At 68.3% G+C, this 56665-nt stretch carries 49 protein-coding genes (1 of these 49 cut by a window edge); 19 read left to right on the forward strand and 30 right to left on the reverse strand.

Features of this window, described 5'->3' with window-relative positions; all coding sequences use genetic code 11:
• The coding region (locus ACEVQ6_RS15750; RefSeq protein ID WP_374890165.1) for a transposase at window positions 1-160 on the forward strand (160 nt) is incomplete at its 5' end.
• 27 nt (window positions 161-187) lie between these two features.
• Here ACEVQ6_RS15750 and otsB read toward each other — a convergent pair.
• On the reverse strand, window positions 188-1099 hold the full coding sequence (gene otsB, locus ACEVQ6_RS15755; protein ID WP_374889980.1) for a trehalose-phosphatase: 912 nt from the start codon (window positions 1097-1099) through the stop codon (window positions 188-190).
• Window positions 1100-1233: 134 nt separating this feature from the next.
• Here otsB and ACEVQ6_RS15760 point away from each other — a divergent pair, with 134 nt between their 5' ends.
• Window positions 1234-2766, forward strand: coding sequence for a YifB family Mg chelatase-like AAA ATPase (locus ACEVQ6_RS15760; protein WP_374889981.1), 1533 nt, complete (start codon window positions 1234-1236; stop codon window positions 2764-2766).
• 12 nt (window positions 2767-2778) lie between these two features.
• Here ACEVQ6_RS15760 and cysK read toward each other — a convergent pair whose 3' ends face one another.
• Window positions 2779-3747 (reverse strand): cysteine synthase A, encoded by a 969-nt coding sequence (cysK, locus tag ACEVQ6_RS15765; RefSeq protein ID WP_374889982.1) that lies wholly within the window; start codon window positions 3745-3747, stop codon window positions 2779-2781.
• Between the two features lie 182 nt (window positions 3748-3929).
• On the opposite strand from cysK, the gene ACEVQ6_RS15770 reads away from it, so the two are divergent.
• A complete protein-coding gene (locus ACEVQ6_RS15770) occupies window positions 3930-6113 on the forward strand; it encodes an O-antigen ligase family protein (RefSeq protein WP_374889983.1) in 2184 nt (727 codons plus the stop codon).
• Window positions 6114-6123: 10 nt separating this feature from the next.
• On the opposite strand, the gene ACEVQ6_RS15775 is transcribed toward ACEVQ6_RS15770, so the two are convergent.
• The 6 genes from ACEVQ6_RS15775 to ACEVQ6_RS15800 all read right to left on the reverse strand — a co-directional run bounded on the left by ACEVQ6_RS15775 (window position 6124) and on the right by ACEVQ6_RS15800 (window position 13316).
• A complete protein-coding gene (locus ACEVQ6_RS15775) occupies window positions 6124-7371 on the reverse strand; it encodes an aminotransferase class III-fold pyridoxal phosphate-dependent enzyme (RefSeq protein ID WP_374889984.1) in 1248 nt (415 codons plus the stop codon).
• Between the two features lie 29 nt (window positions 7372-7400).
• Window positions 7401-7955 (reverse strand): 2,4'-dihydroxyacetophenone dioxygenase family protein, encoded by a 555-nt coding sequence (locus ACEVQ6_RS15780; RefSeq protein WP_374889985.1) that lies wholly within the window; start codon window positions 7953-7955, stop codon window positions 7401-7403.
• A 25-nt stretch (window positions 7956-7980) separates the two neighbouring features.
• Entirely contained in the window at window positions 7981-9759 is a 1779-nt protein-coding gene (locus ACEVQ6_RS15785) for a hydantoinase B/oxoprolinase family protein (RefSeq protein ID WP_374889986.1), read from the reverse strand.
• Window positions 9760-9771: 12 nt separating this feature from the next.
• The gene (locus tag ACEVQ6_RS15790; RefSeq protein ID WP_374889987.1) at window positions 9772-11850 is read right to left on the reverse strand and encodes a hydantoinase/oxoprolinase family protein; all 2079 of its coding nucleotides are present in this window, start codon (window positions 11848-11850) and stop codon (window positions 9772-9774) included.
• Window positions 11851-11973: 123 nt separating this feature from the next.
• The gene (locus tag ACEVQ6_RS15795) at window positions 11974-12522 is read right to left on the reverse strand and encodes a cupin domain-containing protein (RefSeq protein ID WP_374889988.1); all 549 of its coding nucleotides are present in this window, start codon (window positions 12520-12522) and stop codon (window positions 11974-11976) included.
• Window positions 12523-12635: 113 nt separating this feature from the next.
• Window positions 12636-13316, reverse strand: coding sequence for a GntR family transcriptional regulator (locus tag ACEVQ6_RS15800; RefSeq protein ID WP_374889989.1), 681 nt, complete (start codon window positions 13314-13316; stop codon window positions 12636-12638).
• A 99-nt stretch (window positions 13317-13415) separates the two neighbouring features.
• Here ACEVQ6_RS15800 and ACEVQ6_RS15805 point away from each other — a divergent pair, with 99 nt between their 5' ends.
• The 10 genes from ACEVQ6_RS15805 (at window position 13416) to ACEVQ6_RS15850 (ending at window position 22432) form a co-directional block, all read left to right on the forward strand.
• Window positions 13416-14018: an amino acid synthesis family protein gene (locus ACEVQ6_RS15805; RefSeq protein ID WP_374889990.1), complete on the forward strand. Its 603-nt coding sequence runs from the start codon at window positions 13416-13418 to the stop codon at window positions 14016-14018.
• The gene (locus ACEVQ6_RS15810) at window positions 13993-14799 is read left to right on the forward strand and encodes an alpha/beta fold hydrolase (RefSeq protein WP_374889991.1); all 807 of its coding nucleotides are present in this window, start codon (window positions 13993-13995) and stop codon (window positions 14797-14799) included. The genes ACEVQ6_RS15805 and ACEVQ6_RS15810 overlap by 26 nt, the downstream gene beginning before the upstream one ends.
• Entirely contained in the window at window positions 14796-15728 is a 933-nt protein-coding gene (locus tag ACEVQ6_RS15815; RefSeq protein WP_374889992.1) for a flavin reductase, read from the forward strand. The genes ACEVQ6_RS15810 and ACEVQ6_RS15815 overlap by 4 nt, the downstream gene beginning before the upstream one ends.
• Complete coding sequence (locus ACEVQ6_RS15820; RefSeq protein WP_374889993.1) at window positions 15725-16762, forward strand: LLM class flavin-dependent oxidoreductase; 1038 nt, start codon at window positions 15725-15727, stop codon at window positions 16760-16762. The genes ACEVQ6_RS15815 and ACEVQ6_RS15820 overlap by 4 nt, the downstream gene beginning before the upstream one ends.
• 11 nt (window positions 16763-16773) lie before the next feature.
• On the forward strand, window positions 16774-18237 hold the full coding sequence (locus ACEVQ6_RS15825) for an aldehyde dehydrogenase (RefSeq protein WP_374889994.1): 1464 nt from the start codon (window positions 16774-16776) through the stop codon (window positions 18235-18237).
• Between the two features lie 5 nt (window positions 18238-18242).
• Complete coding sequence (locus tag ACEVQ6_RS15830) at window positions 18243-18566, forward strand: NIPSNAP family protein (RefSeq protein WP_374889995.1); 324 nt, start codon at window positions 18243-18245, stop codon at window positions 18564-18566.
• A 36-nt stretch (window positions 18567-18602) separates the two neighbouring features.
• Window positions 18603-19613 carry an ABC transporter substrate-binding protein gene (locus ACEVQ6_RS15835; protein ID WP_374889996.1) on the forward strand — a complete coding sequence of 337 codons (1011 nt, stop codon included), beginning with the start codon at window positions 18603-18605 and terminating at the stop codon, window positions 19611-19613.
• An 86-nt stretch (window positions 19614-19699) separates the two neighbouring features.
• Window positions 19700-20557 carry an ABC transporter permease gene (locus tag ACEVQ6_RS15840; protein WP_374889997.1) on the forward strand — a complete coding sequence of 286 codons (858 nt, stop codon included), beginning with the start codon at window positions 19700-19702 and terminating at the stop codon, window positions 20555-20557.
• A gap of 10 nt (window positions 20558-20567) precedes the next feature.
• Window positions 20568-21368, forward strand: coding sequence for an ABC transporter permease (locus ACEVQ6_RS15845; RefSeq protein WP_374889998.1), 801 nt, complete (start codon window positions 20568-20570; stop codon window positions 21366-21368).
• Complete coding sequence (locus tag ACEVQ6_RS15850; protein WP_374889999.1) at window positions 21365-22432, forward strand: ABC transporter ATP-binding protein; 1068 nt, start codon at window positions 21365-21367, stop codon at window positions 22430-22432. Before ACEVQ6_RS15845 ends, ACEVQ6_RS15850 begins: the two co-directional genes overlap by 4 nt.
• Window positions 22433-22456: 24 nt before the next feature.
• Here the strand turns inward: ACEVQ6_RS15850 and ACEVQ6_RS15855 are convergent, their stop codons facing one another.
• The 3 genes from ACEVQ6_RS15855 to ACEVQ6_RS15865 form a co-directional block, all read right to left on the reverse strand.
• Complete coding sequence (locus ACEVQ6_RS15855) at window positions 22457-24370, reverse strand: diguanylate cyclase (RefSeq protein WP_374890000.1); 1914 nt, start codon at window positions 24368-24370, stop codon at window positions 22457-22459.
• 85 nt (window positions 24371-24455) lie between these two features.
• The gene (locus tag ACEVQ6_RS15860; protein WP_374890001.1) at window positions 24456-26165 is read right to left on the reverse strand and encodes a methyl-accepting chemotaxis protein; all 1710 of its coding nucleotides are present in this window, start codon (window positions 26163-26165) and stop codon (window positions 24456-24458) included.
• Between the two features lie 202 nt (window positions 26166-26367).
• Window positions 26368-28320 (reverse strand): calcium-binding protein, encoded by a 1953-nt coding sequence (locus ACEVQ6_RS15865; protein ID WP_374890002.1) that lies wholly within the window; start codon window positions 28318-28320, stop codon window positions 26368-26370.
• A 268-nt stretch (window positions 28321-28588) separates the two neighbouring features.
• On the opposite strand from ACEVQ6_RS15865, the gene ACEVQ6_RS15870 reads away from it, so the two are divergent.
• The gene (locus ACEVQ6_RS15870) at window positions 28589-29590 is read left to right on the forward strand and encodes a phosphotransferase enzyme family protein (protein WP_374890003.1); all 1002 of its coding nucleotides are present in this window, start codon (window positions 28589-28591) and stop codon (window positions 29588-29590) included.
• Between the two features lie 512 nt (window positions 29591-30102).
• Here ACEVQ6_RS15870 and ACEVQ6_RS15875 read toward each other — a convergent pair.
• The 12 genes from ACEVQ6_RS15875 to ACEVQ6_RS15930 all read right to left on the reverse strand — a co-directional run bounded on the left by ACEVQ6_RS15875 (window position 30103) and on the right by ACEVQ6_RS15930 (window position 43592).
• Window positions 30103-30951 (reverse strand): ABC transporter permease subunit, encoded by an 849-nt coding sequence (locus ACEVQ6_RS15875; protein WP_374890004.1) that lies wholly within the window; start codon window positions 30949-30951, stop codon window positions 30103-30105.
• Complete coding sequence (locus tag ACEVQ6_RS15880) at window positions 30948-31760, reverse strand: taurine ABC transporter ATP-binding protein (RefSeq protein ID WP_374890005.1); 813 nt, start codon at window positions 31758-31760, stop codon at window positions 30948-30950. Before ACEVQ6_RS15880 ends, ACEVQ6_RS15875 begins: the two co-directional genes overlap by 4 nt.
• 81 nt (window positions 31761-31841) lie before the next feature.
• The gene (gene tauA / locus ACEVQ6_RS15885) at window positions 31842-32846 is read right to left on the reverse strand and encodes a taurine ABC transporter substrate-binding protein (RefSeq protein WP_374890006.1); all 1005 of its coding nucleotides are present in this window, start codon (window positions 32844-32846) and stop codon (window positions 31842-31844) included.
• Between the two features lie 236 nt (window positions 32847-33082).
• Entirely contained in the window at window positions 33083-34429 is a 1347-nt protein-coding gene (locus ACEVQ6_RS15890; protein ID WP_374890007.1) for an LLM class flavin-dependent oxidoreductase, read from the reverse strand.
• A gap of 37 nt (window positions 34430-34466) precedes the next feature.
• Window positions 34467-35792 (reverse strand): LLM class flavin-dependent oxidoreductase, encoded by a 1326-nt coding sequence (locus ACEVQ6_RS15895; RefSeq protein ID WP_374890008.1) that lies wholly within the window; start codon window positions 35790-35792, stop codon window positions 34467-34469.
• A complete protein-coding gene (locus ACEVQ6_RS15900; RefSeq protein WP_374890009.1) occupies window positions 35789-36661 on the reverse strand; it encodes an oxidoreductase in 873 nt (290 codons plus the stop codon). Before ACEVQ6_RS15900 ends, ACEVQ6_RS15895 begins: the two co-directional genes overlap by 4 nt.
• Window positions 36662-36697: 36 nt before the next feature.
• A complete protein-coding gene (locus ACEVQ6_RS15905; protein WP_374890010.1) occupies window positions 36698-38098 on the reverse strand; it encodes an NtaA/DmoA family FMN-dependent monooxygenase in 1401 nt (466 codons plus the stop codon).
• A 13-nt stretch (window positions 38099-38111) separates the two neighbouring features.
• The gene (locus ACEVQ6_RS15910; protein ID WP_374890011.1) at window positions 38112-39335 is read right to left on the reverse strand and encodes an acyl-CoA dehydrogenase family protein; all 1224 of its coding nucleotides are present in this window, start codon (window positions 39333-39335) and stop codon (window positions 38112-38114) included.
• Window positions 39332-40693, reverse strand: coding sequence for an LLM class flavin-dependent oxidoreductase (locus tag ACEVQ6_RS15915; RefSeq protein WP_374890012.1), 1362 nt, complete (start codon window positions 40691-40693; stop codon window positions 39332-39334). The genes ACEVQ6_RS15910 and ACEVQ6_RS15915 overlap by 4 nt, the downstream gene beginning before the upstream one ends.
• Window positions 40694-40731: 38 nt before the next feature.
• The gene (locus ACEVQ6_RS15920; protein WP_374890013.1) at window positions 40732-41562 is read right to left on the reverse strand and encodes an ABC transporter ATP-binding protein; all 831 of its coding nucleotides are present in this window, start codon (window positions 41560-41562) and stop codon (window positions 40732-40734) included.
• 86 nt (window positions 41563-41648) lie between these two features.
• A complete protein-coding gene (locus tag ACEVQ6_RS15925; protein WP_374890014.1) occupies window positions 41649-42692 on the reverse strand; it encodes an ABC transporter substrate-binding protein in 1044 nt (347 codons plus the stop codon).
• A 60-nt stretch (window positions 42693-42752) separates the two neighbouring features.
• Window positions 42753-43592 carry an ABC transporter permease gene (locus tag ACEVQ6_RS15930; protein ID WP_374890015.1) on the reverse strand — a complete coding sequence of 280 codons (840 nt, stop codon included), beginning with the start codon at window positions 43590-43592 and terminating at the stop codon, window positions 42753-42755.
• A gap of 536 nt (window positions 43593-44128) precedes the next feature.
• Between ACEVQ6_RS15930 and ACEVQ6_RS15935 the strand changes: the two genes are divergently transcribed.
• Complete coding sequence (locus tag ACEVQ6_RS15935) at window positions 44129-44500, forward strand: hypothetical protein (RefSeq protein ID WP_374890016.1); 372 nt, start codon at window positions 44129-44131, stop codon at window positions 44498-44500.
• A gap of 306 nt (window positions 44501-44806) precedes the next feature.
• Here the strand turns inward: ACEVQ6_RS15935 and ACEVQ6_RS15940 are convergent, their stop codons facing one another.
• Window positions 44807-45301 carry a cupin domain-containing protein gene (locus tag ACEVQ6_RS15940; protein WP_374890017.1) on the reverse strand — a complete coding sequence of 165 codons (495 nt, stop codon included), beginning with the start codon at window positions 45299-45301 and terminating at the stop codon, window positions 44807-44809.
• Between the two features lie 625 nt (window positions 45302-45926).
• On the opposite strand from ACEVQ6_RS15940, the gene ACEVQ6_RS15945 reads away from it, so the two are divergent.
• A complete protein-coding gene (locus ACEVQ6_RS15945; protein WP_374890018.1) occupies window positions 45927-46808 on the forward strand; it encodes a methylated-DNA--[protein]-cysteine S-methyltransferase in 882 nt (293 codons plus the stop codon).
• A 60-nt stretch (window positions 46809-46868) separates the two neighbouring features.
• Here the strand turns inward: ACEVQ6_RS15945 and ACEVQ6_RS15950 are convergent, their stop codons facing one another.
• From ACEVQ6_RS15950 to mepA, 6 genes are all read right to left on the reverse strand, one after another.
• The gene (locus tag ACEVQ6_RS15950) at window positions 46869-47504 is read right to left on the reverse strand and encodes a 2,3-bisphosphoglycerate-dependent phosphoglycerate mutase (RefSeq protein WP_374890019.1); all 636 of its coding nucleotides are present in this window, start codon (window positions 47502-47504) and stop codon (window positions 46869-46871) included.
• Window positions 47505-47534: 30 nt separating this feature from the next.
• Entirely contained in the window at window positions 47535-48338 is an 804-nt protein-coding gene (dapB, locus tag ACEVQ6_RS15955) for a 4-hydroxy-tetrahydrodipicolinate reductase (protein ID WP_374890166.1), read from the reverse strand.
• Between the two features lie 13 nt (window positions 48339-48351).
• Entirely contained in the window at window positions 48352-50160 is a 1809-nt protein-coding gene (locus ACEVQ6_RS15960) for an ABC transporter ATP-binding protein (protein ID WP_374890020.1), read from the reverse strand.
• Between the two features lie 122 nt (window positions 50161-50282).
• Window positions 50283-51302, reverse strand: a complete 1020-nt coding sequence (locus ACEVQ6_RS15965) for a glucokinase (protein ID WP_374890021.1) — start codon at window positions 51300-51302, stop codon at window positions 50283-50285.
• A gap of 39 nt (window positions 51303-51341) precedes the next feature.
• Window positions 51342-51722, reverse strand: coding sequence for a methylglyoxal synthase (locus ACEVQ6_RS15970; RefSeq protein ID WP_374890022.1), 381 nt, complete (start codon window positions 51720-51722; stop codon window positions 51342-51344).
• Between the two features lie 78 nt (window positions 51723-51800).
• Window positions 51801-52814: a penicillin-insensitive murein endopeptidase gene (gene mepA, locus ACEVQ6_RS15975; protein ID WP_374890023.1), complete on the reverse strand. Its 1014-nt coding sequence runs from the start codon at window positions 52812-52814 to the stop codon at window positions 51801-51803.
• 229 nt (window positions 52815-53043) lie between these two features.
• Here mepA and ACEVQ6_RS15980 point away from each other — a divergent pair, with 229 nt between their 5' ends.
• The 3 genes from ACEVQ6_RS15980 to ACEVQ6_RS15990 form a co-directional block, all read left to right on the forward strand.
• Window positions 53044-54846: an extracellular solute-binding protein gene (locus ACEVQ6_RS15980; protein WP_374890024.1), complete on the forward strand. Its 1803-nt coding sequence runs from the start codon at window positions 53044-53046 to the stop codon at window positions 54844-54846.
• A gap of 258 nt (window positions 54847-55104) precedes the next feature.
• Window positions 55105-56184 (forward strand): microcin C ABC transporter permease YejB, encoded by a 1080-nt coding sequence (locus tag ACEVQ6_RS15985; RefSeq protein WP_374890025.1) that lies wholly within the window; start codon window positions 55105-55107, stop codon window positions 56182-56184.
• A protein-coding gene (locus ACEVQ6_RS15990) for an ABC transporter permease (protein WP_374890026.1) crosses the window boundary here: on the forward strand, window positions 56184-56665 show its start. The gene runs 661 nt beyond the window's last position; the window shows 482 of its 1143 coding nt (coding positions 1-482); its start codon is at window positions 56184-56186; its stop codon lies off the right edge, out of view. Before ACEVQ6_RS15985 ends, ACEVQ6_RS15990 begins: the two co-directional genes overlap by 1 nt.

Raw genomic sequence — 56665 nt, forward strand, 5'->3', positions numbered from 1 at the left:
CTACCGCCAGCGCAATCTCGTGGAGCGGTTCTTCAATCGCATCAAACAGATGCGCGGCTTGGCAACGCGATATGACCGCCGGGCAGACAACTACCTCGCAGCACTCAAGATCGCCGCCACGAGGATGTGGATCGCATCAGCTTATGGGTCCGTGTCCTAACAAAAATGCTTGCAACAGATGATTTTGTTAGGCGCTGTAAAGCGCGGCGAGCGCCAGGAACGCGCGGACGTCCCCGGGCGTGGCAAGAGAGAGGCGGGCCGCCGTCGGCCCGGGGGGCGGGCCGACGCGGACGGAGAGGCCGCCGCGGGCGTTCGCCACGTCGAACATCGCCTCGTCGGTGACGTCGTCGCCGATGACAAAGGGCGCGCGTCCGCGGAAGGGGCCGTCTTCGAGAAAAGCGTTGACCGCAGCTCCCTTGTCGGCTTGCGACGGCCGGATCTCTGCCACCATCTTGCCGCGCTGCAGCGTCCAGCCAGGCCCGGCCTCCGCCGCCGCCCCGAGCATCAGCGCCTCGACGTCCGCCTGCCGGTCCGGCGCCAGGCGGTAATGGACGGCGATGGCCGCGTGCTTGTCTTCCACGAGCACGCCGTCCCAGGCGCCGGCCCTGGCGCTAATCGCCTGCTTCAGCCGCAGGAACCGCCCGGTCAGCGGACTTTCGTGGCGCGTGCCGTCGGAGCTGCGGCGTTCGCTGCCGTGCAGTCCGGCAACCGGAAAGCGGCGCGGCGAGAACAGCGCATCGACGAAGGCGATCGACCGGCCGGTGACGAGGGCGAGCGCGCCGCCGAGCTTGCCCGCAAGCGCGTCGAGATCGTCGGCAAGTCCCGGCGGCAGGACGACCCCGTCGGGCGTCGCGGCGAGATCCAGCAAGGTCCCGTCAACGTCGAGAAACAGCGCCCATCGATCGCACGACGCAAACAGCGCCCGGAGCTCGGACGGCTCCTTGCGCGCGGGCTCGCCGGTCGTGCCCGGCTCGACCTGTACCAAATACGACATGGCCATCTGTTTACGACAGCGGTGCCGGTGAGGCAACCATCCACGCGGCAAAAACAACCGTTCCCGCTCGATCCGCGGGCCCGGCGCTTTGTTCTCGTTCTGCAACCCGGTACGCCTGATCTGCGCGCTTTAGGTGAAGTTGTTCTTGTTTTATTCCATTCGGCATGTCACAGTTCCGGGAAACCTTGAAAGGATGCGGACGGCCTGCGGGACGGCGCCCGCGAAGGATGGGGGCGGGCATGGTGGCGCGCGTCGGGACGATCGCATTCCAGGGCATCGAGGGCGTTCCAGTCGACGTCCAGGTGATGGTCGCGCCGGGCAAGGTCGGCATGCAGATCGTCGGCCTGCCCGACAAGGCGGTGGCCGAGAGCCGCGAGCGGGTCCAGGCGGCGCTGCATGCGTCGGGCCTCGCGCTTCCGGCCAGGAAGGTGACGGTCAATCTCGCCCCGGCCGATCTGCCGAAGGAGGGAAGCCATTTCGACCTCGCCATCGCGCTCGGGCTGATGTCGGCGCTCGGCGCCGTTCCCGCCGATGCGCTCGAGCGCTATCTCGTCATCGGCGAGCTCGGCCTCGACGGAACGGTCGCGGCCGTGTCGGGGGCGCTGCCGGCGGCGATCGCCGCCAACGCGCTCGGCAAGGGGCTGATCTGCCCGGCGCCGAGCGGACCGGAGGCCGCCTGGGCCGGGGGCGCGCTCGATATCCTCGCGCCGGCGAGCCTCATCGCCCTCGCCAATCATTTTCGCGGCACGCAGATCCTGTCGCGGCCCGTTCCCTCGATCCGTGCGGAGCCGGCCGGCCTGCCGGATCTTTCCGACATCTGCGGCCAGGAGACGGCGCGCCGCGCGCTGGAGGTCGCGGCGGCGGGAGGCCACAACCTCCTGATGGTCGGGCCGCCCGGCGCGGGCAAGTCGATGCTCGCCGCGCGATTGCCGTCGATCCTGCCGCGGCTGTCGCCGGCCGAGCTGCTCGACGTCTCGATGATCCACTCGGTCGCCGGGCAGTTGCCGGGTGGCACGCTCTCCGACCGGAGGCCGTTCCGCACGCCGCATCACTCGGCGACGATGGCGGCCATGGTCGGCGGCGGCCTGCGCGCCCGCCCGGGGGAGGCGTCGCTCGCCCATCACGGCGTGCTCTTCCTCGACGAACTGCCCGAGTTCAGCCCGCAGGTGCTCGACGCCCTGCGCCAGCCGATCGAAACGGCCGAATGCATCATCGCGCGCGCCAACCACCGCGTGAGCTACCCGGCCGCCTTCCAGCTCGTCGCGGCGATGAATCCGTGCCGTTGCGGCATGGCCGGGGAGCCGGGCCATGTCTGCGCCCGCGGGCCCCGCTGCCGGACCGAATACCAGGCGCGCATCTCCGGACCGCTGATGGACCGCATCGACATCCGCATCGAGGTGCCGGCGGTCTCGGCCGCCGACATGATCCGGCCGATGGCGTCCGAGAAGAGCGCCGCCGTCGCCGCGCGGGTCGCCCGGGCGCGCGAGCGGCAGGCGGAGCGCTTCGCAAGGCTCGACGGCGGGCTTGCGCGTTGCAACGCCCGCGCGGCGACGGCGCTGGTCGAGACGATCGCCGCGCCCGACGCCGCCGGGCTGCAGCTCCTGCGCGACGCGGCGGAGAAGATGCGCTTTTCCGCCCGCGCCTATCATCGCCTGCTCAAGGTGGCGCGCACGCTTGCCGACCTCGACGGCCAGCCGACCGTCGGCCGGCTGCACGTCGCCGAGGCGATCTCCTACCGGCTCACCGGCGAGAGCCTGCCGGCGGCGGCATGAGGCCGCGTGCCGTCAGCCGCCGAGCCCGTCGAACAGCACCGTCGAGAGGTAGCGTTCGGCGAAGGAGGGGAGGATGACGACGATCGTCTTGCCGGCATTTTCCGGCCGCTGCCCGACGCGGATCGCCGCCGTCAGCGCTGCGCCCGAGGAGATGCCGACCGGAACGCCCTCCGTCCTGGCCACCTCGCGCGCCGTCTCGACGGCGGACGCGCTGTTGACGGTGACGATCTCGTCATAGATCGAGCGGTCGAGGATCGCGGGCGCGAAGCCGGCGCCGATGCCCTGGATCTTGTGCGGTCCGGGATTGCCGCCCGAGAGCACCGGCGATTCCTCCGGCTCGACCGCGACCACATGCAGGGACGGCTTCAGCCCCTTCAGCACCTGTCCCGCGCCGGTGATGGTGCCGCCGGTGCCGATGCCGGAGACGAGGATGTCGATCGCACCCTCGGTGTCGTTCCAGATCTCCTGCGCCGTCGTCTTGCGGTGGATTTCCGGATTGGCCGGGTTCTCGAACTGTTGCGGGATCACCGCGTCCGCCATGCCCGCCGCCAGTTCCTCGGCCTTGGCGATCGCGCCCTTCATGCCCTTGGGCCCTTCCGTCAGCACCAGTTCGGCGCCGAGCAGCGCCAGCATCTTGCGCCGCTCGATCGACATCGTCTCCGGCATGGTCAGGATCAGCCGGTAGCCCTTGGCGGCTGCGGCGAAGGCGAGCGCGATGCCGGTATTGCCGGAGGTCGGCTCGATGAGAACGGTCCGGCCGGGGGTGATCCTGCCGGCGGCCTCGAGCGCTTCGATCATCGCGACGCCGATGCGGTCCTTGACCGAGGCGATCGGGTTGAAGAATTCGAGCTTGGCGAGCAGGTTCGCCCGCACGCCGTGGGCGGCGGCGAGCTTGTCGAGGCGGACGATCGGCGTATCGCCGATCGTCTCGGTGATGGAGGCATAGACGCGGCCGCGTCCGGGCGTGCGGGGCTGTGACATGGGGTCTCCCTTGGGCGTGCTTCGGTTGTCGTTCCTTGAAAGGATAGGCTTTTCGCCGGGCTCCCGCCAGTGCCGCCGGCACCGTCCCGTGCCGTTCCGCCGGTGGGCGGTGACAGGCGGGCGAAGGGCTGCTACGAAGGGTGGCCGGACGGGCGCGCGCATCCGGCCACAGCGGTGCCGCCATGTCCCAGCAAGGCAGGATCCATCCCACGGTTGTCCGCCAGCGGGCGCCGTCCACCGCGCGCCTGCCCGTCGCGGTGCCCTGTGCGATCGTCCTCCTGGCACTTCTCCTGAATGGCTCCAACAGCCCGTTCGCCGTCGGTCTCGTACTGCTGCTTGCGGCGCTCGCCGTCGTCTTCGGCCTAGTCGGCGGCGTTCCGGAACGGACCCGTCGGGAATGCCTCGTGAGCATCGGCCTCCTGGCGGGGCTGAGCCTTCTTGTCCTCCTCCAGGTGGCGCCGGTCCCCGACAGCCTCGCCGCGCCCGCCTGGCGCGACCTGAGGGCGGCCGGTCTTTCGCATGCGGCCGGCCATGTCTCGGTCGCGCCGGCCGGAACGCTCGACGCCTGGCAGCGCCTCGCCCTGCCGTTCCTGGTCTTTCTCGCCGGGCTTCTCGCCTCGCGAGGCGACGCGGATGCCGCCCGCGCCTTCCGCCGCCTGACTATCGGCATCGGTCTCCTCTCCGTCGCCTGCCTGCTGCAGTTCGTCCTTTTCCCGGAGAGGCTGCTCGCCGGGGAGAAGCCGGCCTATCGCGACAACCTGACCTTCGTCTTCGTCAATCGCAACACCGCCGCCACCGCGCTCGGCCTCCTCGTGCTGATGCTCCTCGTCCGCGTGACGCAGGCATGGCGCCGGCTCGATCGGGCGGCCCTTTCCGTCGCGCTGCGCGATGGCGGCGCGCTTCCCCCGACCGTGCGGCTCCTCCCGCTTGTCGCGACGCTGGCCCTTCTTCTGCTCACCGTCACCGCGCTGGCCCTGACGCAGTCGCGCGGCGGCATCGCCGCGACGGCGGTCGCGGTCTGCGTCATGATCGGCCTGCTGGGGCGAGGGCGTCCCGGTCCGGGTCCGGGCGTCCTTCGGATCGCCGCAGGCCTCTGCCTCGCCATGGCCGCGCTTGCCGTCGCCGCGCCCCGGACGATCCTGCGCGCCGCGGAACAGGGCCTGGACGACCCACGCGTCTGCATGCTCGGCGGACTCCTGCGGGCGGCGCGGGACCATGCGTGGCTCGGCGGCGGCTTTGGAGCCTTTGCCGCGATCTTTCCGCCCTATCGCGATCCGGCCTGCGGCGTCGACGGCGTCTGGGACAAGGCGCACAACTTCTACCTCGAAGGGGTGATCGGCCTCGGCCTGCCGTTCCTGCCGGTGCTGCTGGTCGGGGGCGGCGCGCTCGCCGCCGCCTATCGCGCCGGACTTCGCGATCGTCGCACGATGGCGGCCTATCCGGCCGCCGGCCTTGCCGGCCTCGTCCTCGTCGCCGCCCATGGCCTCGTCGATTTTTCCCTGCAGATCCCCGGCATGGCCGCCTTCTATGCCCTCTTCGCCGCCCTGACGGTGACGATCGCACGCGGGCGCGCTCCGACGCGGGCCGGCCGCGCCGAGGCAGGCGGCACGCCGGAGGCGGCCCGGTGGCGGCGCACCGCCCCGGTCGTGCTTGCCTGCGGGCTGATCCTGCCCCCGGCGATCGTCATGGGAGCCCGGGGCATGGCGGAGGCCGCGTCGCATTCGGAGCTGCGGGCGACCGCGCGCCGCCTCGATGCCGGCATGGCCGTCGATCCGGCCGTGCTGGACAGGCTGGCGGACGCGGCCGTGCCGGCGCGGTCTGCCACCTGCGACGGCACGATCCTACGCGCCGCGCTGACCGTCTTCCTCGCCGGCCTCGACGTCACCGGTCGCGAGCGGGACCATGGGGCGTGGGCCAGCCGCGTGGATCGCGCGGAACGGCATGTGCGCCACGCCCTGTCCTGCGCGCCGGCCGATGGTCTGTTCTGGCTGCGCCTCGCCATGCTGCGCCAGGCCGGCGGCGAGCGGGCGGACGAGCAGGCGATGCTGATGGCCTTCGCCCGCAAGGCGGCCCCGGCCGAGCGCCGTCCCCTGACGGGGCGGCTGGTTCACTGGAGCCGCCTGTCGCCGGCGACGGTCGCCCGCGCCCGTGCCGTCGCGCTCGCCGATCTCGGTGACGGGCTCGCCTTCCTGCCGGTGTCCGATCTGCGGGTGGCGCTAGAGGGGCGCTCGCCCGCCGTCGAGGCGCTTGTCCGCCGGCTGCTGCCGGGGATGGGCGCGCTGCGCCGGGCCATCCTGGCACAGGCGTTTCCGGACCTCGCCGGCAAGGCCCTCGAAAAGAGCGCCCGCGTCGTCCCGCCGCCCTGATCCCGGCGCTTCAGCGCCCAGCAAGGCGCGGGGCCATGCCGCGCGCCGCGCTGGCGAAGGCGGCGGTCAGCTGGCCGAGCGCCTCCTCGTCATGGGTGAAGCCGATATACATCCGGCCGAAGGGCGAGGGGAGGACGAGGGCGCCGGCACGGCGCAGCTCGGCGTGGAGGGCGGCCGACAGGGATGCGTCGGCCAAGCGCGCGGCCTCCTCGTAGGTCGTCGGCGGCCGGGGCGCGAACCAGAGGCTGAAGACGGTGCCGTGGCCGGAGGTCGAGATGTCCGCGCCATGCTGCGAAAAGCCGCGGGCGATGTCGCGGCGCAGCGCATCCCCCCGCGCCGTCAGGGCGGGATAGTCGCAGTCCTTAAGCACGGCGAGCGTTGCCGTGACCGCGGCGGCCGCCATCGGATTGCCGCTGAAGGTTCCGAAGCGGGCGACCCGGCCGTCCTCGAGCGCCGCCATCACCGCCGGCTTGCCGGCGACGGCGCCGACCGGGAAGCCGCTGGCGATCGCCTTGCCGAGCGTGGCGATGTCCGGGTCGAGGCCGTGATGGTGGGCCGAAAGCCCGGCGCAGAGCCGCATCCCCATCAGAACCTCGTCGGAGATGACGAGGGCGCCGTGGCGGCGCGCGGTCTCCTGCAGGTGCAGGAGATAGCCGGGTTCGGGAACGATGCTGCCGGCATTGGCGAGCAGCGGCTCGACGATGACGGCGGCGATGTCGTCGTCTTCGGCGAAGAGCCGTTCGGTGTCGGCCGTGTCGTTGTAGCGCAGCAGCGTCACCGTCCCGTTCGTGGGCCGCGCCGCGCCGTCAAAGGCCGCGTCCGGCGCGCCCGCGCCGCCAAAGAGGATATCGCCGAGCCAGCCGTCATATCCGGCGCCGATCTTGGCGATCTTCCGCCGCCCGGTGACCGCGCGCGCCAGCCGGCAGGCGAGATGCACCGCCTCGCTGCCGGAATTGGAAAAGACGATCTTCGACAGCGGGCCCGAGAGGCCGGCGAGTGCCGCCGCCGCCTGTTCCTCGCCGTCATGGGCGAAGGCGGGCGACGGGTTGGTCTCGAGCGCATGGCGCACCGCCGCGACGACGGCCGGATGGGCGTGGCCGAGGATGGTGGCGCCGATGCCGAGCGAGGTGTCGACATAGCGCCGCCCGTCCCGCCCCCAGAGATAGGGGCCGGCGGAACGCGCGGCGACGAAGGTTTCGCCGGTGGTTTCGGGAAGGACGCGCGCCAGGCTGGACACCTGGCCGACGAGGTGGCGCATGTCGGTCTCCGCGAAGGGAAGGATGAGGGTCAGACGATGAACCGGTCGGCATAGGCCGCGCCGAGGCCGACCGCGTCGAAATGCCGGCGCATCGCCGCGATCTTGGTGAAGACGTCCTCATAGGCGAGCGCCTCGCCGAAGGGGTCGACATAGATGTAGCCGCCGGTGACGTGGAACAGCGTCATCATTTCCGCGACGTCGTCCGGCACGACCAGCGTGTGCACCTCGCCCGGCGGCTCGAAGGCGAGGTCGCCTTCCTCGGCGATCCAGTCGTGTTCGAGGTAGCGCCATTTTCCCCTGAGCGTGGTGGCGACGACCGGCCCGGCATGGCGGTGACGCGACAGCACGCCGGCCTTGCGCACCCTGAGGATGTTGACGAAATAGCCGTGGCTGGCGCTCATCACCAGCGGGCGGAAGGCGACGCCCTCGCCCTGCGGCACCCAGAGCCGCTCGTCGCAGTCGGGGTCGAGCGCATCCTTGATCAGGATCTCCACCTTGACCCCGTAGGCCTGCGGCAGCTGGTAGGCGATCTTCAGCCGGTCGGGCACGCGCGGGGCCGCGCGTTCGATCTCGGTCTTGGTCATGGTGTCGTCTCCCGTTGTTTTCATGTTATCGACCGGCAAGATGCGCGCGCCGTTCCGCGGTGCGCGCCGCGTCCACCCTCGTCGCCTCCGTCACGCTGTCGCTGTCGAAGACGACGCCATAGACGTCGCGGGCGCGCTCGATCGTCTCGTAGCGCTCCAGCACGTCGTAGAGCACCTTCTCCGGCTGGCGTTCGAGCGGCGAGCCGTAGCCGCCGCCCGAGCAGTCGATGCCGCGCAAGAGGTCGCTCGGCCCGAGATCGACGCGCGCCGCGTTCGGCAGAACCCGCGTCGCGCCGTCGCCGCGCACGACATAGCGCGCCGCCGGCGTCCCGTCCGCGCCGCCCTGCACGCCCTTCGGCGGCACTTCCTGGCCGTCGCCGGGATAGATCACCGTCATCGACGGCGCGCGGATCGAAAATTCGAGCACGGCGGCCGGCGCGCCGCGAAACCGTCCCGCGCCGCCCGTGCCGGGGATCAGCGCCAGCCGCCTCAGTTCCATCGGATGCTTCAGCTCGTCGATCTCGACGGAATCGCGGTACATCAGCCCGGCGACGACGGGGATACCCTGCGTCACCCAGCCGTCCGCCGTCGGCGAGGCCGGGCCGCCATTGATGCTGAGATGCAGCTGGTTGACGAAGGGCTGGTCGCCGAAGCGCGGATCCCGGCCCGAGACCACCGCCATGCCGATGCCGAGCCCGACCGCGCCTTCCGCCAGCCCGTTGCCGTCGCCGAGCGCGGCGAAGGCGGCGCCCGTCAGGTTGACCATCCGGTCGGAGACATTGGTGGTGGCGACCGAACAGCAATGCGGGAATTTCGGTTTGCCGGCGACCGCCCCTTCCCGCAAGTGCACCCGCACCCGGCGAAACGCCCCGGCATTCTGCGGAATGTCGCCCTTCAGGCTATTGAACAGGCCGGCGAGCACGGCGGACGTCGCCGTCGCCTCGCTCTGGTTGTAGCCGCAGTCGACATTGTCGATGTTGTCTGTGAGATCGATGTCGATCATCGCGGCGTCAGGGTCGACGGCGATCGTCACCGTCAGCGGGATGCCGTCGGGCAGGAAGGACGTCGAATCGTGCCGGCCGGTGTTGGTGAGGCGCGCCGCCGGCATCGAGCGGACGGCATTGACCATGCGCTGCTCCGAATAGTCGAGCCAGCTCGCAATGAAGGTCCGGATCGTCTGACGGCCGTATTTGGCGCAGAGTTCCTTCAGCCGCCGCTCGGCGATGCGGGCCGAGCTGATGCCGGCGAGGAAATCGCCGTACCACTGGCCGGGCACGCGGATGCGCGTCTCCATCATGCGCACGACGTCGCCGACCATCTTGTAGTCGCGCTGGATGCGGGTTGCCGGGAAGATCAGCGCGCCTTCCTCGTAGACGTCCTTCGCCGCCGCCATGTAGGTGGTCGGCAGGGAATTGCCGCAATCGGCCTGGTGGGCCTTGGCGACCGCCGTGAACAGGTGCTCGCCCTCGAAGAAGACGGGCACCATGAAGGCATGGTCGGCGGCGTGGGTGTTGCCGGTATAGGGATCGTTGTGCAGATAGCAGTCGCCCTCCGCGATGTCGGGATGGTTCTCGCACATGGTGCGGGTCTGCATGTCGGTGCCGAAGATGTGGATCGGCAGGCCTTCCGCGCAGGCGAGAAGCTGGTTGTCGCCGGTGACGATGGCGCAGGAAAAGTCGCGCGCCGAATTGATCACCGCCGAGCGCGCGGTGCGCAGGAGCGTGTTGGTCATCTCGCGCACGATCCCGTCGATGCGGTTGGCGATGACGGCGGTCAGCACGGGGTCGAGGGTCTCGGTGGTCATGGCGGATCTCCCTCAGAACGTCAAAAGGTAATGGCCGTTGGCGGTGACATGCGCCTGCATGCCGGGAAAGACGACGATGGTCGTCGTCGGTTCCTCGATGATGCAGGGCCCCTCGACGGTCATGCCGGGGCGGATCGCCGCGTCGCGGTAGACCGGTGTCGTCACCGGATCGGCCGCGCCGAAGAAGGCGGGCCGGGCGTGGGCGTGGGCGTCGACGCCGGCGGAGGGCGCCGTCGCAGCACGTCCCGTGAGCGCGATGCCGGTCGCGACGCCGAGGCGCGCCTTCCAGCTCAGGAATTCGATGGCGCTTCCCGTGTCGCGCAGTTCGAACAGCCGCTCATGGGTGCGGTGGAAGGATTCGACGAGCGCCGCGCGGTTTTCCGGCCGCGTCAGGTCAGGGTCGGGCACCGGGGTCGAGATCTCCCAGACCTGGCTCGCATAGCGCGCCTCGACCAGATAGTCGACGGTGACGGGGATGTCCGGCGGCACATTGGCGAGGCCGGCGCGGAACGCGTCCAGCTTGTCCGACAGGGCTTTCAGCGTGGCTGCGGCGCGCGCGCCGTCGAAGGCGGCGCTGGTGGTGAACATCGTCATCGATTCCTCGGTGAGGATGTTGGCGAAATGCATGCCCGAGGCCGACAGCGCCGAGGCCTGTTTCGGGATCAGCACGCGGCGGCAGTTGAGCTCGCGGGCGATCAACAGGATGTTGATGCCGGCCGCACCCCCGCCGGCGACGATGACGCTGTCGGCCGGATTGATGCCCTCGGCGATGGTGATGTCGTGGATCGCCTTGATCATCACCTCGGAGGCGAGGTTGAGGATGCCGTAGGCCGCCTGCTCGACCGACTGGCCGAGTTTTTCCGCGACCGCGCCGACCGCCTGCCGGGCCGCCGCGACGTCGAGCGTCATGCGGCCGCCGAGGAAGTAGTCGGGGTCGAAATAGCCGAGCACTGAGGCCGCGTCCGAGACGGTGGCGTCCGTGCCGCCGCGGCCGTAGCAGGCCGGTCCCGGCACGGAGCCCGCCGATTGCGGCCCGACGCGGAGCAGCCCGCCATCGTCGATCCAGGCGATCGAGCCGCCGCCGGCGCCGACCGAGCGAATGTCGACCGAGGACATGCCGAGCAGGTGGCCGGTCCAGGTGCCGCCGAGCCAGGTGTCGCGCGAATAGACGAGCTGGCCGTCGCGCACCAGCCCGACGTCGAAGGTGGTGCCGCCGGTGTCGCAGATGATGACGTCGCCGCCGCAATGTTCCAGCTCGCTGAAGCTGCGCGCGGCGACCGGCGCCATGGAGGGACCCGATTTCGCCAGCTGGATCGGCTTGGCGATGACGTCCGAGATCTGGTTGCAGCCGCCGATCGAGGTGGAGACGAGGATGTCGGCGGCGCATCCGGCGGCGCGCAGGTCGTCCTCGAGCCGGCCGAGATGGTCCTGCATCAGCGGCTTCAGCGAGGCGTCGATCGCGGTCGCCGAGGCGCGGCGATATTCGCGGATGATCGGGATCAGCTGGTGCGACAGGGTGTAGGGCACGCCCGGCAGGTGTTCGTCGAGAAGTTCGGCGACCTTAAGTTCATGCACCGGATTGGCGATCGACCAGAGGAAGGAGACGGCGACGGCCTGATAGCCGTCCTCCTTCAGCTGCTTCAGCACGCCGATCGCCTGCGCCTCGTCGAGCGCGCGCGAGATGCCGCCCTCGGCATTGATGCGCTCGGCGATCTCGAAGGTGCGCCGGCGCGGGATGTAGGGCTCCGGGAAGACCTGCGTGAAATCATGCGGATTGCGCTTACCGCCCTCCTTGAACACCAGCGTGTCGGGAAAGCCGTCGGTGGTGAGGAAGGCGGTCTTGGCGCCGCTGCGCGTGACGATGGCGTTGGTCGCCCGCGTCGTGCCGTAGATGAAGAGCGAGGTTTCCCTGAGGAGGTCGTCGAGCGTCAGGCCGAGCTGGCGGGCGGCATCGGCGATCGAATTGGAGAGGCCGGTGAAGGCCCGCTCCGGCGTCGTCAGCGACTTGCCGACGGTGAGGTTTCCTGCCGCGTCCGAGACGACCACATCGGTGAAGGTGCCGCCCGTGTCGACGGAAATGCGATAGGCCATGCGCGCTGCTCCGGCTGATTTTTATGTTCCCGGAGAGTAGGGAAGCCTGTTTTCAGGCGCTTGGGAAGGCGATACCGGGGGAGTGGTGCGTATACTCACCATCGGCCGCCGCCTTCCGCGGCCTCAATAGGTCGGCGGCGTGATGGCGCTGACGATCTCGCTGGTTGCGTCGGCGACGTTGCGGAAGCGATGCGGCTCGCGGCTGTCGAAGTAGTAGCCGTCGCCGGGCTTCAGCACGCGCTTCTGGCTGCCCACCGTCACCTCGATCGCGCCCGACAGGACCATGCCGGATTCCTGCGCCGAATGGGTGAATTCCTCGCCGGTGTCGGCACCGATCGCATAGGTCTCGTGCAGCATCAGAAGATGCCGGTTCGGGTGTTCGAGGCCGATCACCCGGTGGGAAATCGTCTCGCTCTTGCCGATCTCGACGAATTCCTGCGCCGTGTAGAAGGGTTTCGGCGGCAGGTTGGAGTTAAGATCGGTGAAGAAGCCGGTCAGCGTCGTGCCGAGCGCGTCGAGGATGGCGCCGAGCGTGTCGATCGAGGGACTCATCCGGTCGCGCTCGATCAGCGAGATGGTCGAATGGGACATGCCGGAGCGGATGGCGAGTTCGCGCAGGCCCAGGGCGCGGCGCCGGCGCAATTCCTTGAGTTTCGGCCCGATCTTCGGCATGGCTGTCGTCCCCGGTGTCCGCAGCGGGATCCTCTGTTGAGGATAATAGACAGGGGAAGGCGGTCCCTGTCAATCCGCCCATGCCGCACTGCAGCAAAAGGGGGCGGGCCGTCTCAGCGCAGCAGGGTCTCGGCGATGCGCGCGGCTTCCGCGACATGGGCCCGGCAGGCCGTGGCCGCGGCCTCCGGGTCGTTCAGCGCGATCGCGGCGTAGATCTCGCGGATGCGCGCCGGGCCGGAGACCGTGCGGTTCGCCGTCGACAGCGTCATCACCCGGAGCCGGGAGATACGGCTGTTCAGCCGGTTGACGATCTCCCAGGCGATCGTATGGCCGCTGGTCTCGAAGATGATGCGGTAGAATTCGTGGGTGACGTCGAGGATCGCCGGCGGCGACTGCGTCTTCGAGGTCGTGTCGAGGTCGGCGAGCACGGCGGCAAGCCGGGCCTTGACCACGGCGTCGGCCGAGCGGGCGCATTCGGCGGCGGCGGCCGATTCCAGCGCCGAGCGGATCTCGTAGATCTGCCGCGCGTCATCCCATGAGAGCCGCGCGACGCTCGGTCCCTGCTTGGCGACGGCGTCGACGAGGCCCTCCGATTCCAGATGGCGGATCACCTCGCGGATCACGGAACGCGAGACGCCGAGCTGGTCGCAGAGCGTGCGTTCCACCAGCCGCTGCCCCGGCTCGAACAGGCCGGAGATGATGGCGCGGCGCATGCGGTCGAGCGCGATCTCGCGCAGCGTCGCGGGCGGTGTTTCGATCCTGAGGCCGGCGAGGCCGTCATCCGTGTTTGCCATGCTTCCTCCTCTAGCCGCGAAAAATCCGTCCTGCAAGCTCTTGACACGTCGTATTATGGTATACCAACATACGATCATCGTCGATGAGGTTGGACCGCCATGGCCATTGAGATCCGGAAAACGCTTCTTCATGTGGAAAGGACGCTGATCGAAGGCGGCAGGGCGGCCGAGGTGCCGCTGACGCTGATCGCGGCGATCGCCGTGGTGAAGAACCCCTGGGCCGGACGCGGTTTCGTCGAGGACCTGAAGCCGGAGATCCACGCCGCCGCGCCCGTGCTCGGCGCGCTCCTGACGCGGATGATCCTCGAGACGGCCGGCTCCGGCGAGGCGGTCGAGGCCTATGGCAAGTCGGCGGTGGTCGGCCTTTCCGGCGAGATCGAGCATGCCTCGGCGCTGATCCACACGCTGCGCTTCGGCAACCACTACCGTCAGGCGGTGGGCGCGAAATCCTACCTCGCCTTCTGCAACACGCGCGGGCCCGCCAATGCGCCGGTGATGATCCCGCTGATGGACAAGAACGACGAGGGCCGCCGCTCGCACTACCTCACCATCCAGTGCGCCGTGCCGGATGCGCCGGCCGCCGACGAGATCGTCGTCGCCCTCGGCGCCTCGATCGGTGGCCGTCCGCATCACCGCATCGGCGACCGCTACCAGGACCTGAAGGATCTCGGCCACGATGTCAGCAATCCGGCAGCGGTCTGAGACGCCCTGCGGCGTCGCCTATGCGACGGCGGGCACCGGCGAGCCGCTGGTGCTGCTGCATGGCGTCGGCATGCGGGCGGAGGCCTGGGCGCCGCAGATCGCGGCGCTCGCGGAGCGCTTCACCGTGATCGCCGTCGACCTGCCCGGCCACGGACAAAGCGCCGCCCTGCCGAAGGGCGCGCGCCTGCCGGATTTCGTCGCCCGGCTGAAGACGTTTCTCGGCGAACTCGGGCCGGGACCCGTCAGCCTCGCCGGCCATTCGATGGGCGCGCTGATCGCCGGCGGGCTCGCGGTCGAGGCGCCGAGGCGGGTGCGCCGCGTGGCGCTGCTGAACGGTGTCTTCCGCCGTGACGCGCAGGCGCGCGGCGCGGTCGAGGCGCGGGCACGCGACATCCTGACGGGCGATTTCGATCGGGAAGCCCCGCTCGGCCGCTGGTTCGGCCCCGGCCACGAGCATGAGGAGGCCTTCGTGCTGACGCGCCGGCTTTTGTCGGAGGTGGATGCGCAGGGCTATGCCACCGCCTATGCCGCCTTCGCGACCGGTGACGACGTCTATGCCGGCCGCTTCGGTGCGATCCGCTGCCCGGCCCTGTTCCTGACCGGTGCCGACGATCCGAACTCGACGCCGGAGATGAGCCTTGCCATGGCGGAGGCCGCCGACGACGGCGCGGCGGTGGTGATCGAAGGCCATCGCCACATGGTCAACCTGACGGCGCCCGATGCCGTCAATGCCGCGCTCGTCGCCTGGATGGCGCGGACACCGAAGGAGGAGGCCGCATGAGCATCGATCCGCGCGCGTTGCGCGACGCCTTCGGCGCGTTCCTGACCGGGGTCACGGTCGTGACCAGCCGCAACGCGGCCGGCGCCCCGATCGGCTTCACCGCCAATTCCTTCGCCAGCGTTTCCCTCGATCCGCCGCTGCTGCTCGTCTGCATCGCGAAAAGCTCGCGCAATTTCGAGGCCGTGACCGGGGCTTCCGGCTTCGCCGTCAACATCCTCTCCGAGGGGCAGAAGGATGTCTCCAACACTTTTGCCCGGCCGAGCGAGGACCGTTTCGCCACCGTCGGCTGGTCGGACGGTCCGCATGGCGCGCCCGTCCTTGCCGACGTCGCCGCCTGGTTCGACTGCTCGATGCATGAGATCGTCGATGCCGGCGACCATGCGATCCTGATCGGCCGCGTCGAGGCCTTCGGCAATGCCGGCACCACCGGGCTCGGCTATCAGCGCGGCGCCTATTTCTTCCCCGGCGCCTCGGAGCGCGCCCTGGTCGCAAGCCAGGACATGCCGCAGGTGATCGGCGCGGTCGCCGAGCGCGACGGCGCGATCCTGCTGGTCGAGGCGGGCGAAGGCAGGCTGAAGCTGCCCGCCTTCGCGCTGACGGCGGAGGACGGCCCGGATGCGTTCGGCACGCGGCTTTCCGAACTGACCGGCCTCGCCGTGCAGCCGGGGCTGATCTATTCCGTCTATGACGACCGTAAGGCGATGCGCCGGCATGTCGTCTATCGGGCCGTGCTCGGCGAGGGGGAGCCGGTCGCCGGCCGCTTCTTCCCCGCCGCCGATCTGCCGATCGACCGGATCGCCGACAGCGCCGAGCGCGATCTCGTCCGGCGGTATGCCGCGGAAAGCCGGTTCGGCAATTTCGGCGTCTATGTCGGCGATCAGGACAGGGGCCGGGTCCATGCCCAGCCGGTGAAGGAACCGCAGCGATGAAATTCTCCCTCTTCGTCCACATGGAACGGCTGAACGCCGAACAGAGCCACAGGGAACTCTATGAGGAATTCGTGGCGCTCGCCGAGATCGCCGACCGCGGCGGCATGCATGCGGTGTGGACCGGCGAGCATCACGGCATGGATTTCACCATCGCGCCGAACCCCTTCATCAACCTCGCCGATCTGGCGCGGCGTACGACGAATGTGCGCCTCGGTACCGGCACGGTGATCGCGCCCTTCTGGCATCCGATCAAGCTCGCCGGCGAGGCGGCGATGACCGACATCATCTGCAACGGCCGGCTCGACATCGGCATCGCGCGCGGCGCCTACAGTTTCGAATATGAGCGGCTCCATCCCGGCCTCGACGCCTGGGGTGCGGGCCAGCGCATGCGCGAGCTGGTGCCGGCGATCAAGGGTCTCTGGGCCGGCGACTATGCCCATGAGGGCGAGTTCTACCAGTTCCCGAAGACGAGCTCGGCGCCGAAGCCGCTGCAACAGCCGCATCCGCCGCTCTGGATCGCCGCGCGTGACCCGAACAGCCACGAATTCGCCGTCGCCTCCGGCTGCAACGTGCAGGTGACGCCGCTCGCCAATGGCGAGGCCGAGATCGAAAGCCTGATGGAGCGCTTCAACGCGGCCTGTGAAAAATTCCCAGACGTTGCGCGGCCGAAGATCATGCTGCTGCTGCACACCTATGTCGGCGCCGACGCGGCGGACGTCGAGCAGGCGCTGAAGGAGGTCAGCACCTATTACAACTATTTCTTCGCCTGGTTCAAAAACCAGCGGCCGATCCGCCAGGGCCTGATCGAGACCCTGAGCGCGGAGGAGCTTGCCGCCAATCCAAACCTCGCGCCGGAGGTGATGCGCGCCAACATGCCGCTCGGCACGGCGGACCAGGTGATTGCCCGCCTCAAGGTCTATGAGGCGCTCGGCTATGACGAATATTCGCTGTGGATCGACACCGGCATGAGCTTTGAGCGCAAGAAGGCCTCGCTCGAACGCTTCATCGCCGACGTCATGCCGGCATTCGGGTAAGGGGCACGGTGATGCGGCGGTTCCAGCAGTATATCGACGGCGCCTTCGACGACGGCAGCGGCCGTTTCGACAGCATCGATCCGGCGACCGGCGCGGTCTGGGCCGAGATGCCCGAGGCGCGGGAAGTCGATGTCGACCGCGCGGTGACGGCGGCGGAGCGGGCGCTGTGGTCCGGCCCCTGGGCGGCGATGACAGCGACGCAGCGCGGAAAGCTGCTCTATCGCCTTGCCGATCTCGTCGCCGCCAATGCGCAGGAACTGGCGGAACTCGAGACCCGCGACACGGGAAAGATCATTCGCGAGACCTCGGCGCAGATCGCCTATGTCGCCGACTATTACCGCTACTATGCAGGCCTCGCCGACAAGATCGAGGGCGCCTACCTGCCGATCGACAAGGCGGACATGGATGTCTGGCTCCGGCGCGAGCCGGTCGGCGTCGTCGCCGCGATCGTGCCGTGGAACAGCCAGCTGTTTCTCTCGGCCGTCAAGCTCGGCCCGGCGCTCGCCGCCGGCTGCACGCTGGTGGTCAAGGCGTCCGAGGACGGTCCGGCGCCGCTGCTCGCCTTCGCCCGGCTGGTGCAGGAGGCGGGCTTTCCGGCCGGCGTCGTCAATATCCTCACCGGCTTCGGTCCTGCCTGCGGCAGCGCGCTGACCTGCCATCCGAAAATCGCCCATATCGCCTTTACCGGCGGGCCGGGAACGGCGGCGGCGGTCGTGCGCAACTCGGCGGAAAACCTCGCCTCGACTTCGCTCGAACTCGGCGGCAAATCGCCCTTCGTCGTCTTCGCCGATGCCGATCTGGAAAGTGCCGCCAACGCTCAAGTTTCCGGCATTTTTGCCGCGACCGGCCAGAGCTGCGTCGCCGGCTCGCGCCTGATCGTCGAGGCCTCGATCAAGGAGCGCTTCCTCGCCATCCTCAAATCCCGCGCGGAAGCGATCCGCATCGGCTCGCCGCTCGACATGGCGACGGAGGTCGGCCCGCTCTGCACAAGCCGGCAGCGGGCGCTGATCGAGACGGTGGTGGAGGCGAGCCTCAAGGCCGGCGCGAGGCTCGTCACCGGCGGCGCGACGCCAGGCACCTCCGGCTTCTACTATCCGCCGACCGTGATCGACTGCGACGGCGTCTCGGCCGCGTCCGTCGAGACGGAACTCTTCGGCCCGGTGCTCTCCGTCCTCTCCTTCGAGACGGAGGAGGAGGCGGTACGGCTCGCCAACGACACGCGTTTCGGTCTGGCGAGCGGCGTCTTCACCACCAATCTCGCCCGGGCCCACCGCATGGTGAAGCGCATCCGCGCCGGCGTCGTCTGGGTCAACACCTACCGCGCCGTCTCGCCGATCGCGCCTTTCGGCGGCTTCGGCCAGTCCGGCCACGGCCGCGAGGGCGGGCTTGCCGCCGCGCTCGACTACACGCGCACGAAAACCGTCTGGGTTCGCACCTCCGACGATCCGATCCCCGATCCCTTCGTCATGCGGTGAGGACCATGTACACCGAGATCCGCACCTGCCGGCCGACGATCGGCGCCGTTCCCGACAGTCTCGACGTGGTCGGCGAGACCGGCATCGCCATCGAGACGTACCATCTCGGCCATCTCGTCGGTTCTTGTTTCTCCGAGACCGGCCCGATCAACGAGATCGTCCCCATCCGGGCCTTTTCGAGCCTCGACGACCGGCAGGCGTGCCGCGCAGCGCTGATGGCCGAGTCCGAATGGCGCGCCCTCCTGCCGGCGTTCCGCGACCCGGTCGAGGTCGCCGACATCGGGATGCTGCGGCCCGCCGCCGCCCGGCCGCGCCGCCTGACCTTCTGAGACTCCGACGATCATCATAACAAGGAGAATGGGAACATGAACAAGACACTGGCCATCGCAACGCTTGCAGCCGCGCTCTCGCTCGCCACCGCCGTCCGCGCCGAGGACATGGTGTTCACCAGCTGGGGCGGCACCACGCAGGACGCGCAGAAGACCTACTGGGCCGACGGCTTCACCGAGGCGAGCAAGGTCAACGTCGTGCAGGACGGCCCGACCGACTACGGCAAGATCAAGGCCATGGTCGAGGCCGGCAACGTCACCTGGGACGTCGTCGACGTCGAGGGCGACTATGCCGTGCAGGCCGGCAAGGCCGGACTTCTCGAAAAGCTCGACTTCTCCGTCATCGACAAGTCGAAGCTCGACCCGCGCTTCGTCACCGATTACTCGGTCGGCAGCTTCTATTATTCCTTCGTCATCGGCTGCAACAAGGATGCGGTCGCCGCCTGCCCGAAGACCTGGGCAGACCTCTTCGACACGGCGAAATTTCCCGGCAAGCGCAGCTTCTACAAGTGGTCGGCGCCGGGCGTGATCGAGGCGGCGCTGCTCGCCGACGGCGTTGCCGCCGACATGCTCTATCCGCTCGATCTCGACCGGGCCTTCAAGAAGCTCGACACGATCAAGGCCGACATCATCTGGTGGGACGGGGGTGCGGCCTCGCAGCAGCTCCTCGCCTCGGCCGAGGCGCCGTTCGGCTCCTTCTGGAACGGCCGTCTGACCGCACTGGCAGCGACCGGCGTCAATGTCGAGACGTCGTGGGAGCAGAACATCACCGCCGCCGACGCCCTCGTCGTGCCGAAGGGGACGAAGAACCTCAAGGCGGCGATGCAGTTCATCGCCCACGCGACCTCCGATGCCGCACAGGCCTCGTTCGCCACCGAGACCGGCTATGCGCCGATCAACCTCGATGCGAGCGCGCTGATGGATCCGAAGCTGCGCGAGACGCTGCCGGACATGCAGGCGGCAAGCCAGGTCAATGCCGACATGACCTACTGGGCGGAGAACCGGGACGCGATCGGCGAGCGCTGGTACGCCTGGCAGGCGAAGTAAGCGGCGGCATCGCCCTTCCTTCGCCCTGCGGGCAAGGGGAGGGCGGCCCGCGCGGCCTCCTTTTCAAAGCCACGGGAACCGAGCGCATGAGCACCATCGATACCGGCCTTGCGCCATCGCCGCGATCACGGTGCGGCAGCGGCTTCTCCCATGTCGCGCCGGCGCTGGTGCTCGTCGCCCTGTTCTTCGTCGCGCCGGTCATGGCGCTGCTGCTGCGCAGCGTCACCGAACCGGAGCTCGGCCTGCAGAATTACGCGCAGCTGCTCGGCACCACGACCTATGTGCGGATCTTCCTCAACACCTTCCTCGTCGCCGGCGTCGTGACGCTGGTCTCGGTCGCGATCGGCTATCCCGTCGCCTGGACGCTGACGGTGCTGCCGGCGCGCTGGGCGCAGCTCGTCTTCGCCGTCATCCTGCTCTCCATGTGGACCAACCTGCTCGCCCGCACCTATGCCTGGATGGTGCTGTTGCAGCGCACCGGCGTGATCAACAAGACGCTGATCGGGCTTGGCGTGATCGACCAGCCGCTGGCGCTGGTCAACAATCTCGTCGGCGTCACCATCGGCATGACCTACATCATGCTGCCCTTCGTCATCCTGCCGCTCGTCGGCGTGCTGCGCGGCATCGAGCCGTCGATCCTGAGGGCGGCGGCGCTCTGCGGCGCGACGAAGGCGCAATGCTTCTTCCGCGTGCTCCTGCCGTTGTCGCTGCCCGGCATCGCCGCCGGCGCGCTGATGGTCTTCGTCATGGCGCTCGGCTATTTCGTCACCCCGGCGCTGCTCGGCGGCACGGCCAACATGATGCTCGCGGAAATGGTGGCGCAGTTCGTCCAATCACTCGTCAACTGGGGCATGGGCGGGGCCGCCGCCTTCGTGCTGCTCACCGTGACGCTCGCGCTCTACGCCGTGCAGCTCCGCCTGTTCGGTGCCGGCCGGATGCGCTGAGGAGAAAGCCATGCTGCTCGACTTCAACCGTCTCGGCGCCATGAAATACGTCCTGATCGGCATCACCGCCGCGGTGTCGCTGTTCCTCATGCTGCCGATCGTCTTCATCGCCGCGCTCTCCTTCGGCTCGTCGCAATGGCTGATTTTTCCGCCGCCCTCGTGGACGACGCGCTGGTACGGCGAACTGTTTGCCGATCCGCGCTGGCTCGGCTCGGCGCTGACCAGCCTGAAGATCGCGCTCATCGTCACCGTGCTCTCCGTCGTCATCGGCTTTCTCGCCGCGCTTGGCCTCAATCGCGGCCGCTTTGCCGGCCGCGAGGTGCTGCGCGCCCTGTTCCTGACGCCGATGATCCTGCCGGTCGTCGTGCTGGCGGTGGCGCTCTACGCCTTCTTCCTGCGCATCGGCCTTGCCGGCACCACGGTCGGCTTCGTCATCGCCCATCTCGTCGTGGCGCTGCCGTTTTCGATCATCTCGATCGGCAGCGCGCTCGACGGTTTCGACCGCTCGGTCGAGGATGCGGCAATCCTGTGCGGCGCCTCTCCCTGGGAGGCGCGGCTGCGCGTCACCGTCCCGGCGGTCCGCCACGGCCTCTTCGGCGCCGCCGTCTTCTCTTTCCTCGCCTCCTGGGACGAGGTGGTGCTGGCGATCTTCATGGCGAGCCCGTCGCTGCAGACGCTCCCCGTCAAGATCTGGACGACGCTGCGCCAGGACCTGACGCCGGTGATTGCCGCCGCCTCGACGCTGCTCATCCTCTTCACCATGCTTCTGATGCTGATCGCGGCGCTGGTCCGCAAGGGACGCCCCTCATGACCTTTCTCGACATCCGCGCCATCCGCAAGGATTACGGCCCGATCACCGCCGTCTCCGATGTGACGCTCGCCATCCGCGAGGGCGAGTTCATGACCTTCCTCGGCCCCTCCGGCTCGGGCAAGTCGACGACGCTCTACATCCTCGCCGGCTTCGAGGACCCGACGAAGGGCGACATCCTGCTGAACGGGACGACGCTGCTGTCGACGCCCTCGCACAAACGCAACATCGGCATGGTGTTCCAGCGTTACACGCTGTTCCCGCACCTGACCGTCGGGGAAAATGTCGCCTTCCCCTTGCGCATCCGCCGCCTGCCACAGGCCGAGATCAGCGCGCGCGTCCGGGCGGCGCTTGCGCTGGTGCGCCTCGACGGCTTCGAGGACCGGAAACCCGCCGCCATGTCCGGCGGCCAGCAGCAGCGCGTGGCGCTCGCCCGCGCGCTGATCTACCGTCCGCCGATCCTCCTGATGGACGAGCCGCTCTCGGCGCTCGACAAGCAGCTGCGGGAGGAGATCCAGTTCGAGATCCGCCGCATCCACCAGGAGACCGGCGTCACCATTCTCTACGTCACCCACGACCAGGAGGAGGCGCTGCGCCTCTCCGACCGGATCGCGGTGTTCAACAAGGGCAAGATCGAGCAGATCGGCTCGGGCGCCGACCTCTATGCCGCCCCGGCGACCCGCTTCGTCGCCGGTTTCATCGGCGATTCCAACTTCATCGACGCCGAGATCGTCTCGGCCGCCGGTGGCCGGGCGGTGGTCGCCCTGCCCGGAGGCGCGACGCTTGCCGACGTGCCGCTGCATGGCGGGGCGGGAAAGGGGCAGGCGGCGCTGATGCTGCGGCCCGAGCGTATCGACCTCGTGCCGCCGGGCGGCGCCGCCCTGACGGGCACGGTCGGCGACCTGACCTTCCTCGGCAACAACACCCAGGTCTTCGTCGACCTGCCGGGCGCGGCGCGGCTTTCGGTGCGCGTGCCCTTCGGCCATCGCGGGCTCGAAGGGCTGGCTCCGGGCAGCCCTGTCGGCCTCGCCTTCAATCCGTCCTCCGCCCACGCCTTCGCCTCCTGAGGGCCGGGACGCCGTCCGGGCGTCTCAATCGAGGGCGATGGACCCGGTCCCCGCCCGCTCCTCCTCGAACGGGAACAGCGTGACGCGGTCGCGGCCGGTGCTCTTCGACCGGTAGAGGGCTGCGTCGGCGCGGCGGATCAATTCCTCCGGCGGGGCGGTCTCGATGGCCGCGCAAAGGACGGCGACCCCCAGGCTGACGGTGACGACGCCGAATTCGCTGCCGGCATGGGCGATGGCGAGGCCGCGAATGCTTTCGCGCAGGCGCTCGGCGACGGCGAGCGCATCCTCCTCCCCGGTGGCGGGCAGGAGGATCGCGAATTCCTCGCCGCCGAAGCGTGCGGCGAGATCGTTCGTGCGCCGCGCCGCGGCACCGATGCCGCCGGCGACCTGCCTCAGGCAGTCGTCGCCGGCGAGATGGCCGTAGCCGTCGTTGAAGGCCTTGAACCGGTCGACGTCGACGAGGAGCAGCGCCAGCGGCAGGCCGGTGCGCGCGGCCCGCGCGGTTTCGCCCGCCAGGACCTGGTCGAACCAGCGCCGGTTGGCGAGCCGGGTCAGCCCGTCCGTCTGCGCGAGGTCCCGCATCCGGTCGGCGAACTGCTGCAGCGACAGTTCCGCCTCCTTCATCGCCGTGATGTCGGTGACGAGCGCCAGCGCCGTGCCATCCTCGGCGACGCGCGTGCGCAGCGACAGCCAGCGTCCGTCCGACAGCGGGATCACCTCGTCCTTGTTGGCGTGCAGGGTACGGGCCGCCGCCTCGATCGCCGCGTCGTCGAGGTCGGCCGGCACATCCTTGCGTTCGCCGCTGCGCACGACGGCACGCACGATCTCGGTGATGTGGGCGCCCTTGCGGCGCGCATGGGCCGAGCGGGGAAAAAGGGCGCGGTACTGCTCGTTGCAGAAGACGACGTGCCCCGTCGCGTCGAACATCGCCAGGCCGTCCGACATCTCGGCCATGGCGCGGGCCATGACGTTGCGGCTCTTGCGCAGTTCCTCCTCGAGCGCCTTGCGTTCGGTGATGTCGATCGACACGCCGGCAAGGCCGATCAGGTCGCCATGACGGTCGCGCAACGCCACCTTGGAGGTCGAGTACCAGCGCGGCGAGGCGCCGCCGTCGGCAAGGCACTCCTCGAAACGGTGAATCGGCGCGCCCGTGTCCATCACCTGCTGCTCCGCGCTCCACAGCGCCGCCGCCCGCTGCGGCGCCGTCAGGTCGAAGTCGGTCAGGCCGACCATGTCGGCTGCGCCCTCGCGGCCGTGGTGCTTCGCCACGTTGACGTTGGTCATGACGAAGCGGTGGCCGGCGTCCTTGATGTAATGATAGTCCGGCGTCTGCGTCAGTGCGGCGTAGAGGATGTCGCGTTCGAGCGTGAAGCGGCGGAAATGGGTGATCACGACGCCGGCGGTCGCCACCGCGAGAAAATTCAGGAGGACGATCGGCGTGACGATCTCGCCGACGGCGCCGCCGAGATGGGTTGGCGACAGCAGCGACACGAGCGCGAGCGACAGCGCGGCGAAGCCGGTCGCGACGGCGATGATCGCGAGCGGCTGCTCGACCGGCCGCCGGCCGGCCAGATGCCAGACGAGGGTGCCGGCGCCGGCGGTGGCCGCCATGCCGATCACGGCGGGAAAAGCCCCCGCTCCGCCGATCGCCAGGCGGAAGGCGGCGGTGATCGCCGTCGTGACCGCCAGCGCCAGCGGGCCGCCGAACACCTCGGCGATTGCGACGAGCGCCAGGCGCAGGTCGAAATAGACCCCCGGCTCGAGGCGCACCGACAGGAGCATGGAGGCGATCGCCGCCAGGCCGAGCGCCAGTCCCTGGCAGACCGCCTGGGTACGGGCCGGAAGACGGTGGAACCGGTAGGCAAGATGCATCCAGACGAGGACGATCAACGCGACCGCGGCGAAATTTCCCGCCAACACCTGCCAGACACTCGTCATTCCCCGTCAAAGCCCCGTGCGGCGATCTCGCGGCCTTCGTAGCACGGCAGGATTAACCGCCCCTTGCCGCCGGCAACGCATGGTTTCAGGCGGCACGGACCCCGCCCCGCGCGGCCTCGACGCTGCCCGGCATGCGGATCCGGGCGCGACGGTTGAGCTTGAACTGGCCGACATGTTCGGCAAGCAGGGCGGCGGCGGCGGCGAGTTCCCCGCTGACCACCGTCGAGCGCCGCACCATGTCGGTGTTTTCCTGGGTCATGCGGTCGATCTGCGACACGGCCTCGTTGATCTCCGAGAGGCCGCGCGCCTGCTGGTCGGAGGCGCTGGCGAGCGTGTCGACATTGCGGTCGATCGCCCCGACCAGGGTCTCGATCGCGCCGAGCGCCGTTCCCGTCGCATCGACGAGGCGAACGCCCTCGCCGACCTCCCGGCTGGAGTTCTGGATCAAAGCCCCGATCTCCTTGGCCGCCTCGGCGGAGCGCTGCGCCAGGTTGCGCACCTCCTGGGCGACGACGGCGAAGCCCTTGCCGGCATCGCCGGCGCGGGCCGCCTCGACGCCGGCGTTCAGCGCGAGAAGATTGGTCTGGAAGGCGATCTCGTCGATGACGCCGATGATCTGGCCGATCTCCCGCGAGGCGGCCTCGATGCGCTTCATCGCGCCGATCGTCTCGCGCACCACCTTGCCGGAGGTCGAGGCGGAGCCGGAGGCGTCGCGCACGAGGTCGCGGGTTTCCTTGGCCTTCGTCGCCGAGGAGCGGACCGTCTCGGTGATCGTGTCGAGGGCCTGGCGCGTCTGCTCGATCTGCCCGGCCTGTTCGAGCGACCGATCCGAGAGGTGCTCGGCCGCCTGGCGCATCTCCTGGCTGCTGCCGCTGAGGCGCGTCGTCTGGGTCAGAACCTTTTCCAGCGTCTCCTGGAAGGCGCCGATCGAGGTGTTGAAATCCTGCCGCAGCGCATCGAATTCGGGGGCGAAGGGTTCGTCGATCGTCTGGCGGATGTTGCAGACCGAGAGACGGGCAAGACCGGCGCCGAGCTCCTTGACGACGCGGGTGCGTTCGGTCACGTCGGTCGCGAACTTCACCACCTTGACCACCCGGCCGGCCGCGTCGAGGATCGGGTTGTAGCTCGCCTGGATGAAGATCTCCCGCCCGTCCTTGGTGCGGCGCGCGAACTGGTCGGACACGAAATCGCCGGCGGCGAGCCTCTTCCAGAAGGCCGCATAGGCGGGACTTGCCACATAGTCCGGTTCGCAGAAGATCGCGTGGTGCCGGCCGACGATCTCCTGGAGGCCGTAGCCGAGCGCCGACAGGAAATTGGCGTTCGCCGACAGGATCTCGCCCGCCGGGGTGAATTCGATGATCGCCTGGGCGCGCGACAGCGCCTCGAGCTTGCCCCGGTCCTCGGCCGCCCGTCCCTTCTCGGCCGTGATCTCGGTGGCGATCTTCACCACCTTGTAGGGCTTTCTCCCGTCAAGGACCGGCGTGTAGCTCGCCTCGACCCAGATCTCCCGCCCGTCCCTGGCGATGCGCCTGTACTGGCCGCGTTCGACGCCTCCCGCGGCAAGCCCCGACCAGAAGGCCGCATAGGCCGGCGCGCGCGCCTCGGCGGGATCGACGAACAGGCTGTGATGGCGGCCGACGATCTCCGACGGCGCGTATCCGACGATGCGGCAGAAATTTTCGTTGGCGGCGATCACCGTGCCGTCGAGCCTGAATTCGACGATCGCCATCGAGCGATGCAGGGCGTTGACGAGGGCCTCGTTCGGAGCGAGATAACGCGAAAGACCGGGTATCATGGAAACTCCATCGGGATATACGCGCGATCTTTGCCGGACTTATTCTAAATAATTTATAAAAAGGCGGCACCCGCCCCCTCGAATCGTCCTGTTGCCTGCGCGAGGAGGGAAGGCAACCGCAGAGGATGGCAAGGCCGACCGGCGTTCCGGCCGCGCGCGGTCGGGAGACGGCCGGGCGGCCGCCTCCGTCTCGCGGCAGGGATCACAGCAGGAAGTCCGACGCCGTCAGCGCGACGAGGCCGTTCAGCCGGAGCGCCATGTCGGCGGCAAGACCGCCCTGCACGTTCATCTGGACGATGGTGTCGGTACCGTCGAAGAAGGCACGCACCTGTCCGGTGCCGGTGAAGGCGGCGGCACCGATGAAGGTGAAGGCATCGTTGCCGGCGAGGTCGGCGCGGGCATCGATCGCGCCGAGATCGATGACGTCGAGGCTGTCGAAGTCGGCGATGCGGTCGGCGGTGGCAGCCGTCGGCCCGCTCTGGGCGATGCTGGTGAAGACGAAGCTGTCGGCGCCGGCCCCGCCGACCAGCGTGTCCTGCCCCAGGCCGCCGTCGAGCACGTCGTTGCCGTCCCTTCCGGACAGGTAGTCGTTGCCGGCGGAGCCGTGGAGCCGGTTGGCCTGGGCATCGCCGAGGATCGTGTCGGCATGGGCGGAGCCGAAGACGTTCTCGATGCTCTCGAAGCGGTCGCCCGCCGCCTCGCCGCCGGTGCCGGAGCGCGCCGCGAGATTGAGGGTGACGCCGCCGGCCGCCGTGCCGTAGTTCACGGTGTCGCTGCCCGCCCCGCCGATCAGCGTATCGCCGCCGCGGCCGCCGATCAGCGTGTCGTTGCCGTCGCCGCCGTCCAGCCGGTTGGCCCCGGCCGTGCCGACGATCGTGTCGTCGTAGCGCGTGCCGATGGCGTTTTCCACGCTGCTGTAGACGTCGCCGAGCGCGATGCCGTTGCCGAGCCCGGTCGAAAGGTTGATCACCGCGCCGGCGGCCGGCCGTTCCCCATAGAGATCGTGGAGGCTGTAGTCGACGGTATCCGTGCCGGCGCCGCCGTTGAAGGTGTCGAGGCCCTCGTGATCGCGGAAGAGATCGTTGCCGGCGCCGCCATGCAGGACGTCGTTGCCCGCGCCGCCCCAGAGCGTGTCGTCGCCGGTCTCGCCATGCAGGATGTCGTTGCCTTCGCCGCCATGCACCGTGTCCCTGCCGCCGCCGGCATAGATGACGTTCCCGAACGAACTGCCGGAAAGGTGGTCGTCATAGGCCGAGCCGATCAGGTTCTCGATCGAGAGCAGCGTGTCGCCCGCCGCCTCGCCGACGGTGCCCGTGCCCCAGGCGAGATGGGCGACGACGCCGCTCTTCGCCTGGGAATAGGCGGCGGTGTCGATGCCGATGCCGCCGTTCAGCACGTCGGCGCCACCCCGGCCCATCAGGTAGTCGTTGCCCTGGCCGCCCTCGAGGATATTCGCCTTGTCGTCGCCGAAGAGCACGTCGTCGAAGCGGGTGCCGCGGATGTTCTCGATGCTGACGAAGACGTCGCCGGCCGCCTCGCCGCTGTTGCTACCCGTCTTCAGGTCGACGGCGACGGCCCGGGCCGCCTGCGAATAGCTTGCGACGTCGCTGCCCTGGCCGCCTTCGAGAAAGTCCTTGCCCTCGCCGCCCTCGAGCACGTCGTCGCCGTCGCCGCCGTAAAGGCGGTCGTCGCCGCCCCGGCCGGAAAGCGCATCCGCGCCCCTGCCGCCGAAGATCCAGTTGGCGCCGTTGTCGCCGAGGATGATGTCGTTGAACGCGGTCCCGATCACGTTCTCGATGCCGATATAGGTGTCGCCCCGCGCGTCGCCCTCATAGCCCATGCCGGTGATCAGCGACAGGCGGACGGAGGCGGTGGCGTTCGCATAGGTGATCGTGTCCTGGCCTTCGCCGCCGTCGAGCACGTCCGCGTCGCTGCCGCCCTCCAGCGTGTCGTCGCCCTCGCCGCCGTAGAGGCAGTCGCGCCCGCTGCCGCCGACGATCGTGTCGTTGCCGGCGCCGCCATAGAGAAGGTCGGTTCCGCCATTGCCCCAGATCTCGTCATGGCCGCCATGCCCCCAGATGACGTCGTCCTGGCTGGTGCCGGCAAGCCTCTTGCTGCCGGTGTCGCTGTTGGAACTGCCGTGAATGATTGCCATTGTCCTTCTCCATCGTCTGCGGCCGGCGGCGCCGGTCCTTCGTGGCCGAGGAGATAGGCAGGCGCTGTTTCCGCGTTTTGTCGGGCGGGGCCGCAATTGTTTCAGCGGGCGGCCGGGGCGTCCCGGTGCCAGGGCCCATTCGCAGTGGTGCGACAGCAATGCCAAGGTGGAGCGCGGTGCGGTCGCCGATCCGTGCGGGCGCGCCGAATCCTGCTAGGCTCGGGATCCCGAAAGCCCCGATCTCGCCTTTGCTCCTGGAGAGCCCCCAATGACGCAGGACATGTCCGACTCGGCCATCATCGCAACGCTCGACGCGGTGGCGGCGCTGGCGCTTTACCGATACGACCTGCCGGAGGATGCGAGCGCGACGCTGGTCAACATCTCCGAGAACGCGACCTACAAGGTTACGAGCCCGGCGACCGGAGGGCGATGGGCCTTGCGCATCCACCGCGACGGCTATCACGGAACGGTCGAGATCGCCTCCGAGATCGCCTGGCAGGTGGCGCTTCGCCGCGACGGCGCCGCCATGACGCCGGTTCCGGTCGCCGGCCGCGACGGTGAGACCATCCAGCATGTCGGCCACGAGACCCTGCCGCGGCCCCGCCATGTGGTGCTCTCCCTCTGGGAGAGCGGCCACGAGCCGGACACCGGCGACGAGGAAGGCTTCGCGCTCGCCGGTGCCGTCGCCGCGCGCATGCACCGCCACGTGCGCGCCTGGGCGCGGCCGGACTGGTTCCGCCGGCACCGCTGGGATTTCGAGACGACGCTCGGCCGCACGCCGCACTGGGGGCGCTGGCGCGACGGGCTCGGCATGACGCCGGACGTCCTGCCGCTCTTCGAACGGACGGTCGACCTCATCGGCAGGCGGCTTGCCCGCTACGGCTCGGGTCCGGAGCGCTTCGGGCTCGTCCATGGCGACATGCGCCACGCCAATCTCCTCAAGGACGACGGCGCGGTCAAGGTCATCGATTTCGACGATTGCGGCTTCTCATGGTTCCTCTACGACTGCGCCACCACGGTCTCCTTCATCGAGCACCGTCCGGAGGTGCCGGGCCATATCGACGCCTGGCTCGGCGGCTATCGCAGCGTCGGCTTGCTGTCGCGCGAGGACGAGGCGGAGATCGGCACCTTCGTCATGCTGCGGCGGATCCTGCTGATCGCCTGGGTCGGCTCCCATTCGCAGACGGACCTCGCCCGCCAGATGGGCGCATCCTTCACGCAGGACGCGATCCCGCTCTGTGAGTCCTACCTCGCCGGCTTCGGAATCTAGGGCATGTCCCGTCAGGTCCGGATTGGATTTGACATCCGGAAAACGCGCTGAAACAGGGAGATAAGGCATTCCCGGTGATCCAGCGATCGCCGGAAGGGCTCCAGGACGGCGAGGAAAGGGGAGCGAGGAGGTATTTCTGCTGACGCGACGGGAAAGCCGCCGGAGATCGAACCGTTCGGATCGGGCATGACAGGACGCCCGCCGCCGTCGCCGTGCTGTGTTGCTCCGCCGGACGGTTCCAGGTTTCGGTTGCTGGTGGATTGCGTTTAAACCGCTCTCGCTCTGTCGCCCGGACTTGCAGATGTAGTCGCAGGGCGTGGCACCGCGCGGCCTCTCGAGCCGGCGGCCGTCATCGTCGGCATTGAGGAACGAGGCCATGCGCCTTTGCCTATCTTCGGGCAGCCCGCCCCGAAGAGAGCGGTCCGCATGGTCTGCTGGTCGGCAGCTGCGGATGGTCCTCTTGCCCGCCTTGCCCGCCTTCGCTTGGGCGCCTGCACGGGATGCGGGCTGCGTCAGCGATGGGCCGCCCAGGGAACGAGGCGGCGCTCCAGCCAGCGCGAGGCCCATTCGAGAACAATGGCGATCGCGGCGATGACGATGATGCCGGCGATCAGCACGTCCGTGACGAGGAACTGGGCGGCCGACTGGATCATGAAGCCGAGTCCGCTGGTCGCGGCGACCAGTTCGGCGGCGACCAGCGTCGTCCAGCCCGCGCCGAGCGCGATGCGGATACCGGTCAGGATCGACGGGAAGGCGCTCGGCAGGACGACGTCGCGCAGCACCTGCGTCCGCGTGGCGCCGAAGGAGCGGGCTGCGTTGACATGGTCCTTCGAGACGGCCCGCACGCCCGCCGAGGTCGACAGGATGATCGACGGCAGCATCGACAGGGCGATGACGGTGATCTTCGACGTCTCGCCGATGCCCGCCCAGATGATCACCAGCGGCAGATAGGCGAGAGGCGGCAGCGGCCGCAGGAATTCCACGATCGGATCGAGGATGCCGCGCCCGATCCGGCTGGTGCCGATCGAAAGCCCCGCGGGAATGCCGATGACCACGGCCACCGCCAGTCCGCCGAAGATGCGCTTGAGGCTGGCGCCGACATGTTCGGCAAGCGTCGAATCGACGAAGCCGTCGAGGGTCAGCGCATAGAGCGCTTTCGCCACCTGCAGCGGCGAGGGCAGGAAGACCGGCGACACCCAGCGCTGGGACGCCGCGATGCCCCAGAGCGCCAGGATCGCCAGCACCGTCGCCGCCGAGATGGCCCAGACGGGAACGCGCTGGCGCGACGGGAACGGCGATGTCCCGTCTGTCCTGTCCTTGGGCGTCGACACCTCGGGATCGAATTCTGCGGCGAGCGTCATGCGGCGGCGTCCTCGGAGCTCAGCGAATGGATGAGGCCGGTCAGGTCGGCCTGCAGCGTCTTGAAGGCGGCGGACGCCCGGATGTCGGCGGCGGACGCGCCGGAGAGAAGGTCGCTGGAAAACGGCGCGCGGATCTCGCTGGCGATACGGCCCGGATCGGGCGCGAGCACGACGACGCGCGTGCCGACGAGGAGCGCCTCGTCGATGCTGTGGGTGATCAGCAGGGCGCCCGTGCCGCTCGCCGCCTGGATGGTGAGGAGAAAGGCCTGCATGCGGCTGCGCGTCATCGCATCGAGCGCGCCAAGCGGTTCGTCGAGCAGCAGGAAGCGCGGCTCGGCGGCCAGCGCCCGGGCGATGCCGACGCGCTGGCGCATGCCGCCCGACAGTTCCCAGATATGCCGGTCACCGGCATCCGCAAGGCCGACCAGCTGCAAGAGCGCATCGGCGCGGCGCCGGCGCTCGGTGGTGGCGATGCCCTTCAGCTTCAGCGGGAAGGCGATGTTGTCGCGCGCGGTCAGCCAGGGATAGAGCGCGTCGTCCTGGAACACGACGGCCCGGTCGGCGCCCGGTCCGGTGACCGCGATGCCGTCGACGGTGATCGTTCCGGCGCTCGGCGTCAGAAATCCGGCGGCGAGGTTGAGGAGGCTGGTCTTGCCGGAGCCGGAACGGCCAATCACCGAAACGAATTCGCCCGAGGCGATGTCGAGATCGATCCCGGAAAGCACCGTGCGCGCGGCGGCCTTGCGCTCATGGAGGCGCGCCGGATAGGTGAGCGAGACGTCGCGGAAGGAGAGCACGCTCTTGGTCATGAAGGATCAACGTCTCCGGTTCCCGGTGTATCGTGACATCCCTCCCGGACTGAAAACAGGCCGGGAGGGGCGGGACCTCGATCAGTTGACGAGCTTTGCCGCGTCCGAGACCCAGCGCGGCGAGACGTAAGGAGCGTAGTCGGAGAGAACCGACGGGATCTTGCCCTGTTCGAGCAGGAACGCCGATGTTTCGGCGACCGCCTTCACCGTGCCGCCGCCGAGCAGATCGGCGCCGGCCTGTTCCTGCAGCGTCGGGAAGATGTAGCCTTTGAGGAGGGCAGGAACCTCCTCCTGCTTGGCGCCGGTCAGCCGGGCGATCTTCTCGGCTTCGCCCGAATCCGCCGACCATGCCTCCGGATTGGCGCGATAGGCGGCGGTCGCCTCACCGGTCACCTTGACGAAGGCGGTGACGAGATCGGGGTGCTTCTCGGCGAAGGCCTTGCTGGCGATCCAGGCGTCGAAGGTCGGGCCGCCCCAGGTGGCGACGTCGGCGGAGGTGGCGAGCACCGTGCCGGTCTTCTTCAGTTCCGAAAGGACCGGATCCCAGACATAGGCACCGTCGAGATCGCCACGTTCCCAGGCGGCGGCAATCTCCGGCGGACGCAGGTTGAGGATCTCCACCGACTTCGGATCGACCTTCCAGTGCTTCAGAGCTGTCAGCAGGCTGTAATGGGCGGTGGAGACGAAGGGTGTGGCGATCTTCTTGCCGGCCAGTTCCTCCGGCTTGGTGATGCCCTTGACGGCCAGCGCCTCGGCCTCGCTGATCAGGCCGACGAGATAGATGGTCTCGATCGGCAGTTCGCGGCTGGCGGCGGCGGCAAGCGGCGAGGAGCCGACATAGCCGATGTCGAGCGAGCCCGACGCGATCGCGGCGATGACATCGGCGCCGCCATCGAATTTCTGCCAGTTGATCTTGGCGCCCGTCGCCTTTTCATACGCGCCGTCGGCCTGGGGAACGCGCGACGGCTCGACGATCGGCTGGTAGCCGATATTGATGGTGACGTCCTCGGCCTGCGCGCGCAGCGACGGGCCCAGAAGCGTGACCGCGGTAGCGGCGGCCAGAAGGGTTCTGCGGGTAAACGACATGTCATCCTCTCCTGTAAGACAGCCGGCGGACGGTTCTGCTTCGCCTGCTTTCCCTATAAAACTGACATAGTCTACGGAATGAATATAGAAATGAACGTGCGCATTCCGTGCCGCCGGCGCGTTTCGATGCTTTTATGACGGGCGGCCGTGAGATCGATGTTTCGCGCGACGGACCCCGGTCCTCGGGCCTCGGGCGGCATCGATCGTCCGTTCGACCGCGCCGGGCGCGTCGGCGATCATTCCGCTGCATTCGCGCGGGAGATCGACCAGCGGTTCCGCGGGAACGGCAATTGCAGGTTCTCGCGCAGGGTCCGCCCCTCGTAGGCCGTGCGGAACAGGCCGCGGCGCTGCAGTTCCGGCACGACGAGGTCGACGAAGTCGGTGAGGCCGGTCGGCAGCCAGGGCGGCAGGATGTTGAAGCCGTCGGCGCCCTCGTTCTCGAACCAGTCCTGCAGCGTATCCGCCACCGTTTCGGCGGAGCCGACGACGGTGAAGTGCCCGCGCGCCGAGGCGATCCACTGGTAGAGCTGGCGGATGGAGAAATCGTTCTCGTCGGCGATGCGGCGGATCAGCTCCTGCCGGCTCTTCATGCCCTCGGTTGGCGAGACCGGCGGCAGGGGACCGTCGAGATCGACGCCGGTGAAGTCGATGCCGCCGCCCGTCATGGTGTTGATCAGCGCGAGGCCGTCCTTCTCGACGATCAGGCTGGTCAGCCGCTCGTATTTCTCCCGCGCCTCCGCCTCGGTGCGGCCGACGAAAGGGGCGACGCCGGGCATGACCAGCACATGGGAGGGGTCGCGGCCGAGCGCCGCGGCCCGCGCCTTGATGTCGCGATAGAAGGCCTGCGCCGTGTCGAGATGCTGGTGCGCGGTGAAGATCACCTCCGCCGTCGCCGCCGCCAGCCCGCGCCCGTCTTCCGATTGCCCCGCCTGCACGATGACCGGATGGCCCTGGGCCGAGCGCGGCACGTTGAGCGGGCCTCTGACCTGGAAATGCTCGCCCTTGTGATCGGCGGCGTGGATTTTCGCCCGGTCGAAGAAGATGCCGCTTTCCCGGTCGCGGAGGAAGGCGTCGTCCTCGAAGCTGTCCCAGAGTTTCCTCACCACCTCGACATGCTCAGCCGCCCGGCGATAGCGCGCCGCATGGGGGATCTGCCGGTCGAGATTGAAATTCTGCGCGGCTGTCTCGGTCGCCGTGGTGACGACGTTCCAGCCGGCGCGGCCGCCGGAGATCAGGTCGAGCGAAGCGAATTTTCGCGCGATCGAATAGGGTTCCTCATAGGTGGTGGAGGCGGTGGCGATGAAACCGAGATGCGTGGTGAACGGCGCGATCGCCGAAAACAGCGTCACCGGCTCGAAACCCGCGACCCGCGCGGACCCGCCCTCGATGCCGCCGCCGAAGACGACCGCCAGCGTGTCGGCGAGGAAATAGGCGTCGAACAGGCCGCGCTCGGCTTCCCGCGCCAGTTCGATATGGAACTTGAGGCTGACGGCACCGTCGACCGGCTGGTCGGGATGGCGCCAGGAGGCGATGTGCTGGCCGCCACCGGGCAGAAATGCGCCGAGCTTGATCTGGCGTGTCATGCAGAAGTCCTTTCCGGAACGGGTCGGTCCGCGCCCGTCAGGAGGCGAGGAAACGGTGCTGCGGCCGGGGGATGCCGAAATGCTCGCGGAGCGTCGTGCCCCGGTATTCGCTGCGGAAGAGGCCGCGCCGCCGCAGGATCGGCACGACATGGTCGACGAAGGCCTCGAAGCCCGAGGGCTGCACGTCGGGCATCAGGTTGAAGCCGTCGACGGCGCCGGAGAGGAACCATTCCTCGATCGTGGCGGCGAGCTGCTCCGGCGTGCCGACGACGAGGCGGTGCCAGGTGAGGATGCGGTCGAGAAGCTGGCGCACCGTCAGCCGCTTGCGCCGCGCGACGTTGAGCACGATGTCGCGCGCCCCTTGCGATCCCGGCGACGGCGTCGAGCCTTCCAGCAGCGAGGCGGGCAGCGGCGCGTCCCAGGCAAGGTCTGACGGATCGACGCCGATCTGCCAGGCGAGCCAGGCGAGCCGCCGCTCGCCGGCCAGGCTGTTGAGGAGATCGTTGCGGGCCCGCGCCTCGGCCTCCGTGCCGCCGAGGACGAAGGAGAGGCCCGGCAGGATCTTCACCGCATGTTCCGGCCGGCCGAAGGCGCGGGTGCGGGCCTTCAGGTCCGCCGCATAGGCATGGGCGTCCTCCAGCGTCGCCAGCGCGGCGAAGACGGCATCGGCCTGCCGCGCCGCGAGGTTCAGACCGGCATTCGACCCGCCCGCCTGGATCAGCACCGGATGGCCCTGCGGCGCGCGCGGCACGTTGAGCGGGCCCTCGACCGAATAATATCGTCCCTTGAAATCGATCGGCCGGATCGATCCGCGCCGGGTAAAGGCGCCGGTCGCCTTGTCCGGTGCCAGCGCATCGTCCGACCAGCTGTCCCAGAGCGCACGCACCACATCGACGAATTCCTCGGCGCGGGCGTAGCGCTCCTCGCGCGGCGGGAAGGGCTTGCCGCCGAAATTGGCGGCCGCCTTGCCGTCGGCCGAGGTCACGACATTCCAGGCCGCCCGGCCCTTGCTCAGGTGATCGAGCGAACTGATGCGGCGGGCGAGCGTGTAGGGTTCCTCGAAACTGGTGGAGACGGTCGCCGCCAGCCCGACATGGGTGGTCTTCGAGGCGAGCGAGGAGAGCAGCACGATCGGGTCGAGCGACAGCGGCGGTCCCCCGAGGGGCTTGTCTCCATCGAGCGACAGGTTGGTGAGGTCGGCGAGGAAGATCGCATCGAGCGTCGCCTTCTCGGCGAGTTCCGCCAGCCTGTTCCACTGTTCGGGCCGCAGAAAGCCGAGCGCGTCGGCCTCCGGCGCCTGCCAGGCGGCCGGGTGCATGCCGTCCGACAGCACGTTGAGGCCGAGGTGAAGCTGCCGCGTCATGATGCGACGCCTAAACGTGCGGGCGCGGCGTCGAGCGTCGTCCGGCGCGAGCGCTCCTCATAGGCGTCGATATCGGCAAGGACACCGGCAAGCTTCGCCCTCGCCCGGTCGATCGCGACGGGCCCGAGCACGAGACGCAGCGGCGGCGCGTCGGCTGCGAGCGCCTCAAGGACGAGCCGGACCGCCTTTTCCGGGTCCCCGTCCTGCACGCCGTTGCTGGCGCGGATCGCCCGGATGTTGCGGCCGGAGGGACCCCCGACATAGGCATCGACCGGCGGGGCGACCTGGATCGAGCGCCCGGCGAAATCGGTGCGGTAGGGGCCGGGCTCGACGATCAGAACCCTGATGCCGAAGGCGGCACCTTCCTGCGCCAGCGCCTCGGACAGCGCCTCGACGGCATGCTTGGTCGCGGCATAGTAGCCGGCGCCCGGATTGGCGGAGAGGCCGGCGATCGAGGAGAGATTGACGATCCGGCCGAAACCCCGCCGGCGGAAGCCGGGCAGCACCGCGCGCGTCACGGCGGCGAGGCCGAACACATTGGTGTCGAACACGGCGCGGATATCGGCGTCGATGCCCTCCTCGATCGCACCGAAATAGCCGTAGCCGGCATTGTTGACGAGGATGTCGATGCGGCCGAAGCGGCTCTCCGCCTCCTGCACCGCGCGGGTGATCGCCGCTCCATCGGTCACGTCGAGCGGAAGCGACAGGACCCGGTCGCCATGGCCGGTCCACAGGTCGCGGAGCTGCGCCGGATTGCGCGCGGTCGCCACGACGCGATGGCCGAGCGCCAGCGCCTGATCGACGAAGATGCGGCCGAAGCCGGTGGAGGCGCCGGTGACGAACCAGACGGCGTCGTTCGGAAGTGTCATGGAAATTTCCTCGATTGTCCGGAGGGAGGCGGCGGCTCAGCCGCGCGCCCGTTTCGGCAGGCCGGTCGCGGGCTGGCCGGCAAAGGCGCCGCGATAGGCGGCGGCAGGGTGGCGGTCGTTGAGCGTGGGGCCGCTGTCGTCGAACAGACGCTCGCGCAACGTGCCGTCCGCGTATTCGGACTGGGCGAGGCCACGCTGTTGAAGAAGTGGCGTGACGTGATCGACGAAATCGACATAGGTGGCGGGCGAGGTCTGGTAGATCAGGTTGACGCCGTCGACGCCGGCATCGCGCCATTCCTGCAACGTGTCGGCGATCGAGTCCGGCGTGCCGACGATGCGGGTGTTGTAGGCGAGCGCATTGGCGAGGTCGCGCACCCGCGGCTTCTGGCCGGGAAACGCCTCCTCGTAATAGGCGACATAGCCCTGCACCCCCTCGATCTCCAGTTCCGAGACCGGGCGGTCCGGGTCGAGCAGGCCGAGATCGATGCCGAGGTCGCGGCTGATATGGGCGAGATTGCCATCGGTGCTGGCATAGTCGTCGAGGTCGCGCGCCTTGCGCTTCGCCTCGTCGATGGTCGAGCCGACCACGAAGGAAAGGCCTTGGATGTATTTGAGGTCGCCGGCCTTGCGGCCCGCCGCCTCGACCTGCGCATTGACCGTTTCCACCAGCTTGCGGGCGCTCTCAGGGTTGAGGCTCATGATGAAGGTGCCTTCGGCATTGGCGGCGGCGAAGGCGCGACCGGCCTTCGACGAGCCGGCCTGGAAGAGGACCGGCGTGCGCTGGCGCGACGGCTGCGTCAGATGCGGGCCGAGCACCTTGTAGCGCTTGCTGTCGTGATGGATGCGGTGGACCTTCGAGGGATCGGCATAGAGGTTCGCCGCGCGATCGGCGATGACGGCGCCCTCGTCCCAGGAGCCTTCCCAGAGCTTGTAGACGACATCGACATATTCCGCCGCCCAGGCATAGCGCTCGTCATGCGGCACGATCCGGTCGAAACCGAAATTCTGCGCGGCATTGTGGCTGACCGAGGTGACGATGTTCCAGCCGATCCGGCCCTTGCTCAGGTGATCGAGCGTCGAGACGCGGCGGGCGAAGCTGAAGGGATGGTCCTGCAGGATCGAGGAGGTGAAGGTGAGGCCGATGTTCCTCGTCGCATGGATCAGCGCGCCGATCAGCGTCGAGGAATCGTTGACCGGTATCTGCACCGCCTCCCTGACGAAGGTGTCCCAGCTTCCCCTGTAGATCGGATCGACGCCGATGACGTCGGCGACGAAGAAATTGTCGAATTTTCCGCGCTCGAACACCTTCAGCACGTCGACCCAATAGTCGAGGTCGTTGAACTCGGCCTGACGTGCTTGCGGATGGCGCCAGAGGCCGTGATAGATGTGCGAGACGACATTCATCGAGAAGCCGTTGAAGATCAGGCGCTTCGTCATTGCGTACCTCGTTTCAGATCTTGACGGTTGCCGGCGGCGCCCGTCCGTTCAGCCGGTAGTCGCCGATGAAGCGGAACTTGTAGGCGAGCGGGTCGTGCGTCGTGTGGGTGCGGGCGTTGCGCCAGTGCCGGTCGAGGTTGAGCGACCGGTCGGTGCCCGACGCATTGGCGACCTCGTAGAGTTTCTCGCCGTTCTTCAGCGCCGCGCGCGTGGTGACGATCTTCGCCTCGGCGACGGCGATCGAGGCCTCGGAGAGATCGGCCTCGGTGACCGTGCCCGCATGAAAGCGTTCGCAGGCGCGATCGACGATCCCGGCTGCCCGCAGCGTGATCGCCTCGGCGACGACGGATTCGGTGCTGAGGTCGCCGATGGCGGCGAGCACGTAAGGGTCTTCGACGGCGGCGGCGACGCCGGATTCCCGTAAGGTTCGCCCGTGTCGGCGGGCAAGCTCCAGCGCATCCTCGTAAGCCGCGCGGGCAATGCCCGCATCGATCGCCACGTGCAGGAGTTGGGCGGCGGCCTGCACATGCCAGCGGCGTTCGGCAGCCGGCGGGGCGAAAAACACCTCGTCCCCGGAGACCGCCACATCGTTCAGCGCCACGGTGCCCGAAGCCGTCGTGCGCTGGCCCATGCCGTTCCAGTCGTCCTCGATGACGAGGCCGGCGCGGTTCGCGGGAATGACGATGGTGGCGATGCGGTCGTCCTCGGCCCGCGCGGTGATCATGAGGTCTTCGGCAAAGAGGCTGCCGGTCGCATAGTATTTCCGGCCGCGCAGGCGATAGCCTTGCGCCGTGCGCAACAGCCGCGAGCCGATGTCGCCGTAAAAGGCGACATGGCGCTCGGCCACCGCATTGGTGATCATCCCGCCTGCAAGAACATGGTCGAAGATCCGCCGGCGGATCGGCTCCGGCGCGTCGATGCGCAGGATCTCGATGATGGCGGTGTGTGCCTGGATCGCCTGGCCGATGTTCGGATCGGCGCGCGACAGGTCGTAGAAGATGCGCGCCACATCCGTCCAAGGAAGATCCGGCCCGCCATGGCTTGCCGGAATGCGCGCGGAGAGGATGCCGCTCGCCTTCAGCGCGGCAAGCTCCTCGTGCGGGATGATGCGGTCGAGGTCGCGTTTCGCCGCATCGACGCGGAACTGGTCGCGCAGCGTCTTCGCGACCGCCACCAGCGCCTCCCCCTTTGCGGGAGAAGCGCCAGGTGCGGCACGCCGGAGGGTGGCGCTGGTCATTCCGCCGCCTCGGCGAAGCGCTTGGCCGGCTCAAGGCTCGCCTTGCCGAGCCCGAGATGGCCGCGCAGCGTGTCGGCGGTGTAGTCCTTGCGGAAGAGATCGCGGCGCTGCAGTTCCGGTACGACGAGATCGACGAACTCCTCGTAGGCGCCCGGCGAATAGCCGGACGAGATGATGAAGCCGTCGGCCTCCTCGCCCCTGAAGCTCGCCTCGATCTCGTCGGCGACCTGCGACGCCGTGCCGACGATGTGCGGCAGAAGCACGCCTTGCGCATAGAGCTTGCCGATGTCCCGCAGCGTCAGGTTGCCCTTGACCGTCAGCCGGCGGGCGACGTCGAAGATGCCCTGGCAACCCGGCACAGAGTTGAGGTCCGCGATCGGATCGTCGAGATTGTACTGCGAGAAATCGTGGTCGGTGTGGGCGGACAAGGTGATCAGGCCCGAGACCGGATCGGCGAGCTCGTTGTGGTAGGCCTGCTTTTCCCGCGCGATCGCCTCGGTCTCGCCGACGAAGGCGATGAAGGAGGGGAAGATCTTGATCTCATACGGATCGCGGCCGAAATTGACCGCGCGCGATTTCAGGTCCTTGTAATAGGCCTTGCGGCCCTCGGATGTCGGATCGATCTCGAAGACGATCTCGGCCCAGCGCGCGGCGAAATCCTTGCCGCGGCTCGACGAGCCCGCCTGCATGATGGCGGGGCGTGCCTGCGGCGAGCGCGGCACGTTGAGCGGTCCGCGCGTCCTGAAGAAGGTGCCGTCATGATCGGCCCGCTTGATCTTCGAGGGATCGGCGAAGAGGCCGCTCGCCTTGTCCTGCACAAGCGATCCTTCGCCCCAGCTGTCCCAGAGCTTGAAGCTTGCCTCGAGAAATTCCTCGGCGCGCTCGTAGCGGATATTGTGGTCGAGGTGTTCGTCGAAGCCGAAATTCTGCGCCTCGGCCTGGTTGAGCGAGGTGACGACGTTCCAGGCGACGCGGCCGCGCGACAGGTGGTCGAGCGTGGCGAAGGTGCGGGCGACGTCATAGGGCGGATAGTAGGAGGTGGAGCGCGTCAGCCCGAGGCCGAGCTTCTTCGTCGCCGCCGCCATCACCGCGACGACGAAGGCCGGGTCGAGCGAGGCGACGGCCTGCGTGCCGCGCTTCAGCGCCTCGGAAATGTCGTCGCCGTAGCGGCCGGGGATCGCCAGCAGGTCGGCGAAGAAGACGAAGTCGAACTTGCCCTTCTCGGCGATGCGGGCGAGGTTCTGGTAATACTCCGGCGTGAGGAAGCCGGGATCCTGGCGCGGATGGCGCCACTGCGCATGGCTGTGCGTGAGATGCGAGGCCCAGAGGAAGCCGGCGAGATGCAGGTGCTTGCCCATGATGGTGTCCTTGATGGTGAGTGAGGATGAGGCCCGACTCAGGCGGCGCTGGACTTGCCGCTGTTGATCTCGTCGCGGGTGGCCTTCACCACCTCGTCGTGAAGCAGCGTCCAGACATCGTGGCGGGTGCGGGCGAATTCGGGCGAGGAGCGGATCTCCTCGCTCTCGCGTCCCTCGTTGGCGGGCACGTCGACGATCGCCTTCAGCCGGCCGGGCCGGGAGGTGAGCACGGCGACCCGCTGGCCGAGATAGACGGCCTCGTCGATGCCGTGGGTGATGAAGACGACGGTCTTGCCCGATGCCTTCCAGATCCGCAGCAGTTCGTCCTGAAGCCCTTCCTTCGTCTGGGCGTCGAGGGCGGCGAAGGGCTCGTCCATCAGGAGCACGTCCGGATCGTAGGCGAGGCTGCGGGCGATGGCGACGCGCTGCTTCATGCCCCCGGAGAGTTCGTAGGGATAGCGCGCCTCGAAGCCGGTCAGGCCGACCATGTCGAGGAAATGACGGGCGCGGTCGCGCCGCTCGGCCTTGCGGAAGCCCTTGACCTCCAGCCCGAACTCGACATTGCCGAGCGCGGTCTTCCACGGCAGAAGCGCATATTGCTGGAAGACAACGGCCCGGTCGAGGGCGGGGCCGGTGACTGCGCGTCCGTCGATGAGGATGCGGCCGGAAGACGGCTTCGCCAGACCGGCGATCAAATCGAGGAGCGTCGACTTGCCCGAGCCCGACGGACCGACGAGAACGAGGAATTCGCCGGCCCGGATCGACAGCGAGATGTTGTCGAGGGCAGTGAACGTTTTCGTCGCCTCGCCTTTCGCCGCGCGCACCTTGAAGGTGCGAGACACGTTTTCGATGTCGATGCTGCTGCTCATGGCGGCTCTCCGGAATGCGTGAAATCCGTCGGTCCCCGCGCCAGCGGCGGGGACCGGATCTGCCTTGGGAGGCGAAGCGGGGCGTGTCAGTTGGTCTTGCTGAAATAGGGGTTGAATTCGTCGGTGTAGAGGTCTTCCACCTTGTGCTTGCCCTTGGGCACGATGCCCTGGCGCTCGACGAGATCGAGCCAGAAGGCGACGTCTTCCTTCTTCTGCAGGCCGTGCTCGGCCCATTTCAGCACGGAGAAATCGCCCTTGCCGTCATTGGTGTAGACCCAGGGCGCCAGCTCCGGATCGAGCTTGCCACGCTCGATGCCGATCTTGACCACCTCGGCGCCGTTCTCGTTGGCCCAGTCGGCAGCCTTGGCGATCGCGGTGACGTAGCGGCGGACGGCCTCGGGGTTCTCCTCGATCCAGTCCTCGCGCGCCATGGTGCCGCCGCGGATGATGGTGCGGCCGGACAGATCGGACAGCTTGAAGAGCTGGCGGTAGCCGCCCTTCTTCTTCAATTGCGCATCGAGCGGTCCGAAAGCGTAGAGCGCCTGCAGCTCGTCGGCCAGCAGCGACTGTTCCTGCTGCGGCGGCGGAACGGCGATATAGGTCACGTCCTCCTTGCCGACGCCCTTCTGGCCGAGATAGTCGAGCGTGAACCAGGAGCTCGACCAGCTGAGATTGGTCATGCCGATGGTCTTGCCCTTGAGATCCTCGGGCGACTTCACCGCGCTGTTTTCCGGCACGAACAGGCCGTCGCCGCCGATCTTCGGATCGATCAGAAGCGAGGAGGCGACGATTTCGCGGACCTTCAGGCCCTTGTCGCGGACATTGATGAAATAGGCATAGTCGGCATAGGGCGCGACATCGGTCAGCCGGGCGTCGATCGCGGACGTGTACTGGTCCGGCGGCAGCGCCACCCGGACGAGGTTGACGCCGGCTTCCTTGAAGAAGCCCTTGACGTCGGCGACGTCGATCAGCTCGTAGCCATTGGCCCAGGGCTGCTGGGGCGAGTCGATGACGCGGACATCGATGAGATCCTCGGCGAAGGCGGTGCCGGACAGCCCGGCAAGGGCGGCGGCGGCAAGGAGCGCGGCGCGCGCGGCGCGTCCCGCGCCAGAGGTGAGGCGAGCAAGCATGATGGTTCCTTTTTGTGAGGGGAAGCCCGATCCCTGCCGGGGCCGGGCAGGCGGGTGCGGTTACCTTTCCACGTTGACGTTCCATGACGTCAGCGACTTCTCGAGCCAGACCAGCAGGGTGTTGGCGACGATGCCGAGCAGCGCGAGGATGATGACGCCGACATAGAGGAGGTCGATGCTCATCAGGTACTGTGAATTGACCACCAGATAGCCGAGCCCCGAATTGGCGCCGACCATCTCGGAGACGACGAGCATCAGGAAGGAATAGGTCACGGCGAGCCGCATGCCGGTGACGATCGACGGGATCGACGAGGGCACGACGATGCGGGAGAACAGCTGCCAGTCGGAAAGCGCCAGCGAGCGGCCATACTTGATCAGGGCCGGATCGACATAGCGCACGCCGCTCATCGCGCCGAGCAGGATCGGCCAGACCACCACCCAGTAGATGATGGCGATCTTGGTGAAATAGCCGAGACCGAAGAAGAGGATGAAGACGGGCAGCAGCGACACGGGATTGGTCTGGCGCAGGAGCTGGAGCAGCGGGTTGAAGTAGCGCTCGACCTTCGGATACCATCCGAGCACGATGCCGGCCGGCACCCCCGTGACGACACCGAGGGCGAAGCCGCCGAGCGCCCTGAGGATCGACACCTCGACATGGGGCCAGAGCTCGCCCTTCAGGGCGAAATCGACGCCGGTGACGACCACCTGCGAGAAGGCCGGCAGGAAGGCGCTGTCGACGATGCCGAGACGCGGCACCAGTTCCCACACCGCGAGGAAGACGATGATCGCGATCGACTTTTCAAAAGCGGACGCGACGACGCGCGGGACGCGCAATGGCGCCGACACGGTTCCGACGGCGAGATCCTTTGCGCTGTGCGACGTATCGAAAATGCTGGTCATGGGTAGATCCTTTTTTCTAAAATTACTATTTATATAAATTTAGTGTACTATTTTCGTGCCAAGTTTGCCGTCATTCGTAGATTGGTTTTCCGTAAGACCGGGCGCGGGAGGAAAGGAGGCGGGCGAGGACCCGTCTCCCGGATGTCGGCATTCCCCGATGCGGCGGTCCCGGCAACCCGCATTGCCTGAGCGCGGGGTTTATCCGACCGTTACAGAGCGGCGGTTTCGATGCTTCAGTTTCGAAGCATGATCTTGCCGATCATCGTTTCACGACGGTTGGAGGTGCTCCGGCCGCGGCAAACACGCTCCGAACTGACCGGCGCCATGGCTGCCGGGACCTGAGAACACGTGCCGGCACCGTCGCGCCATTCACCCGACAGTCGGGAGGGAACCCCGTCGGAGGAGGCCCGGCGCCGCTCCGTCATGGCGGCCCGGTCCGGCATCATGCGATGCTGATGACGCCACCGGGGAAGACGACACGGAGGCAGGGAACCTCCGGCGCGCTGCCGGGTTCGGTCTCCTGAAGGAGAAAGATCATGAACTATCTCTGGCTGCTTGTGGTGGCGGGTGGCGCCGCCGCCTTGGGACTGGCCTTGCTCTACGGCACGCTGCGCGACCGCCGCCTTTCCCCACGCGAAAAGACGGCGCAGCGGGAGCGGCTCCGGGAGGTCTACGGGTCGACGTCGCCGCCGACGCATCCGGACGGAGAGGGAGCAGGCGGCACGACCCGGGGCGTGCTCGCCGGAGCGCTTCTCGTCTTCGCCGTCATTGCCGGCGTCACCTATCTGCTGTCGTTGCAGCCCGCCGTCGACGGCGCACACACGGCGTCGACGGAGGCCCAGAGAGACCTGCCCGCCGGTCCGGCCGACACCAAGCCACTTCCCGGAAACCTGAACCGGGGCGAGTGACCGCAGCACGGGCGCGCTCCGAGAGGGTCAAGGCGTCCGCACCCATCCGGGGGCCGGCGACCCTGTCGCCATCCTTGTGGCGAAGCGTGTTCTCCATCCCCTCCAGCGTATCACCACGCGGGATGACAGACCCTACCAGACGCTGGCCGGCTTGACGCAGGCGGTAGCCCGCCTGACGCAACGGCGGAGCCTGCCTCGGCCGCGCCCGGACATGACAGCGCCGCGACCCCCTGCCTGGCGCCGATCCGCAAGGGAAAACGGCGGCATCGCGCCGGATGTCTCCAGCGAACAAGCGGCGCCACCGCGTCAACCCTCGGGATGCCGGTGGATCGGATCGACCCAGTAGACTGCCTCCGGCCTTTCGACCGGGTCGACGTCGGTGATGTTGACGACGACGGCCTCGTTGTCCGAGCGCACGAGCACGCATTCGAGCACATTGTCCGGATCGGCATTGATCTCCTGGTGCGGAACGTAGGGCGGCACGAAGATGAAATCGCCTGGACCGGCCTCTGCGACGTATTCCAGCCGGTCGCCCCAGCGCATGCGCGCCTTGCCGCGAACGACGAAGATGACGCTTTCGAGCGCGCCATGATGATGGACGCCGGTCTTGGCATTCGGCTCGATCGCCACCGTTCCGGCCCAGATCTTCTGCGCCCCGACCCTCGCATGGTTGATGGCCGCCTGGCGGAACATGCCCGGCGTCTGCGCCGTGTTCGGGTCAAGCTGGTCCCCCTTGATGACGCGGATGCCGTCATGCTTCCAGCGCTCCGCGCTGTCGTGGGGAGGATGATGGTCGCTCATGGGCCGCCCTCGTCGTCAATGTCGTGCTACGGGACCCATCCTATCTCCGGCCGCAGCGCACACACAAACGAAATGCGCGTGCAACAGGAACGGGAAGCAATCCCGCGGGGGTCGATGCCCCGGCATATCGCACGGCTCCGCCCGAATGGCCATGGGGCGAGACGATCCTCGAGGCCGCACGCCGACGGGCGTGCCGAGGAGAGGGCGCCATGCGCGGCCCGTCAGGCATCGATCCGGTAATCCGAGGCAGGCGTTCAGGGCGACGCCGGGATACGATGATCGGAAAGGACGGGGAGATCGGCCGGGAGGGACGGCAGCGACTGCAGCGCGACGCCGGTCCCGATGCCGCAACTCCGGGACAGCTCTGCGAGGCCACGATGCAGGCACTTGTCATATGCTTCGTGCCGAGACCGGCACGGAACATGTCGAAGGCGCGCGCCAGCTCACGCAAACGATGCCCGTACTCTTTCCACCATATCCAAAAGCAGGAGACCGCCGGCACCGCCTCGGCTCCGCTTCTCCTCACGGGGATGAGAAAGGGCCGGGCCGCCGCTGGACACCGCGGCAAATCGGGTGGCGGCGGGGGAAATGGCGTGATTATCTGCGGCCCGAGAAGGAGACCGCCATGATCCACACCCCCACGCTGATTTCCGACATCACGCCCGGCGGCGGCGACTACGACACCGTTCGCAGCGTCATCGAGCTGCTCACCGAGGACTATCGCGACCAGCCGACGCTGGAAAGGATCGCGGCGCGCGTCGGCGCGACGCCGGCGCAGTTGCAGCGCACCTTCACCCGCTGGGCCGGGCTGACGCCGAAGGCCTTCCTGCAGGCGGTGACGCTTGACCATGCCAAGCGGCTGCTCGGGCCGGAAAGCCTGCCGCTGCTCGATGCCAGCCTCGAACTCGGCCTGTCCGGGCCTGGCCGGCTGCACGATCTCTTCGTCACCCACGAGGCGATGTCGCCGGGCGAATGGAAGGCGCGCGGCGACGGACTGACGATCCGCTACGGTTTTCATCCCTCGCCCTTCGGCACGGCGCTGGTGATGGCGACGGAACGGGGCCTTGCCGGCCTCGCCTTCGCCGACGAGGGTGGAGAGGCGGCCTCCTTCGACGACATGGCGCGGCGCTGGCCGAATGCCGCCTATATCGAGGACAGCGCCCGGACCGCGCGCTATGCCGCCCGCATCTTCGAGCCGGAGAACTGGCGCCCCGATACGCCGCTGCGCGTGGTGCTGATCGGCTCCGACTTCCAGATCCGCGTCTGGGAGGCGCTGCTGAAAATTCCGATGGGCCGCGCCACCACCTATTCGACCATCGCCAGCGGCATCGGCCAGCCGACGGCATCGCGTGCCGTCGGCGCCGCCGTTGGCCGCAACCCGATCTCTTTCGTCGTGCCCTGTCACCGGGCGCTCGGCAAGAGCGGCGCGCTCACCGGTTATCACTGGGGCCTGACGCGCAAGCGCGCCATGCTCGGCTGGGAAGCAGGGCAGGTCGCCGCCGGCTGACCCCGAAACGCGGACGGGCGCGCAAGGGGCGCCCGTCCGCACGCTTCTGCCGGGAAAAACTCAGTGTGCGCCGGACATGTCGCCGAGCACCTCTTTCGAGGCTACCGTCGAGTCGGCCTTCAGCCGGTAGACCATCGGCACGCCGGTCGCGAGGTTGACCTTGAGGATCTGCTCGCGGTCGAGCCGGTCGAGCACCATCAGCAGCGAGCGCAGCGAATTGCCGTGGGCGGCGACGAGCACCGTCTGGCCGGCAAGCACGCGCGGCAGGATCTCGGTCATGTAATAGGGCCAGACGCGGGCGCCGGTGTCCTTCAGGCTCTCGCCGCCCGGCGGCGGCACGTCGTAGGAGCGGCGCCAGATATGCACCTGCTCCTCGCCCCATTTCGCCCGCGCATCGTCCTTGTTCAGGCCGGAAAGGTCGCCGTAGTCGCGCTCGTTCAGCGCCTCGTCGAAGATGGTTTCGAGGTCCGGCTGGCCGACCTTGTCGAGGATGATGCGGCAGGTGTGCTGGGCGCGCGTCAGGGCGGAGGTGAAGGCGATGTCGAATTTGATGCCGGTCGCCGCCAGCGCCTCGGCGCCCGTCGTCGCTTCCTCGACGCCGAGCTCGGTCAGGTCCGGGTCGCGCCAGCCGGTGAAGAGGTTCTTCAGGTTCCATTCGCTCTGGCCGTGACGGACGAGGACGAGGGTGCCGCTCATGGGGATGTTCCTCCGGGTTGGGAAAGGGGATCAGGCGAGCCCGAGCACGTCGAGCATCGAATAGAAGCCGGGCTTTTCGTCGCGTGCCCAAAGGGCCGCCGCGATCGCGCCGCGGGCGAAGATCGCGCGGTCGGTGGCGCTGTGCGACAGCGTCACCTGCTCGCCTTCGCCGGCGAGGATGACGGAATGCTCGCCGATGACCGAGCCGCCGCGCAGCGTGGCAAAGCCGATCGTGCCGGGAACCCGCGCGCCGGTGTGGCCGTCGCGCACCCGCACGGAGTGGCCGGCGAGGTCGACGCCGCGCCCGTCCGCGGCCTCGCGGCCGAGCAGCAGCGCCGTGCCCGACGGCGCGTCGACCTTGTGCCGGTGGTGCATTTCGAGGATCTCGATGTCCCAGCCGGCGGCCGGCAGCGCCTTTGCCGCCTGCCGCGTCAGCACGCCGAGGAGGTTGACCCCGAGGCTCATATTGCCGGACTTGACGATGCGGGCATGGCGGGCGGCGGCGGCGATCCTCGCCTCCTCTTCCGGCCCGCAGCCGGTCGTGCCGATCACATGGACGATGCGGGCCTGCGCCGCGAGGCCGGCAAAGGCGACGGTCGAGGCCGGCGTGGTGAAGTCGAGCACGCCGTCGGCATGGACGAAGGCCTCGAGCGGCGCGTCGGTGATCGCGACGCCGTTGGCACCGAGGCCTGCCAACGCGCCGGCATCGCGGCCAAGGAAGGGCGAGCCCTCGCGCTCGACGGCGGCGTGCAGCACGACGCCCTCCGTCGCCGCGATCGTGCGGACCAGCGTCTGGCCCATGCGGCCGGCGGCGCCGACCACGACGAGCTTCATCTCTGCCATGCTCTCATCTTTCTTCCAAGGAGGCCGCTTCGGCCTCGCCCGCCTCGCCGGCGAGATTGTGCAGGCGAGCGTAAAGGCCGCCGCTGCGCTGCGCAAGCGCCTGATGGGTGCCCTCCTCGACCACGCGGCCGTCCTTCATGACGACGATGCGGTCGGCATTGACGACGGTCGAGAGGCGATGGGCGATGACGAGGACCGTGCGGCCCTTCATCGCCCGGTCGAGCGCCTTCTGCACGGCGGCTTCCGATTCGGTGTCGAGCGCCGAGGTCGCCTCGTCGAGCAGCAGGATCGGCGCGTTGCGCACCAGCGCGCGCGCGATCGACAGGCGCTGGCGCTGGCCGCCCGACAGCGTCACGCCGTTCTCGCCGACCGGCGTGTCGTAGCCCTGCGGCTGGGCGAGGATGAAATCATGCGCGAAGGCGAGGCGCGCGGCCTGCTCGATCTCGGCATCGCTCGCATCGGCGCGGCCGTAGCGGATGTTGTCGCGGATCGAGCCCTCGAACAGGTAGGGCTGCTGCGAGACATAGGCGATCGCCGCGCGCAGCGACTGCTTGGTGACGCCGGAAATGTCCTGCCCGTCGATGAGGATCCGGCCCTCGCCGGGATCGTAGAAGCGCGGGATCAGGCTGATCACCGTCGACTTGCCCGAGCCCGAGGGGCCGACGAGCGCCGTCGTTCGGCCGCCCTGCGCGGTGAAGCTCACATCCTTCAGAACGTCGTCGCCCTCGCCGTAGGAGAAGCGGACCTGGCGGAATTCGATCTCGGCCGCGCCGATCGCAAGCGCCGTCGCGTCCGGATGGTCGCGCTGGTGCGGCACCATGTCGAGGATCTCGTAGATCATCCGCGCATTGACGACGGCGCGCTCCAGCTGCACCTGCAGCCTTGCCAGCCGGCGCGCCGGATCGTAGGCCATCAGCAGCGCGGTGACGAAGGCGAAGAAGGCGCCGGGCGCCACGTCGTCGTAGATCGAGCGGAAGGCGGCATAGGCGAGCACGCTGGCGATGGCGAAGCCGGCGAAGGTTTCCGTCATCGGCGCGGTGCGCTCGCTCAAACGCGCGATGCGGTTCGCCCGGTTCTCCGCCCGGCTGATGATCGCCTCGACCTTGCCTTTCAGCTGGTCCTCCATGGTGAAGGCCTTGACTATCGAGATGCCCTGGATCGTCTCCTGCATGGCGCCGAGGACGTGGCTGTTGACCTCGACCGATTCGCGCGTCGCCGCGCGCAGCCGGCGCGAGACGTAGCGCAGGCCGATCAGGAGCGGCGGCGCGATGACGAAGACGATGATCGTCAGCAGCCAGTCCTTGCTGATCATCACGCCGATCAGCGCGACGAGCGTCAGCGCGTCGCGGGCGATCGAGGTGACCGTCATGTTGAGCACGTCGCGGATGCCGGTGACGTTCTGGCTGATCTTGGCGGCGAGCTGGGCCGAGCGGTTCTCGTTGAAGAAGCCGATGCTCAGCGCCATCAGGTGGCTGTAGAGCCGGCGCTGGTAGCCGGCGACGATGTTGTTGCCGATCTTGGCGAGGATCACCGCCTGGCCGTAGGTGGCGAAGCCGCGCAGCATGAAGGCGACGAAGATCGAGGCGCAGATGACGAGGACGATGTCGGCGCGCTTGTTGGCGAAAGCCTCGTTGACCACCGCCTCCATGATCCAGGCGGTGAAGGCAGTGGAGGCGGCGATGACGGCGAGGCAGGCGACGGCGACGAGATAGCCGCGCACATGCTCCCGGCCGTTCTCGGCGACGACGCGCTTCAGGACGCTGGTGATCGTGCCCGTGTCGACGGAACGCGGCTTTCTGTCGGTCGCTTTCAAAAAGAGGGCCATCCCCGGAAAAGAGACTGCGGCAGGATCAGGGCGCCGCATCAACGAGCGGCTCTATAGTCCTTCGCCGGCGGTTTGGCGAGTCGCGCGCCGTCGGGCGAGAGGCGCGGCGCTCAACTTCTCCAGCGCCGTCCCTCCATTGCAACACCGAAATTGCGCGGCGCCCGGGCAAAGGCGGCGAGCCCGGAAAGTGCTGCCTTCGGATGGGTCATGACGAAGGTCGGCACGCTTTTCAAAAGCGCGGAATGGGGCGCCTTGTCCTCGAAGGCGATGCGGAATTCCGGCTTCCTCAGCGCGGGAAGGATCTTGAACGGGATGCCGCCGGCAAGGAAGACGCCGCCGCGTGCCATGAAGATAAGCGCGAAGTCGCCGGCAAGGCGCCCGAGATAGGTGGCGAACAGGGACACGGTCTCGCTGGCGGCGGGGTCCGTGCCGGCAAAGGCTGCACCGGTCACGGCGGCGGGATCCGTCAGATCCGCCGGCCTGCCGTCGGCGGCGCAGACCGCGTTGTAGATATTGACGATGCCGCGGCCGCAGAGAAGCTGTTCGCCCGAGATCCGGCCTTCGATCGTCTCGAGATGCGGCCAGATCGCCTCGTCGCGGGCAGAGCGCGGCCCCATGTCGACATGGCCGCCTTCGCCGGGAACGGGAAGCCAGGAGTGCAGCGCATGGACGAGGCCGGCGACGCCGAGGCCGGTTCCAGGCCCGAGCACGACGCGGGAGGCGGCGGGCCGGATCGTCCCCGGGCCGATCTGCTCGCGGTCCGCGTCGCCGAGCGCCGCGGCGGCGAGTGCCTGCGCCTCGAAGTCGTTGATGACGAGGATGTCGGCGAGGTCGAGATTCTTCAGCATCTCCTTCGGCCGTATGACCCAGCCGGCATTGGTCAGCGGAATCGCGTCTCCCTGGATCGGCCCCGCGATCGCCAGGATGGCCGAGCGCGGCCGGACCGATGTCTTGTCGAGGATCGACACCTGCATCGCCTCGTCGATGCTGGCGAAATCCCCCGTCGGGATCACCGGAAACTGCTTCGGCTCGGCGAAGGCATCGAGCAGAAGGGCGAAGCGGGCATTGGTGCCGCCGATGTCGCCGATCAGGATCGGAAAGGGGAGATGGACGTCGGAGGCGCTTGCCATCGGAATTCCTCGTCGCGGGGTCGGGTCGCGGCTTTATTATCAGAGGGGACGAAAGTCGATCAACTGTTCGGCGGTGGCCCGGTTCAGCGCCATCGGGATGTCGTAGACGATCGCGAGACGCATCAGCGCCTTGACGTCGACATCGTGCGGCATCGCCGTCAGCGGGTCGACGAAGAAGATCAGCGCATCGACCTCGCCGGTCGCGATCAGCGCGCCGATCTGCTGGTCGCCGCCGAGCGGGCCGCTCTTCAGCCGCGCCACGCTGAGGCTCGGGCAGGCCTCCTGCACCCGGCCGCCCGTCGTGCCGGTGGCGACGATGTCCCAGGCGGACAGCTGGTGCTCATGGGCGCGGGCAAAGGCCGCAAGGTCGTCCTTCTTCTCGTCATGCGCGATCAGCGCCACGCACCGCCTGCCCGTCATCGGCTGCTTCCTTCTGCCTTCGGGCAAGCCATGCCATATTCTAAATCGATTTGAAATCCCTCAATCCTCGCGGGATGCTCAGCGCGGGCGCGGCGTGGGCACCGGCACGTCGGCGGGCTCCGGGGCAGGGGACAGCGCCGTCGCCGTCCGTTCCGCCGCCACCTCGACCGGCGCCGCGCCACCTCCGACGGCCGGGCTGAGCAGCACGGTGCGGCAGGCCTTCGGCAGGTCGTCGAGCATCACCTGGCGCGGCTTCACCGGCTTTGCGTCCGGGTCCTTCTTCGGCTTGGCCCAGGGCTCGTCGGTGAACCACCAGGCGAGCGATTTGTCGCAGCCGTCGCCGGCTGCGACCTTCGCCTGCGGCTTGCAGTTCGCCGCGCCTTCCGGGCAATGCAGGCGGATATGGAAATGCTCGTCGTGGCCGTAGACGGGCCGGACCTTGCCGAGGAGCGCACGGTCGCCCTGCCAGGTGTCGCACAGTTTCTTCTTGATCGCCGGATTGACGAAAACGCGCTCGACGTCCGGATAGCTCGCCGCCTGCATGACGAGGCGGGCATGGACCGGCGTCCAGCGCCGGCTGTCGACCGTCAGGAACTGGTCCTTGCGCAGCATCGAGACGAAGGGCTTGTCCTCGCGCTCCTCCGGCGACAGGCGCCGGTCCGGCATCGGCTGGAACCAGATGTCGGCGTCGAGGCCGATCTGGTGCGAGGCATGGCCGGTCAGCATCGGCCCGCCGCGCGGCTGCGACAGGTCGCCGATGAGGATGCCCTTGCCCCAGCCGATCCGCTTCGCGTCCGCCGACAGGCGTTCGAGCAGCGAGACGAGCTCGGGATGGCCCCAGCGCCGGTTGCGCGACAGGCGCATCGCCTGCCAGGTCGGCCCGTCGGCGGGAAGCGCGACCGCGCCGGCGATGCATCCCTTGGCATAGGAGCCGATCGGCTGCGTCGCCAGCGCCGCCGGCCGCGTCACCGCGCCGAAGAGCTGCTTCGCCGGTTCCTCCTCCGCGCCCGCCGTCGCCGTCAGGGCGGAAAGAAGCGCAAGCACCGCCGCCGGCCGGCCGAGACGCCGCCCTACCAAACCCAGACCTGACATCCTGCCCCTTTCCGAGAGCGCCGCGCGCCCGTTTCATCCGCAACGCCATTGCACACGGCCTTTGTGTCAGCCTTGCGGTCACCGGGAAGTGAGCGGAAAAAACCGGCGGCGCGGCGGCTCAGCCTGTCAAACGCCTGAATTTCCCCTATTGTGTCGATCCTGTTGCAATGCGGCGATGGAGCGAGGAATGCGGCGAACGGGCTTTTGGGCGATCTTACCGGCGATGCTGATGCTGATCGGCGCTTCGGCCGGCACGGCGGCGGCGCAGGAGCCCGCACCGCAATGGCGCATCGGCACGTCTCTGTTCGGCGAACTGAAATACAAGCCCGGCTTCGCCCATTTCGACTATGTCAACCCCGACGCGCCGAAGGGTGGCGACGTTCGCCTGTCGACGACCGGCACCTACGACACGTTCAATCCCATCGTCCAGCGCGGCGAGGCGGCCGTCGGGCTGACCATGGTGTTCGAGACGCTGCTGAAGCCGGCCGACGACGAGGTCTCGACCGCCTACGGGCTGCTCGCCGAAAGCCTCTCCTATCCCGACGACATCTCGTCGGTGACCTTCCGGCTGCGCGCGAGCGCCGCCTGGGCCGATGGAAAGCCGGTGACGCCCGAGGACGTCGTCTATTCCTTCGAAAAGGCGAAGGAGCTCAATCCGCTCTACACCGCCTACTATGCCCATGTCGTCGCCGCCGAGAAGACCGGCGAGCGCGACGTGACCTTCCGCTTCGACGAGAAGAACAACCGCGAGCTGCCGAGCATCCTCGGCCAGTTCCTCGTCGTGCCGAAGCACTGGTGGGAGGGCGAGACCGCGACCGGCGCCAAACGCGACATCGCGCGCACGACGCTGGAGCCGGTGATGGGCTCGGGCCCCTACCGCATCGCCGCCCATTCGGCCGGCTCGACCGTCACCTACGAGCTGCGCGACGACTACTGGGGCAGGGACGTCAACGTCAATGTCGGCCACGACAATTTCCGCCGCGTCACCTACACCTATTTCGGCGACCGCGACGTCGAGTTCGAGGCCTTCCGTTCCGGCAACATCGACTACTGGCGCGAGAACCAGGCGAGCCGCTGGGCGACCGGTTACGATTTCCCGGCGGTGAAGGACGGCCGGGTGAAGCGCGAGGATTTCCCCAACACCTTCCGCGCCGTCGGCGTCATGCAGGCGCTGGTGCCGAACACGCGCCGCGACCTGTTCAAGGACATCCGCGTGCGCGAGGCGCTGAACTACGCCTTCGACTTCGAGGATCTGAACCGCGCCCAGATGCACGACGCCTACAAGCGCGTCGACAGCTATTTCTGGAACACCGAGCTCGCCTCCTCCGGCCTGCCGGAGGGCGACGAGCTGGCGATCCTCGAAACGGTGAAGGACAAGCTGCCGCCGCAGGTCTTCACCACGCCCTACGCCAATCCCGTCGGCGGCAACGAGAAGAACGTGCGCGCCAACCTGCAGAAGGCAGTCGGCCTGTTCCGCGAGGCGGGCTATACGCTGAAGGGCAACCGCATGGTCAATGCCGCGACGGGCCAGCCCTTCTCCTTCGAGATCCTGCTGTCGAGCCCGATGCTGGAGCCGCGCGCGCTGCATTATGCCAACAGCCTCAAGCGCATCGGCGTCGAGGCGCGCGTGCGCACCGTCGATCCCTCGCAATACACCAACCGGGCGCGTGCCTTCGACTACGACATGACCTGGGTCGTCTGGGGCGAGAGCCTGTCGCCCGGCAACGAGCAGCTCGACTACTGGGGCTCGAAAGCGGCCGAACGGCAGGGCTCGAAGAACTATGCCGGCATCGCCGACCCCGCCATCGACGCGCTGATCGGCCGTGTCATCTTCGCCAAGGACCGGCCCGAGCTCGTCGCCGCCACGCGCGCGCTCGACCGGGTGCTGCTCGCCGGCCATTATGTCGTGCCGCTCTACTACAAGAATGTCGACAACGTCGCCTACTGGGACAAGTTCGAGCGGCCGGCGGCACTGCCGGACTACGCGATCGGCTTCCCGGAGATCTGGTGGTCGAAAGAGCCCGGCAACTGACGCCCGGCCGGGCCGGACGGCGGGGCAGGCGTCACCAGCCTCGCGCAAACCGGGCGGTGTCCCCTGCCGTCCCGGTCCGTCGGGGGCGGGTCGATTCGGCTGGCCCTTGCGCGATCGGGCGGGCTCGGCTCCATATAGTAGAATCGAATCAGACGGCATATTGCCGACCACAAGGATCTCCGTGACCGTGCTTTCCAGGCGCCCGCCGCACCAGACCCGGAAGACCGCCGCACTTGCCCGCGCCGGAGCCGACCGCTGATGGGTGCCTATATCCTGCGCCGCCTGCTGCTGATGATCCCGACGATCGTCGGCATCATGGCGATCTCCTTCGTCATCGTGCAGTTCGCGCCGGGCGGTCCGGTCGAGCAGGTCATCTCCGACCTCACCAACGCGTCCGGCGGCGACCGCCTGTCCGGCACCGGCGGCGACATGCTGCAGGCCGGCAACGAGAGCGGCAGCTATCGCGGCGCGCAGGGGCTCGACCCGGAATTCATCGCCAAGCTGGAAAAGCAGTTCGGCTTCGACCGGCCGCCGCTCGAACGCTTCCTCAAGATGATGTGGGACTATCTGCGCTTCGATTTCGGCGACAGCTTCTTCCGCGACATCAGCGTCGTCGACCTGATCCTCGACAAGATGCCGGTGTCGATCTCGCTCGGCGTCTGGGTGCTTTTGATCTCCTATGCCATCTCGATCCCGCTCGGCATCCGCAAGGCCGTCTCCGACGGTTCCACCTTCGACGTCTGGACGTCGGGCATCATCATCGTCGGCTATGCGGTGCCGGGCTTCCTCTTCGGCATCCTGCTGATCGTGCTCTTCGCCGGCGGCTCCTTCTTCGACTGGTTTCCCTTGCGCGGCCTCGTCTCCGACAATTTCGACCAGTTGTCCTGGTGGCAGAAGATCCTCGACTATGCCTGGCACATGACGCTGCCGCTGCTCACCCTGCTGCTCTCGGCCTTCGCCACCACGACGTTGCTCACGAAGAACTCCTTCATCGACGAGATCCGCAAGCAATATGTCGTCACCGCCCGGGCCAAGGGGCTCGCCGAGCGCCAGGTGCTCTACGGCCATGTCTTCCGCAACGCCATGCTGATCATCATCGCCGGCTTTCCCGGCGCCTTCATCTCGGCCTTCTTCACCGGCTCGCTTTTGACTGAATATATCTTCTCGCTCGACGGCCTCGGCCGGCTTGGCTACGAGGCGGTGGTCAGGCGCGACTATCCGATCGTCTTCGCCACGCTCTACATCTTCTCGCTGATGGGCCTCGTCGTCAGCCTGATCTCCGACCTCATCTACACCTGGGTCGATCCGCGCATCGATTTCGAGCGGAGGGACGTCTGATGACGGCGGTGGTCTCCGAACCCGTCGGCCCTGCAAAGGCGAAGTGCGGGCTGCTGTCGCCCGTCAACCGCCGCCGCTGGCAGAATTTCAAGGCGAACCGGCGCGGCTACTGGTCCTTCTGGATCTTCCTCGTCCTCTTCGTGCTCAGCCTCTTCGCCGAATTCATCGCCAACGACCGGCCGCTCGTCGCCTCCTATCGCGGCGAGATCCTGTTTCCCGTGCTGGTCAACTATCCGGAGGAAAAGTTCGGCGGCTTCCTCGCCGAGACCGACTACCGCTCCGACTTCATCCGCGAGGAGATCGAGGCGAACGGCTGGATGGTTTGGCCGCCGGTCCGCTATTCCTACGGCACCGCCAATTCGAACATCCCGCATTCCGCCCCGACGGCACCCTTCTGGCTGATGGACGCGGCGGAACGCTGCTCGGGCTATCCGCAAGGGCCCGAGGATCCGAACTGCACGCTCGGCAACCTCAACTGGCT

Origin of the sequence: Ensifer soli, assembly GCF_041928815.1 — a bacterium.
In the GTDB taxonomy this organism is placed as follows: domain Bacteria; phylum Pseudomonadota; class Alphaproteobacteria; order Rhizobiales; family Rhizobiaceae; genus JBHFEI01.

Coding starts and splice junctions, on each gene's coding strand:
- ACEVQ6_RS15830 (WP_374889995.1), top strand. CDS start 18,243: ATGTACACCGAGATCCGCACCTGCCGGCCGACGATCGGCGCCGTTCCC.
- ACEVQ6_RS15880 (WP_374890005.1), bottom strand. CDS start 31,760: ATGACCAAGAGCGTGCTCTCCTTCCGCGACGTCTCGCTCACCTATCCG.
- ACEVQ6_RS15785 (WP_374889986.1), bottom strand. CDS start 9,759: ATGACCACCGAGACCCTCGACCCCGTGCTGACCGCCGTCATCGCCAAC.
- ACEVQ6_RS15985 (WP_374890025.1), top strand. CDS start 55,105: ATGGGTGCCTATATCCTGCGCCGCCTGCTGCTGATGATCCCGACGATC.
- ACEVQ6_RS15835 (WP_374889996.1), top strand. CDS start 18,603: ATGAACAAGACACTGGCCATCGCAACGCTTGCAGCCGCGCTCTCGCTC.
- ACEVQ6_RS15950 (WP_374890019.1), bottom strand. CDS start 47,504: ATGAGCGGCACCCTCGTCCTCGTCCGTCACGGCCAGAGCGAATGGAAC.
- ACEVQ6_RS15915 (WP_374890012.1), bottom strand. CDS start 40,693: ATGGGCAAGCACCTGCATCTCGCCGGCTTCCTCTGGGCCTCGCATCTC.
- ACEVQ6_RS15875 (WP_374890004.1), bottom strand. CDS start 30,951: ATGACGCTCGCCGCAGAATTCGATCCCGAGGTGTCGACGCCCAAGGAC.
- ACEVQ6_RS15935 (WP_374890016.1), top strand. CDS start 44,129: ATGAACTATCTCTGGCTGCTTGTGGTGGCGGGTGGCGCCGCCGCCTTG.
- ACEVQ6_RS15820 (WP_374889993.1), top strand. CDS start 15,725: ATGAAATTCTCCCTCTTCGTCCACATGGAACGGCTGAACGCCGAACAG.
- ACEVQ6_RS15905 (WP_374890010.1), bottom strand. CDS start 38,098: ATGACGAAGCGCCTGATCTTCAACGGCTTCTCGATGAATGTCGTCTCG.
- ACEVQ6_RS15815 (WP_374889992.1), top strand. CDS start 14,796: ATGAGCATCGATCCGCGCGCGTTGCGCGACGCCTTCGGCGCGTTCCTG.
- ACEVQ6_RS15825 (WP_374889994.1), top strand. CDS start 16,774: ATGCGGCGGTTCCAGCAGTATATCGACGGCGCCTTCGACGACGGCAGC.
- ACEVQ6_RS15800 (WP_374889989.1), bottom strand. CDS start 13,316: ATGGCAAACACGGATGACGGCCTCGCCGGCCTCAGGATCGAAACACCG.
- mepA (WP_374890023.1), bottom strand. CDS start 52,814: ATGTCAGGTCTGGGTTTGGTAGGGCGGCGTCTCGGCCGGCCGGCGGCG.
- ACEVQ6_RS15790 (WP_374889987.1), bottom strand. CDS start 11,850: ATGGCCTATCGCATTTCCGTCGACACGGGCGGCACCTTCACCGATGTG.
- ACEVQ6_RS15810 (WP_374889991.1), top strand. CDS start 13,993: ATGTCAGCAATCCGGCAGCGGTCTGAGACGCCCTGCGGCGTCGCCTAT.
- ACEVQ6_RS15760 (WP_374889981.1), top strand. CDS start 1,234: ATGGTGGCGCGCGTCGGGACGATCGCATTCCAGGGCATCGAGGGCGTT.
- ACEVQ6_RS15940 (WP_374890017.1), bottom strand. CDS start 45,301: ATGAGCGACCATCATCCTCCCCACGACAGCGCGGAGCGCTGGAAGCAT.
- ACEVQ6_RS15850 (WP_374889999.1), top strand. CDS start 21,365: ATGACCTTTCTCGACATCCGCGCCATCCGCAAGGATTACGGCCCGATC.
- ACEVQ6_RS15970 (WP_374890022.1), bottom strand. CDS start 51,722: ATGACGGGCAGGCGGTGCGTGGCGCTGATCGCGCATGACGAGAAGAAG.
- cysK (WP_374889982.1), bottom strand. CDS start 3,747: ATGTCACAGCCCCGCACGCCCGGACGCGGCCGCGTCTATGCCTCCATC.
- ACEVQ6_RS15775 (WP_374889984.1), bottom strand. CDS start 7,371: ATGCGCCACCTCGTCGGCCAGGTGTCCAGCCTGGCGCGCGTCCTTCCC.
- ACEVQ6_RS15855 (WP_374890000.1), bottom strand. CDS start 24,370: ATGACGAGTGTCTGGCAGGTGTTGGCGGGAAATTTCGCCGCGGTCGCG.
- ACEVQ6_RS15845 (WP_374889998.1), top strand. CDS start 20,568: ATGCTGCTCGACTTCAACCGTCTCGGCGCCATGAAATACGTCCTGATC.
- dapB (WP_374890166.1), bottom strand. CDS start 48,338: ATGAAGCTCGTCGTGGTCGGCGCCGCCGGCCGCATGGGCCAGACGCTG.
- ACEVQ6_RS15925 (WP_374890014.1), bottom strand. CDS start 42,692: ATGCTTGCTCGCCTCACCTCTGGCGCGGGACGCGCCGCGCGCGCCGCG.
- ACEVQ6_RS15870 (WP_374890003.1), top strand. CDS start 28,589: ATGACGCAGGACATGTCCGACTCGGCCATCATCGCAACGCTCGACGCG.
- ACEVQ6_RS15930 (WP_374890015.1), bottom strand. CDS start 43,592: ATGACCAGCATTTTCGATACGTCGCACAGCGCAAAGGATCTCGCCGTC.
- ACEVQ6_RS15895 (WP_374890008.1), bottom strand. CDS start 35,792: ATGACGCGGCAGCTTCACCTCGGCCTCAACGTGCTGTCGGACGGCATG.
- ACEVQ6_RS15795 (WP_374889988.1), bottom strand. CDS start 12,522: ATGCCGAAGATCGGGCCGAAACTCAAGGAATTGCGCCGGCGCCGCGCC.
- ACEVQ6_RS15980 (WP_374890024.1), top strand. CDS start 53,044: ATGCTGATCGGCGCTTCGGCCGGCACGGCGGCGGCGCAGGAGCCCGCA.
- ACEVQ6_RS15900 (WP_374890009.1), bottom strand. CDS start 36,661: ATGACACTTCCGAACGACGCCGTCTGGTTCGTCACCGGCGCCTCCACC.
- ACEVQ6_RS15920 (WP_374890013.1), bottom strand. CDS start 41,562: ATGAGCAGCAGCATCGACATCGAAAACGTGTCTCGCACCTTCAAGGTG.
- ACEVQ6_RS15840 (WP_374889997.1), top strand. CDS start 19,700: ATGAGCACCATCGATACCGGCCTTGCGCCATCGCCGCGATCACGGTGC.
- ACEVQ6_RS15770 (WP_374889983.1), top strand. CDS start 3,930: ATGTCCCAGCAAGGCAGGATCCATCCCACGGTTGTCCGCCAGCGGGCG.
- ACEVQ6_RS15805 (WP_374889990.1), top strand. CDS start 13,416: ATGGCCATTGAGATCCGGAAAACGCTTCTTCATGTGGAAAGGACGCTG.
- tauA (WP_374890006.1), bottom strand. CDS start 32,846: ATGTCGTTTACCCGCAGAACCCTTCTGGCCGCCGCTACCGCGGTCACG.
- ACEVQ6_RS15860 (WP_374890001.1), bottom strand. CDS start 26,165: ATGATACCCGGTCTTTCGCGTTATCTCGCTCCGAACGAGGCCCTCGTC.
- ACEVQ6_RS15910 (WP_374890011.1), bottom strand. CDS start 39,335: ATGACCAGCGCCACCCTCCGGCGTGCCGCACCTGGCGCTTCTCCCGCA.
- ACEVQ6_RS15945 (WP_374890018.1), top strand. CDS start 45,927: ATGATCCACACCCCCACGCTGATTTCCGACATCACGCCCGGCGGCGGC.
- ACEVQ6_RS15780 (WP_374889985.1), bottom strand. CDS start 7,955: ATGACCAAGACCGAGATCGAACGCGCGGCCCCGCGCGTGCCCGACCGG.
- ACEVQ6_RS15865 (WP_374890002.1), bottom strand. CDS start 28,320: ATGGCAATCATTCACGGCAGTTCCAACAGCGACACCGGCAGCAAGAGG.
- ACEVQ6_RS15965 (WP_374890021.1), bottom strand. CDS start 51,302: ATGGCAAGCGCCTCCGACGTCCATCTCCCCTTTCCGATCCTGATCGGC.
- ACEVQ6_RS15890 (WP_374890007.1), bottom strand. CDS start 34,429: ATGACACGCCAGATCAAGCTCGGCGCATTTCTGCCCGGTGGCGGCCAG.